The sequence below is a fragment of the Sphingobium sp. 22B genome (assembly GCF_001580035.1).
GTDB classification, from domain to species: domain Bacteria; phylum Pseudomonadota; class Alphaproteobacteria; order Sphingomonadales; family Sphingomonadaceae; genus Sphingobium; species Sphingobium fuliginis.
The window spans coordinates 1-56,372 of the sequence record NZ_LTAB01000018.1 but is presented as its reverse complement, the minus strand read 5'-3'; the positions used below and the strand labels follow the sequence as shown (position 1 = coordinate 56,372).

At 66.2% G+C, this 56,372-nt stretch carries 53 protein-coding genes, 3 tRNA genes, 1 pseudogene and 1 riboswitch (1 of these 58 running past the window's edge); of the genes and pseudogenes, 44 read left to right on the top strand and 13 right to left on the bottom strand.

Going from position 1 to position 56,372, the window contains the following annotated elements; all coding sequences use genetic code 11:
- Both A0J57_RS15785 and A0J57_RS15780 read left to right on the top strand, forming a co-directional pair.
- On the top strand, positions 1–495 hold the 3' portion of the coding sequence (locus tag A0J57_RS15785; RefSeq protein ID WP_061939347.1) for a Gfo/Idh/MocA family protein. It extends 429 nt beyond the left edge of the window; the window shows 495 of its 924 coding nt (coding positions 430–924); the start codon falls outside the window, past its left edge; its stop codon occupies positions 493–495.
- Between the two features lie 18 nt (positions 496–513).
- A complete protein-coding gene (locus A0J57_RS15780; protein WP_025551582.1) occupies positions 514–1,269 on the top strand; it encodes a FadR/GntR family transcriptional regulator in 756 nt (251 codons plus the stop codon).
- A gap of 73 nt (positions 1,270–1,342) precedes the next feature.
- On the opposite strand, the gene A0J57_RS15775 is transcribed toward A0J57_RS15780, so the two are convergent.
- The 7 genes from A0J57_RS15775 to yajC form a co-directional block, all read right to left on the bottom strand.
- Positions 1,343–2,851, bottom strand: a complete 1,509-nt coding sequence (locus A0J57_RS15775; RefSeq protein ID WP_025551584.1) for a YifB family Mg chelatase-like AAA ATPase — start codon at positions 2,849–2,851, stop codon at positions 1,343–1,345.
- A gap of 134 nt (positions 2,852–2,985) precedes the next feature.
- Positions 2,986–3,657, bottom strand: a complete 672-nt coding sequence (locus A0J57_RS15770) for an RlmE family RNA methyltransferase (RefSeq protein WP_044661324.1) — start codon at positions 3,655–3,657, stop codon at positions 2,986–2,988.
- Between the two features lie 10 nt (positions 3,658–3,667).
- Positions 3,668–4,786 (bottom strand): Ppx/GppA phosphatase family protein, encoded by a 1,119-nt coding sequence (locus tag A0J57_RS15765; protein ID WP_025551587.1) that lies wholly within the window; start codon positions 4,784–4,786, stop codon positions 3,668–3,670.
- 103 nt (positions 4,787–4,889) lie between these two features.
- Positions 4,890–5,234, bottom strand: a complete 345-nt coding sequence (locus A0J57_RS15760) for an MTH938/NDUFAF3 family protein (RefSeq protein ID WP_076605755.1) — start codon at positions 5,232–5,234, stop codon at positions 4,890–4,892.
- Positions 5,235–5,287: 53 nt separating this feature from the next.
- A complete protein-coding gene (secF, locus tag A0J57_RS15755) occupies positions 5,288–6,274 on the bottom strand; it encodes a protein translocase subunit SecF (protein WP_025551591.1) in 987 nt (328 codons plus the stop codon).
- 15 nt (positions 6,275–6,289) lie between these two features.
- Positions 6,290–7,891, bottom strand: coding sequence for a protein translocase subunit SecD (gene secD, locus A0J57_RS15750; protein ID WP_025551592.1), 1,602 nt, complete (start codon positions 7,889–7,891; stop codon positions 6,290–6,292).
- Between the two features lie 9 nt (positions 7,892–7,900).
- Entirely contained in the window at positions 7,901–8,236 is a 336-nt protein-coding gene (gene yajC / locus A0J57_RS15745; RefSeq protein WP_044661323.1) for a preprotein translocase subunit YajC, read from the bottom strand.
- A gap of 189 nt (positions 8,237–8,425) precedes the next feature.
- On the opposite strand from yajC, the gene A0J57_RS15740 reads away from it, so the two are divergent.
- The 3 genes from A0J57_RS15740 (at position 8,426) to A0J57_RS15730 (ending at position 9,461) form a co-directional block, all read left to right on the top strand.
- Positions 8,426–8,502 (top strand) — tRNA-Pro (locus A0J57_RS15740).
- 140 nt (positions 8,503–8,642) lie between these two features.
- Complete coding sequence (locus A0J57_RS15735) at positions 8,643–9,182, top strand: glycoside hydrolase family 108 protein (RefSeq protein WP_044661282.1); 540 nt, start codon at positions 8,643–8,645, stop codon at positions 9,180–9,182.
- Positions 9,183–9,191: 9 nt separating this feature from the next.
- Positions 9,192–9,461: a 3TM-type holin gene (locus tag A0J57_RS15730; RefSeq protein WP_044661281.1), complete on the top strand. Its 270-nt coding sequence runs from the start codon at positions 9,192–9,194 to the stop codon at positions 9,459–9,461.
- A 166-nt stretch (positions 9,462–9,627) separates the two neighbouring features.
- On the opposite strand, the gene A0J57_RS15725 is transcribed toward A0J57_RS15730, so the two are convergent.
- Positions 9,628–10,509: a LysR family transcriptional regulator gene (locus A0J57_RS15725; RefSeq protein ID WP_025552267.1), complete on the bottom strand. Its 882-nt coding sequence runs from the start codon at positions 10,507–10,509 to the stop codon at positions 9,628–9,630.
- A gap of 100 nt (positions 10,510–10,609) precedes the next feature.
- Here A0J57_RS15725 and A0J57_RS15720 point away from each other — a divergent pair, with 100 nt between their 5' ends.
- The gene (locus A0J57_RS15720) at positions 10,610–12,121 is read left to right on the top strand and encodes an acetyl-CoA hydrolase/transferase family protein (protein ID WP_061941017.1); all 1,512 of its coding nucleotides are present in this window, start codon (positions 10,610–10,612) and stop codon (positions 12,119–12,121) included.
- 644 nt (positions 12,122–12,765) lie between these two features.
- Here A0J57_RS15720 and A0J57_RS15715 read toward each other — a convergent pair.
- Positions 12,766–13,305 (bottom strand): hypothetical protein, encoded by a 540-nt coding sequence (locus tag A0J57_RS15715; RefSeq protein WP_061939543.1) that lies wholly within the window; start codon positions 13,303–13,305, stop codon positions 12,766–12,768.
- 317 nt (positions 13,306–13,622) lie between these two features.
- Here A0J57_RS15715 and rpsM point away from each other — a divergent pair, with 317 nt between their 5' ends.
- The 11 genes from rpsM (at position 13,623) to guaA (ending at position 25,432) form a co-directional block, all read left to right on the top strand.
- Positions 13,623–13,991, top strand: coding sequence for a 30S ribosomal protein S13 (rpsM, locus tag A0J57_RS15710; protein WP_025552414.1), 369 nt, complete (start codon positions 13,623–13,625; stop codon positions 13,989–13,991).
- Between the two features lie 100 nt (positions 13,992–14,091).
- Positions 14,092–14,481, top strand: a complete 390-nt coding sequence (rpsK, locus tag A0J57_RS15705) for a 30S ribosomal protein S11 (RefSeq protein ID WP_004208752.1) — start codon at positions 14,092–14,094, stop codon at positions 14,479–14,481.
- A 122-nt stretch (positions 14,482–14,603) separates the two neighbouring features.
- On the top strand, positions 14,604–15,668 hold the full coding sequence (locus A0J57_RS15700; RefSeq protein ID WP_044661278.1) for a DNA-directed RNA polymerase subunit alpha: 1,065 nt from the start codon (positions 14,604–14,606) through the stop codon (positions 15,666–15,668).
- 182 nt (positions 15,669–15,850) lie between these two features.
- A complete protein-coding gene (rplQ, locus tag A0J57_RS15695; protein WP_044661277.1) occupies positions 15,851–16,276 on the top strand; it encodes a 50S ribosomal protein L17 in 426 nt (141 codons plus the stop codon).
- Between the two features lie 230 nt (positions 16,277–16,506).
- Complete coding sequence (locus A0J57_RS15690; protein WP_061939545.1) at positions 16,507–18,672, top strand: prolyl oligopeptidase family protein; 2,166 nt, start codon at positions 16,507–16,509, stop codon at positions 18,670–18,672.
- A 135-nt stretch (positions 18,673–18,807) separates the two neighbouring features.
- Complete coding sequence (locus A0J57_RS15685) at positions 18,808–19,350, top strand: hypothetical protein (protein WP_048577396.1); 543 nt, start codon at positions 18,808–18,810, stop codon at positions 19,348–19,350.
- A 91-nt stretch (positions 19,351–19,441) separates the two neighbouring features.
- Positions 19,442–20,041 carry a YqiJ family protein gene (locus A0J57_RS15680; protein WP_048577397.1) on the top strand — a complete coding sequence of 200 codons (600 nt, stop codon included), beginning with the start codon at positions 19,442–19,444 and terminating at the stop codon, positions 20,039–20,041.
- Positions 20,042–20,050: 9 nt separating this feature from the next.
- The gene (locus A0J57_RS15675; RefSeq protein ID WP_061939547.1) at positions 20,051–21,766 is read left to right on the top strand and encodes a flotillin family protein; all 1,716 of its coding nucleotides are present in this window, start codon (positions 20,051–20,053) and stop codon (positions 21,764–21,766) included.
- A gap of 18 nt (positions 21,767–21,784) precedes the next feature.
- Positions 21,785–22,432: a YoaK family protein gene (locus tag A0J57_RS15670; RefSeq protein ID WP_061939549.1), complete on the top strand. Its 648-nt coding sequence runs from the start codon at positions 21,785–21,787 to the stop codon at positions 22,430–22,432.
- A 144-nt stretch (positions 22,433–22,576) separates the two neighbouring features.
- The gene (locus A0J57_RS15665) at positions 22,577–23,830 is read left to right on the top strand and encodes a TCR/Tet family MFS transporter (RefSeq protein ID WP_061939551.1); all 1,254 of its coding nucleotides are present in this window, start codon (positions 22,577–22,579) and stop codon (positions 23,828–23,830) included.
- 42 nt (positions 23,831–23,872) lie between these two features.
- Positions 23,873–25,432 (top strand): glutamine-hydrolyzing GMP synthase, encoded by a 1,560-nt coding sequence (gene guaA, locus A0J57_RS15660; protein ID WP_044661270.1) that lies wholly within the window; start codon positions 23,873–23,875, stop codon positions 25,430–25,432.
- A 205-nt stretch (positions 25,433–25,637) separates the two neighbouring features.
- On the opposite strand, the gene A0J57_RS15655 is transcribed toward guaA, so the two are convergent.
- Positions 25,638–25,898 (bottom strand): DUF6356 family protein, encoded by a 261-nt coding sequence (locus tag A0J57_RS15655; RefSeq protein ID WP_044661269.1) that lies wholly within the window; start codon positions 25,896–25,898, stop codon positions 25,638–25,640.
- Between the two features lie 103 nt (positions 25,899–26,001).
- Between A0J57_RS15655 and A0J57_RS15650 the strand changes: the two genes are divergently transcribed.
- The 6 genes from A0J57_RS15650 to A0J57_RS15625 all read left to right on the top strand — a co-directional run bounded on the left by A0J57_RS15650 (position 26,002) and on the right by A0J57_RS15625 (position 31,908).
- The gene (locus A0J57_RS15650; RefSeq protein ID WP_061939553.1) at positions 26,002–27,189 is read left to right on the top strand and encodes an aminotransferase; all 1,188 of its coding nucleotides are present in this window, start codon (positions 26,002–26,004) and stop codon (positions 27,187–27,189) included.
- Between the two features lie 85 nt (positions 27,190–27,274).
- Positions 27,275–28,708, top strand: a complete 1,434-nt coding sequence (locus tag A0J57_RS15645; protein ID WP_061939555.1) for a DNA recombination protein RmuC — start codon at positions 27,275–27,277, stop codon at positions 28,706–28,708.
- A gap of 190 nt (positions 28,709–28,898) precedes the next feature.
- Positions 28,899–29,531, top strand: a complete 633-nt coding sequence (locus A0J57_RS15640) for a nicotinate-nucleotide adenylyltransferase (RefSeq protein WP_255309038.1) — start codon at positions 28,899–28,901, stop codon at positions 29,529–29,531.
- A 12-nt stretch (positions 29,532–29,543) separates the two neighbouring features.
- Entirely contained in the window at positions 29,544–29,933 is a 390-nt protein-coding gene (rsfS, locus tag A0J57_RS15635; RefSeq protein ID WP_044661265.1) for a ribosome silencing factor, read from the top strand.
- Positions 29,934–30,095: 162 nt separating this feature from the next.
- Positions 30,096–30,518, top strand: coding sequence for a 23S rRNA (pseudouridine(1915)-N(3))-methyltransferase RlmH (locus A0J57_RS15630; RefSeq protein WP_061939557.1), 423 nt, complete (start codon positions 30,096–30,098; stop codon positions 30,516–30,518).
- Positions 30,519–30,672: 154 nt separating this feature from the next.
- Entirely contained in the window at positions 30,673–31,908 is a 1,236-nt protein-coding gene (locus tag A0J57_RS15625) for a murein hydrolase activator EnvC (protein WP_061939559.1), read from the top strand.
- 145 nt (positions 31,909–32,053) lie between these two features.
- Here A0J57_RS15625 and htpX read toward each other — a convergent pair whose 3' ends face one another.
- A complete protein-coding gene (gene htpX, locus A0J57_RS15620) occupies positions 32,054–32,986 on the bottom strand; it encodes a zinc metalloprotease HtpX (protein WP_173664375.1) in 933 nt (310 codons plus the stop codon).
- A 105-nt stretch (positions 32,987–33,091) separates the two neighbouring features.
- Between htpX and A0J57_RS25050 the strand changes: the two genes are divergently transcribed.
- From A0J57_RS25050 to gltB, 9 genes are all read left to right on the top strand, one after another.
- Positions 33,092–33,265 carry a DUF1674 domain-containing protein gene (locus A0J57_RS25050; protein ID WP_064485884.1) on the top strand — a complete coding sequence of 58 codons (174 nt, stop codon included), beginning with the start codon at positions 33,092–33,094 and terminating at the stop codon, positions 33,263–33,265.
- A 198-nt stretch (positions 33,266–33,463) separates the two neighbouring features.
- Positions 33,464–33,892: a hypothetical protein gene (locus tag A0J57_RS15615; protein ID WP_025549941.1), complete on the top strand. Its 429-nt coding sequence runs from the start codon at positions 33,464–33,466 to the stop codon at positions 33,890–33,892.
- A gap of 87 nt (positions 33,893–33,979) precedes the next feature.
- Entirely contained in the window at positions 33,980–34,879 is a 900-nt protein-coding gene (locus A0J57_RS15610) for a UTP--glucose-1-phosphate uridylyltransferase (RefSeq protein ID WP_025549942.1), read from the top strand.
- A 111-nt stretch (positions 34,880–34,990) separates the two neighbouring features.
- Positions 34,991–35,108, top strand: a riboswitch (yybP-ykoY riboswitch).
- A gap of 94 nt (positions 35,109–35,202) precedes the next feature.
- Positions 35,203–35,781 (top strand): TMEM165/GDT1 family protein, encoded by a 579-nt coding sequence (locus A0J57_RS15605; protein WP_025549943.1) that lies wholly within the window; start codon positions 35,203–35,205, stop codon positions 35,779–35,781.
- Between the two features lie 103 nt (positions 35,782–35,884).
- Positions 35,885–36,823, top strand: coding sequence for a complex I NDUFA9 subunit family protein (locus A0J57_RS15600; RefSeq protein ID WP_044662978.1), 939 nt, complete (start codon positions 35,885–35,887; stop codon positions 36,821–36,823).
- Positions 36,824–36,980: 157 nt separating this feature from the next.
- Positions 36,981–37,790: an undecaprenyl-diphosphate phosphatase gene (locus A0J57_RS15595; protein WP_061939563.1), complete on the top strand. Its 810-nt coding sequence runs from the start codon at positions 36,981–36,983 to the stop codon at positions 37,788–37,790.
- Positions 37,791–37,955: 165 nt separating this feature from the next.
- Positions 37,956–39,407 carry an NAD(P)-dependent oxidoreductase gene (locus tag A0J57_RS15590; protein ID WP_061939565.1) on the top strand — a complete coding sequence of 484 codons (1,452 nt, stop codon included), beginning with the start codon at positions 37,956–37,958 and terminating at the stop codon, positions 39,405–39,407.
- A complete protein-coding gene (locus A0J57_RS15585) occupies positions 39,407–40,120 on the top strand; it encodes a DUF2059 domain-containing protein (RefSeq protein ID WP_061939567.1) in 714 nt (237 codons plus the stop codon). Before A0J57_RS15590 ends, A0J57_RS15585 begins: the two co-directional genes overlap by 1 nt.
- 86 nt (positions 40,121–40,206) lie before the next feature.
- Positions 40,207–44,745 (top strand): glutamate synthase large subunit, encoded by a 4,539-nt coding sequence (gltB, locus tag A0J57_RS15580; RefSeq protein ID WP_061939569.1) that lies wholly within the window; start codon positions 40,207–40,209, stop codon positions 44,743–44,745.
- A gap of 9 nt (positions 44,746–44,754) precedes the next feature.
- Here the strand turns inward: gltB and A0J57_RS15575 are convergent, their stop codons facing one another.
- Positions 44,755–45,147: a hypothetical protein gene (locus A0J57_RS15575; protein WP_061939572.1), complete on the bottom strand. Its 393-nt coding sequence runs from the start codon at positions 45,145–45,147 to the stop codon at positions 44,755–44,757.
- 149 nt (positions 45,148–45,296) lie between these two features.
- Here A0J57_RS15575 and A0J57_RS15570 point away from each other — a divergent pair.
- The 12 genes and pseudogenes from A0J57_RS15570 to A0J57_RS15520 all read left to right on the top strand — a co-directional run bounded on the left by A0J57_RS15570 (position 45,297) and on the right by A0J57_RS15520 (position 55,094).
- Positions 45,297–45,383, top strand: a tRNA-Leu gene (locus A0J57_RS15570).
- A gap of 305 nt (positions 45,384–45,688) precedes the next feature.
- A complete protein-coding gene (gene lptB / locus A0J57_RS15565; RefSeq protein ID WP_025549950.1) occupies positions 45,689–46,474 on the top strand; it encodes an LPS export ABC transporter ATP-binding protein in 786 nt (261 codons plus the stop codon).
- Positions 46,475–46,522: 48 nt separating this feature from the next.
- Entirely contained in the window at positions 46,523–48,037 is a 1,515-nt protein-coding gene (rpoN, locus tag A0J57_RS15560) for an RNA polymerase factor sigma-54 (RefSeq protein WP_061939574.1), read from the top strand.
- Positions 48,038–48,141: 104 nt separating this feature from the next.
- Positions 48,142–48,993: a D-amino-acid transaminase gene (locus A0J57_RS15555; protein WP_025549951.1), complete on the top strand. Its 852-nt coding sequence runs from the start codon at positions 48,142–48,144 to the stop codon at positions 48,991–48,993.
- Positions 48,994–49,241: 248 nt separating this feature from the next.
- On the top strand, positions 49,242–50,246 hold the full coding sequence (locus A0J57_RS15550) for a winged helix DNA-binding protein (protein WP_173664376.1): 1,005 nt from the start codon (positions 49,242–49,244) through the stop codon (positions 50,244–50,246).
- Between the two features lie 85 nt (positions 50,247–50,331).
- Positions 50,332–50,407 (top strand) — tRNA-Val (locus A0J57_RS15545).
- 88 nt (positions 50,408–50,495) lie between these two features.
- Positions 50,496–50,669, top strand: coding sequence for a hypothetical protein (locus A0J57_RS26645; RefSeq protein WP_165363344.1), 174 nt, complete (start codon positions 50,496–50,498; stop codon positions 50,667–50,669).
- Positions 50,670–50,724: 55 nt separating this feature from the next.
- The gene (locus A0J57_RS15540; RefSeq protein WP_025549953.1) at positions 50,725–50,952 is read left to right on the top strand and encodes a zinc-finger domain-containing protein; all 228 of its coding nucleotides are present in this window, start codon (positions 50,725–50,727) and stop codon (positions 50,950–50,952) included.
- Positions 50,953–51,182: 230 nt separating this feature from the next.
- Positions 51,183–52,487, top strand: a pseudogene (tldD, locus tag A0J57_RS15535) (metalloprotease TldD); the annotation flags it as partial.
- A gap of 55 nt (positions 52,488–52,542) precedes the next feature.
- Positions 52,543–53,118 carry a DUF924 family protein gene (locus tag A0J57_RS15530; RefSeq protein WP_025549955.1) on the top strand — a complete coding sequence of 192 codons (576 nt, stop codon included), beginning with the start codon at positions 52,543–52,545 and terminating at the stop codon, positions 53,116–53,118.
- A 282-nt stretch (positions 53,119–53,400) separates the two neighbouring features.
- Complete coding sequence (locus A0J57_RS15525; RefSeq protein WP_013847864.1) at positions 53,401–53,739, top strand: P-II family nitrogen regulator; 339 nt, start codon at positions 53,401–53,403, stop codon at positions 53,737–53,739.
- An 11-nt stretch (positions 53,740–53,750) separates the two neighbouring features.
- A complete protein-coding gene (locus tag A0J57_RS15520) occupies positions 53,751–55,094 on the top strand; it encodes an ammonium transporter (RefSeq protein ID WP_061939579.1) in 1,344 nt (447 codons plus the stop codon).
- Between the two features lie 101 nt (positions 55,095–55,195).
- On the opposite strand, the gene A0J57_RS15515 is transcribed toward A0J57_RS15520, so the two are convergent.
- Positions 55,196–56,149 (bottom strand): phytoene/squalene synthase family protein, encoded by a 954-nt coding sequence (locus A0J57_RS15515; protein ID WP_061939581.1) that lies wholly within the window; start codon positions 56,147–56,149, stop codon positions 55,196–55,198.
- Between the last annotated feature and the right edge of the window lie 223 nt (positions 56,150–56,372).

Here is a 56,372-nt window from a genome sequence, read left to right as displayed (position 1 = left end):
CGCGAGGATGTCCGCCACTGGCATCCGGGCCAGCCGTGGATCTGGGAAGCGGGCGGGTTCGGCGTGTTCGATCCGGGCATCAACGCCCTGTCGATCCTGACGGAGATCGTGCCGGAGCCGGTGACGATGCTGTCGGCCAGCCTGGAAGTGCCGGAGAACAGGGACGCGCCCATCGGCGCCGCGCTGAGCATGGCGACGGCGTCGGGCGCGACGGTCGAGGCCGTGTTCGACTGGCGCCAGACGGGCCCGCAGACATGGGACATCGCGGTCGAGACGGCGAATGGCAGCCTGCTGCTGTCGGAGGGCGGCAATATGCTGCGCCTGGACGGGGAAATCCAGATCAAGGCGCCGGACGAGGAATATCCGGCCATGTATCGCCGCTTCGTGGGGCTGGTCGAGGACCGGGCGATCGACGCCGACATCGCGCCGCTGCGTTTGGTGGCGGACGCCTTCCTTTGTGGGCGGCATTGCCCTACGACGGCCTTCGAGGACTGAACCGGGGGGGCCTGAACATTGGGAAGCGAGCGCAAGGACGTAACGGAACGCAAATTCGCGACGGACGAAGGCTCGCTTCGCATCCATCAGGCCATCGCCCGGCAATTGGGCACGGCGATCCTGATGGGCGTCCACAAGCCCGGCGACCTGTTCGAGGGGGAGATCGAGGCGTCGGAGCGGCTTCACGTATCCCGCACCGCCTATCGCGAGGCGGTGCGCATCCTGATCGCCAAGGGGATGCTGGAAAGCCGGCCCAAGGCCGGTACCCGCGTGCTGCCGCGCAGCCGATGGAATGTGCTGGACCCGGAAATGCTCGCCTGGATGTTCGCGGGGGAGCCGGACCGCGACTTCATCCGCGACCTGTTCGAACTGCGCGGCGTGATCGAACCGGCGGCGGCCGAATTCGCGGCGCGGCGGCGGACCGACGAGCAACTGGCCATCATGGCGCAGGCGCTGGACGAGATGGAAAAGCACGGCCTTTCGACGCCGGAAGGGCGGGCGGCGGACCAGCGTTTCCATCATGCGGTGCTGGCGGCGACGCATAATGACGCGCTCGCCGCGCTGGCCAGTTCGGTGGGGGCGGCGGTGAGTTGGACCACCACCTTCAAGCATCGCAAGAAGCTGCTGCCGCGCGATCCCCTGCCCGATCACAAGGCGGTCTATCGCGCCATCGCCACCCGCGACACGGCCGCCGCGCGCAACGGCATGGTGGAGTTGCTGCGGCTGGCCATGGCCGACATGGACGTGGTCATGACGGAACCCGGCAAGCTTTAACAGGGCGTAGAAAAGCGGGCGCCGGCTTTCCGGGCGATGCCGTGGAGGGCCGACCCGGCCGGGTCGGGCGCCGTCAGTTCACCGGGGCCCGCCGCCTGTAGCTGAGCGCTTCGGCCACATGGACGCGCCCGACGCGATCCGCCCCCGCCAGATCGGCGATGGTCCGCGCCACGCGCAGCACGCGGGTATAGCCCCGCGCCGACAGCTTCATCGCCGCAGCCGCCTGCGCCAGCAGTTCGCGCCCGGCCTGATCCGGCCCGGCGACATCCTCCAGCCGCTCTCCATCGACCTCCGCATTGGTGCGCAGCGACGTCCCTTCATAGCGGCGCGTCTGCACAGCCCGCGCGGCGGCGACCCGGACCGCGACCTCCGCCGATCCTTCGGCGGGCGGGGGCAGGACCAGGTCCGCCGCCGTCACCGCCTGCACCTCCACATGCAGGTCGATGCGGTCGAGCAGCGGTCCCGACACCTTGGCCTGATAGTCCGCCGCGCAGCGGGGGGCGCGGGAACAGGCCAGCGCCGGATCGCCCAGATGGCCGCAGCGGCAGGGGTTCATCGCCGCCACCAGCTGCACCCGCGCCGGGAAGGTGACATGCGCATTGGCCCGCGCCACGGTGACTTCCCCCGTCTCCAGGGGCTGCCGCAGCGAATCGAGCACCGTCCGCTGGAATTCGGGCAGTTCGTCGAGGAACAGCACGCCCAGATGCGCCATGCTGACCTCGCCCGGCCGCGCCTTGTGCCCGCCGCCGACCAGCGCCGCCATGGAGGCGCTGTGATGCGGATTGCGGAAGGGACGGGCGCGGCTGATCCGGCCGCCCTCCAGCGTGCCGGCGACGCTGGCCACCATGGAGGTTTCCAGCGCCTCGCCCGGCGTCAGTTCGGGCAGGATGCCGGGCAGGCAGCTCGCCATCAGCGACTTGCCCGCGCCGGGCGGGCCGACCATCAGCAGATTATGGCCGCCCGCCGCCGCGATCTCCAGCGCGCGCTTGGCGCTTTCCTGACCCTTGACCTGCCTGAGGTCCGCGGCACGGATCGGCGGCTCCACCTGCCCGGGCTGCGGCGGCGAGAGGGCGGCGGCGCCCTTGAAATGGTTGAGGATGGCCAGCAGGTCGGGCGCGGCGATCACCTCCACCTGACCGGCCCAGGCGGCTTCCGCGCCCTGCGCCACCGGGCAGACGAGGCCCAGTTCCCGCTCCCCCGCATGGAGCGCGGCGAGCAGCACGCCGGGCGTCGGGGCGATGCGGCCGTCCAGACCCAGCTCGCCCACGACGACATAGCCCGCCAGCGTCTCGGCATCGATCACGCCCATGGCGCCGAGCAGGGCCAGCGCGATGGGGAGGTCGAAATGCGACCCCTCCTTGGGAAGGTCGGCGGGCGAGAGGTTCACGGTGATCCGCTTGGGCGGCAGCGAAAGGCCGATGGCGGCGATGGCGTTGCGCACCCGCTCCCGGCTTTCCGCGACCGCCTTGTCCGGCAGGCCGACGACGATGAAATTGGGAAGGCCGGGAACGAGCTGGCACTGAACCTCCACGCCGCGCGCTTCCAGCCCCAGATAGGCGACCGTCGATACCGTCGAAACCAATGATGTTCCCCCATGCCCCGGACGGCCTCCATGGCGCTCCCGCGAGGGCAGGAGTGCCGCGTCAGGGGCCGAACCGGGTTCCTGCCTTCGCAGGAACAGGGAGGCATTTCAATCTCCTGGTGATGGTGGACGGATCAGCCCTCTTCCGGGCGGCCCTTGAAGCCCTGCGCCACGACATACCATTCGACGCTGCCCTTGCGGCTGGCGGGCGGCTTGGCATGCTTGATCGTGGTGAAATGCCTTTTGAGGATGGCGAGCAGGTCGGCGTCGGTGCCGCCCGCGAACACCTTGGCCACGAAGGTGCCGCCCTTGCGCAGATTCTCCACCGCGAACATGGCCGCCGCCTCGACCAGCCCCATGGTGCGCAGATGGTCGGTCGCGGCATGGCCGACGGTGTTCGCCGCCATGTCGGAAATGACCAGATCGGGCGCGTCGCCCAGCGCCTCCGCCAGCAGGGCGGGCGCGCTGTCGTCCATGAAGTCCATCTGGAACAGGGTGACGCCCGGAATGGGATCGGTCGGCAGCAGGTCGATGCCCACCACCTTCGCCTTGGGGCAGAGTTTCCGCACCACCTGCGCCCAGCCGCCAGGCGCCACGCCCAGGTCGACCACCGCGCGGGACCCCTTTACGAAATGGAACTTCTCGTCCAGTTCGATCAGCTTGAAGGCGGCGCGGCTGCGCCACCCCTCCGCCTTGGCGCGGCGGACATAGGGGTCGTTCAACTGGCGTTCGAGCCAGCGGGTGGACTGTGCCGTCCGCCCCTTCGCCGTCTTGACCCGCACCTTGCCGGCACCGGTACCTCTCACAGGGGGCCTCTCACATCTTCACTCCGTCGCGGTCCATCAGGCCGCGCAATATGCCCTCGCGAATGCCGCGATCGGCCACGCCCAGGCGCTGGGCGGGCCAGATGTCGAGGATGGATTCCAGGATGGCGCAGCCCGCAACGACCAGATCGGCCCGCTCCGTCCCGATGCAGGGCAGCTTCTGCCGCTCCGCCAGGGGCATGGAGGACAGCCGCGCCGAAATCGCCCGCATCGACGTCGACGGCACGATCAGACCGTCGATCGCCTGCCGGTCGTAGCGCGGCAGGTCGAGATGCAGGCTGGCCAGCGTCGTCACCGTGCCCGACGTGCCGAGCAGGCGGATATCCGCCTGCGGAGCCGGCAGGCGGCGGGCCAGCGGCGCGAAGGCATCCGCCACGCGGGCGCGCATCCGGGCATAGGCGGACAGCCGGTCCATGGGATCGGCATGGTCGAAAGGCTCGCTCTCCGTCAGGGAGACCACGCCCCAGGGGGCGCTCACCCAATCGACGATATGCGGCGCGCCGGCGCGATTGGCGTCCACCAGCACCAGCTCGGTCGAGCCGCCGCCAATGTCGAAGATGAGCGCGGGGCCGTCGCCCGGCTCCAGCAGCGCGTGGCAGCCGAGCACCGCCAGCCGCGCCTCTTCCTGCGCGCTGATGATGTCGAGGGCGATGCCGGTTTCCCGATAGACGCGCTGGATGAATTCGGCCCCGTTGGAGGCGCGGCGGCACGCCTCCGTCGCGACCGAGCGGGCCAGGGTGACGTGCCGGCGGCGCAGCTTGTCGGCGCAGACCGACAGGGCGGAAATCGCGCGCTCTATGGCGGCGTCGCTGATCCGGCCGGAAGCGGCAAGCCCCTCCCCCAGCCGCACGATTCGCGAAAAGGCGTCGACGACGATGAAGCCGTCCGCCGATGGCTTGGCGATCAGCAGGCGGCAATTATTGGTGCCAAGGTCGATGGCCGCGTAGGAGCGGCGTCCGCGCAGCGGATGAGGCAAAAGGCCCCGCGATTTCGACGGGGGAGTGAGGGCCGCAGCCTTGCTCCCATTGCCCTGACCGGAACGGACCCCCTTGCCCGAAATTCCGCCGGCCGGGCCGGAACTCTGCGGCGATGGGCGGCTGTGCTGCACCATGGCCGTATCTCTTTTCTTCTTCGCCAGCGCCGAAAAGCGCCGGAACTTGGCGACAAGAGTAGGCAAAGGAACAGGAAAGCGCAAGGCGGGGCGGACAGCCCCCTCAGACAAGCGGCATGAGGGCCGCGACGATCCACCGTTCCTCGGCGCGCAGCACGCCCCAGGCGCGGGCGGCGGCGCGGCTGTCCATCACCTCCACGCCGATGCCGCGCCCCTCCAGTTCGCGCACGAAGGCGCGCGGCGGCTGGCGCAGGGCGGCGCCCGTGCCGACCAGCAGGAATTCCGGCTGGACGTCGAGGTCGAACAGGTCGCCCAGATGCGCCACCGTCAGCGCATCGACGGGCGGCGCATCCTGCCAGGCGAGCGCCCGCACCGGGGAGAGCAGCAGGCCTTCGGGAAAGACATCGTCGCGGACCCGAAAACCCCGCCCCTGAAAGCCGGTGACGATCGGCCCCTGCCCCGATTCATCGCGGCGCAGCTCTATGCCGGAGCGGTTCCCGTTCAGGGTCGCGCCCCGTCGTCGCGCGGGCCCATCCGCTCGGCCTGGGCGGCGATATTGACCTTGCTCGCCTTCTTCTCCGCCGTGGCAGGCGACAGGCCCAGGCTGATGAGCAGCGAGGAGGAGACATAGACCGACGAATAGGTGCCGACGATGATGCCCAGCATCATGGCCGCGGTGAAGCCGCGCAGCACATGGCCGCCCAGCAGCAGCAGCGCGCCCAGCGCCAGCAGCACCGTGACCGAGGTCATGACCGTGCGCGGCAGCGTTTCGTTGACCGACAGGTCGATCAGCGACTTCATGTCCATCTTGCGATATTTGCGCATATTTTCGCGGATGCGGTCGTCGATCACCATCTTGTCGTTGATCGAATAGCCCACGATGGTCAGCACGGCGGCGACGATGTTGAGGTCGAATTCGAGCTGGGTGATGGCGAAGAAGCCCAGCGTCATCAGCACGTCGTGCATGATCGCGACGAAGGTCGAGACGCCGAACTGCCATTCATAGCGGAACCAGGAGAAGATCGCGATGCCGATCACCGCCAGCATCACCGCCAGCACGCCGTTCTGGATCAGTTCGCCCGACACCTTGCCCGACACCGTGTCGTAGCGGGAGAAGGTGACGCCGGGGAATTCCGCCGTCATCGCCTTGCGCGCCTTTTCGACGATGGCGTTGGCCGCGCCCGCGCCGCCCTGTTCCGGCAGAGGGAGGCGGATCTGCACCGTTTTCGGATCGCCGAACTGCTGGAGCGAACCGTCGCCCACCCCCAGGCGGTCGATTACCGTGCGCACCTTGTCGGTCTGCGGCGGCGTTTCGAACTTCGCCTCTATCATCAGGCCGCCGACGAAGTCGACGCCGAGGTTCAGCCCCTTGTAGAAGGTCGCGCCGACCGCCAGCACCGTCAGCAGCGCCGTCAGGGCGAAGGCCCAGTGGCGCAGCTTGACGAAGCCGATATTGGTGTTGTCCGGGACGAGCTTAAGCAGTTTCATGTTTCTCTCCGCCCGTCAGATGTGGATTTCGGTCGGGCGCTTGGCGCGGACCCAACGCGACACCAGCAGGCGCGTGAAGGTGACGGCGGTGAACACGCTGGTCGCGATGCCGATCAGCAGCACGATCGCGAAGCCCTTGACCGGTCCCGACCCCAGAGCGAGCATGATGCCGCCGGCGATGGCGTGGGTCACGTTCGCTTCGAAGATCGTGCGGCTGGCTTCCTTATAGCCATGTTCGATGGCCTGCACGACCCCGCGTCCCCTCCGCCTTTCCTCACGGATGCGCTCGTAGATCAGCACGTTGGCGTCGACCGCCGTGCCGATGGTCAGCACGAAGCCGGCAATGCCCGGCAGCGTCAGCGTCGCGCCCAATATGCCCATGACGCCCAGGATCACCAGCACGTTGATGGCGACGGCGAGGTTGGCGTACATGCCGAAGCGGCCATAGCTCATGAACATGAAGGCCGCGACCGCCGCCACCGCGATCACCGAGGCGAGCAGGCCCGCGCGGATCGAATCGGCGCCGAGTTGCGGGCCGACCGTGCGTTCCTCCACCACGGTCAGCGCGACGGGCAGCTTGCCCGAACGCAGCGCGATCGCAAGCTGGTTGGCGCTTTCGACGGTGAAGCTGCCGCTGATCTGCGCGCTGCCGCCCAGGATCGGCTCGTTGATGTTCGGGGCGGACAGCACCTTGCCATCCAGGATGATGGCGAAGGGACGGTTGACGTTCTGCGACGTCACCTGGCCGAATTTGCGCCCGCCCGCACCGTTGAAGCGGATGTTGACGATCGGCTCGTTGCCCTGCTGGTTATAGCCCTGCTGCGCGTCGGTCAGGTCCTCGCCCGACACCATGACCTGCCGGTAGACGGCGATCACCGGCGGGCCGGCGGGATTTGTGGGATAGGGCAGCACTTCGCTGCCGACCGGCGCGCGGCCCTGCGCCACCTCGGCGGGGTTGGCGTTGACGTCGACCAGCTTGAATTCCAGCTTGGCGGTCTGGCCCAGCAGGTCCTTCAGCGCCCTGGGGTCCTGAAGGCCGGGCACCTGCACGACGATGCGGTTGTCGCCCTGCTGCTGGATGGTCGGTTCGCGCGTGCCCATCTCGTCGATGCGCTTGCGGATCACCTCGGTCGCGACTTCCATCGCGCCCTTCACCGCATTGTCGATGCCCGCCTTGGTCGGGGTGATGACGATGGTGGAGCTGTTCACCACCTCCACATTGAAATCGCGCTGGCCGGTGAGGCCCGCCCCCTGGGTCAGCGGCCGGATGCGCTCCACGGCGGCATCGACCTGCGACGGGTTGCGCACCATGAAGCTCAATTTCCCGTCGCGGCTGGAAATATCCCCGATCGCGATCTTCGTGTCGCCCCGGCGCAGTTCCGTGCGGACCTGCTCCTCCATATTGGCGATGCGCTGCTTCGCCACGTCCTGGGTCGAGGCTTCGAGCAGCAGGTGGCTGCCGCCCGACAGGTCGAGGCCCAGGTTCACGCGGGTCTGCATGAATTTGGGCAGTTGCCCGACCACCGTGTCCGGCAGGAAGCTCGGCACGGCGCAGGCTATGCCGATCAGCAGCGGCAGCAGGATCGCGACGACCGCCCAGCGAGGGAAATTCAGCATGGGTGGGGCTCAGTCGTTCGCGGGCTTGGCGGTGGCGGGATCGATCACGTCGGTCAGGGTGGACTTCACCGCCTTCACCTTCATGCCCGGCGCCAGTTCGACTTCGGCGTAGAATTCGTCGACGCGCACCACCTTGCCGACCAGACCGCCGCCGGTCACGACCTGATCGCCCTTCTTCACGGCGTCGATCTTGGCCTTGTGCTCCTTCATCTTCTTTTGCTGCGGACGGATCAGCAGGAAATAGAAGACGACGAAGATGAGGACCAGCGGGGCCATCTGAACCAGCATGGAGGCGCCGGACGATTCCCCGCCCGCAGTCTGGGCAAAGGCTGGAGATATGAACATGCTTGGGACTTTCGCCTTATTCTCTTGTCCAGTCGCGGGCGCCGATAAACGCCCACAGATCAAGGGCGCGCGGCTAACACAGATGGGCGGGGTGAGGCAACATGATTAGGGTTTCCGACGAATGCGCAAAAAGCCTGCATCGAATGGCTTGCATATTCCCCAAACTGCTTCTAATTGCGCCGCTCCGGTCGGGACGTAGCGCAGCCTGGTAGCGCATCACACTGGGGGTGTGGGGGTCGGAGGTTCGAATCCTCTCGTCCCGACCAAATTTCCGGCCGGACCTTTTCCGGCCTGCCTGCCTTCTTCCCATTTTTATCCATTTCGCCTGCGCCAGCGCTTTTCCGCTGTCCTACAGCTAACCAAATGGGATAAATGACCCGCCTTTCCGGAACAGGAGGGCGTTTTCATGGATATTGCGGCTCTGATCGATGAAGTCATCGCGCGGGAGGGTGGCTACGGCAACCATCCGGCGGATCGCGGCGGACCGACCAATTTCGGCATCACCCAGGCCGTAGCGCGGGCCAACGGCTATGGCGGCGACATGCGGGCGATGCCCCGGACGGTGGCCGAGGCGATCTATCGCAGGCTCTATTGGGAGAAGCCGGGCTTCGCCTTCGTCGCGGAACTGGCGCCGGCGGTGGCGGAGGAACTATTCGACACGGCGGTCAACATGGGGCCGGGCACGGCCGGCGGTTTCCTGCAGCGGGCGTTGAACGCGCTCAATCGCAACGGGCGGGACTATGCCGACCTGAAGGTGGATCAGGCGGTGGGGGCGAAGACGCTTTCCGCGCTGGGCGCCTTTCTGGCCGTTCGCGGGCGGGCGGGCGAGAAGGTGCTGCTGAAAGCCCTCGAAGCGCTTCAGGGCGAGCGCTACCTGGCGCTGGCCGAGAGCAGGCCGGCCAATGAGGCCTTTCTCTATGGCTGGCTCGCCAACCGGATCGGATAGGAGGCAGGGATGACGTCTTCACGCAGGCGAGTCGCGGGGGACCGGTGGACGCTGCGGGCGCGGCCGGCCTTTCTCTACATGATGTACGGGTTGCTGCTGTGGTCGGTGCCGCTGGGGCTGGTCGGCGGGGTGCGGCCCGATGTGGCGGCGGGGATCATCCGGGCGATGCGGGCCTATTTCAACGCCCTGCCGGAGCCGCTCTATGCGCTCTTCGGGACGGGCTATCTGGGCTATACGGCGGCGCGGGCCTGGGGGAAGGCGAAGGGTGTGGAGCGGTAAGAGGCGCCCCTTGCCCCTTATCCTGTTCCTGCGAAGGCGCTCGAATGAGCGCGGCGGGTCTTCAGGCCAGAGCATCCTGCGCAAAAGTGGGAACCGGTTTTGCGTTCAAAAGGATGCGACAACAAAAGCTTGGAGCGCGCGGCCGCCTATGATTTGACGCAGCGCTCTAGGGCCGTTCGCCGGGGAAATTCTCCTTGAGGAAGTCCAGCACCACCCGCGCTCTTGGCGGCAGGCGTTTGTGGGACGGGTGGACGGCCCAGATGTCGAGCGGGGCGATGTGGCTTTCCGGCAGGACCGGGACCAGCCGTCCCGCCGCGATGTCGCCCTGCACCCGGATGGCGGGGAGCAGGGCGATGCCGAGGCCGCTGAGGGCGGCGCGATGGACGGCTTCGCTGCTGTCGCTGCGGAAGGTGCCGCCCACCACCCTCTCCCGCCCGTCGATGGTCCAGCGGGCGGGCACGTCGCCATAAGCGTAGGCGATGCACTGATGCCCCGGAAGGTCTTCGGCGGACGAGGGCATGCCGCGGCCGGCAAGATAGGCGGGATGCGCGACCAGCAGGCGGGGCAGCGCGCCCAGCGGATGAACCACCAGGCTGTCGTCGCCCACGGGGCCGACGCGCAGGGCAAGGTCGAGGCGGTCCTCCACCACGTCGCGTTGCCAGTCCGTCATCGCGCAATCGAGCTGGAGCGCGGGGTAGCGCGCGGTCAGATCGCCCAGGCGCTCGACATAATAGAGGCCGAGCGCGGTGGTGAAGCCGATGCGCACCAGGCCGCCCGGTTGATCGCGGACCGGGCCGAATTCCTGTTCCGCCCCATCCAGCGCGTCCAGCATCGCGCGGGCGTGGACCAGCAGGCGGTCAGCCTCCGGCGTGGCGATCAGCCGGCGGGTGGTGCGATGGAACAGGATGGCGCCGAAATGCGATTCCACCTGATCCAGCCGGCGGGCTATGGTCGTATGGCTGGCGTGCATCTCTCCAGCCACGCGGGAGAAGTTGGGTTTTTCGCATAGCCGGACGAATGTCCGCAGGGCGATCAACAGATCGGACATTTGCACGATACTCGCACAGATATTGTGCGGCTTATCCTTATTGTCTGATCGGCCGAAAAGCCAGATGCCAGCGCGCAAGGAATGATGGAAGAGGATAGCCATGACCGATCGCATCGCCCATGCCGGGCTGGCCGCCAAATGCCGGACGGCGGAGGAGGCCGCGGCGCTGATCCGCAACGGGATGGCCGTGGGGATGAGCGGCTTTACCGGGTCGGGCTATCCCAAGGCGGTGCCGCTGGCGCTGGCGAAGCGGATCACCGAGGCGCATGCGGCGGGCGAGCCCTTCCGGGTCAGGGTGTGGACCGGCGCGTCGACCGGGCCGGAGCTGGACGGGGCGCTGGCGCAGGCCGACGGCGTGGAGTTCCGCCTGCCCTATAATAGCGACCCCATTGCCCGGGAGCGGATCAACAAGGGCCAGATGCAATATTTCGACATGCATCTGAGTCAGGTCGCGCCGATGGCGTGGCAGGGTTTCCTGGGCGATCTGGACATTGCCGTGGTCGAGGTGACGGGGATCACCGCCGGGGGCGAGTTGATCCCCTCCGCCTCCGTGGGCAACAACAAGACCTGGATCGACCGGGCCAAGGGCGTGATACTGGAGGTCAATCGCTGGCAGAACCCCGCGCTGGAGGGGATGCACGACATTTATTACGGCACGGCGCTGCCGCCGCATCGCCAGCCGATCCCGCTGGTGCGGGCGGACCAGCGCATCGGCCAGCCGACCTTCCGCTGCGATCCGGACAAGGTGATCGCGGTGGTCGAGACGGATGCGCCGGACCGCAACGCGCCCTTCAAGGCGCCGGACGACAAGGCGCGGGCGATTGCCGGGCATTTGCTGGAATTCCTGCGTCATGAGGTGAAGAAGGGGCGGTTGCCCGCTTCGCTGCTGCCGTTGCAGTCGGGGGTCGGCAATATCGCCAATGCGGTGCTGACCGGCCTGATCGATGCGCCGTTCGAGGACATGGTCGCCTTTACCGAGGTGATCCAGGACGGGATGCTGGACCTGCTCGACGCGGGCAAGCTGCGGATGGCGAGCGCGACGGCCTTTTCCCTGAGCCCGGAGGCGGCGGCGCGGATGAATGCCGATATGGGGCGCTATCGGGACCGGATGATCCTGCGGCCGCAGGAGATCAGCAACCATCCCGAGCTGGTGCGGCGGCTGGGCTGCATCGCGATGAACGGGCTGATCGAGGCGGACATCTATGGCAACGTCAATTCGACCCATCTGATGGGATCGCGCATCCAGAACGGCATTGGCGGGTCGGGGGACTTTGCGCGCAATGCCTATCTGTCGATCTTCATGACGCCGTCGACGGCCAAGGGTGGGGCGATCTCCGCCATCGTGCCGCATTGCAGCCATGTCGACCATATCAACCAGGATGTGCAGGTGATCGTGACCGAGCAGGGGCTGGCGGACCTGCGCGGGCTGGCGCCCCGGCAGCGGGCGGAGGTCATCATGGAGAATTGCGCGCATCCGGACTTCCGGCCGATGCTGAAGGATTATTTCCGGCGGGCGCTGGCGGGGTCATACGGGTTGCAGTCGCCCATGCTGCCGGGGGAGGCGCTGGCGTGGCACCAGCGCTTCATCGATACGGGGACGATGCGGGGGTAGGGATTGGGGAGATGGGGATGAGGTGGCCGGGCTGGCTCGATTTGGCCAATGGCGGACGTCAATGCTTCCCCTCCCCTTCAGGGGAGGGGACTGAGGGGTGGGGGCGTGCCCCAAAGGAAAACCAAGCCTGTAGAGGCACGCCCCCACCCCAACCCCTCCCCTGAAGGGGAGGGGTTTAATGGCAAGAAACCAACCATCAAACCGCCATCAAAAATGAGAGGGGCCGCCGGGTAGATTAAACCCCGACGGCCCATCATTGACATGGTCAGCGGCCGGAAGCGCCGCCCAAGGGAAACGTTGATCGCGCTATTTTCCAGATACGGCGCCTCGATCGCGAAACCGCGGTCGACAGTCACCCTATTCTGGAAAACCGACGCATAAGGCGTCGCTCAGCGGCGCGTTCCCCGAATGGACTTGACCGACCCCATTGCTGAACCATGAGACATCGGATCACCTCCTTTCGCTAGTTGAAGCCCCTATAGCCGTTCCCGGTACTGGTCCTTCGCCGTCTATGAAATGATATGTGAATCAGACCGGCCGCCACTTCAAGGCTTGTAAAATTCTTTTTTCGAATCATACTTTTGCGTCCGCCTTTTGCAGGCGATTTGCGTTGAAACCAGCGCCTTTCGCCTGAAATCAAGGGCTTAGGCGCGGCAGTCCTCCACGACGCGGCCGACCTCCGCCCAGCTTGGCAGGACCAGCATCTCCAGACCCTGCACCTCGACCGCGAAACGGCCCCGGCTGTAGGCGATCTGATCGAGCGTGGCGTCGCTGGCGGCGCGGGTCGCCTGGGTCGCGGCGATGGCGCCGGTGGCGGGGCCGGCCGGCCAGTTGACCGCGCCATAGCTGGTCCGCACCGTCATCGTCGCCTGCGCCGGGCCGGGCCGCAAAAGGCTGACGCGGCGCGTCGTCCGGTCGCAGCGGATGACGAACAGGCTGCCTTGCGCATCCGGGCCGAACAGGGCGGCCGATCCGGCGCCGTCGACCTGATAGCGCCAGTCGCCCGCGGTCGTCGCGCGGTCCTGCCAGTCGGCCGGCGGCGGCGGAGGGGGCGCGGGCTGGGCCGCGGGAGCCGGCCGGGGCGCAGGTGCGGGAACAGGCGCGCGCTGCTGGGGCGCGCCCACGCAGGAAGCCAGCAGGACGAAGGCGGCCGCCGGCATGGCGGAGGGCAGAGTGAAGCGCATCCCGCCTCCATGCCTTAGGCACGGGGATGGCATCAACCCGAAAAGGGCGGGACGACATGCCGGACCGGTCGAAAGAAAGGGCGGCGGAAGCGCCGGATTTCGCCGCTTTCGCGCCTGCCCGTCATTGACAGCCGAAGGCCGAATCGCTAAGGGCACCCCTTCCCGACACGCTGACGAGCGGCAGTGCAGTGGCACTGGCCGTCTTTTTTGCGTCTTGGGGCCTATCGAATCGGCTGTCGTCTCCTTAAGGACTTCAGCCCTGACGCTTTGAGATGGGGCGGCGCCAACCGCCCCGTGGAGCAGGAGTACAGAATACCATGGCACGTATTGCGGGTGTCAACATCCCGACCAACAAGCGCGTGATCATCGCGCTCACCTACATCCACGGCATCGGCCGCAAGACCGCCGTCGACATCGCCGACAAGCTGGGCATCGATCACAGCCGCCGCGTGCAGGACCTGTCCGACGCCGAAGTGCTGCAGATCCGCGAAGCCATCGACGCCGACCACACGGTCGAGGGCGACCTGCGCCGCGAAACCGCGATGAACATCAAGCGCCTGATGGACCTGGCCTGCTATCGCGGCCTGCGTCACCGCAAGGGCCTGCCGGTCCGCGGCCAGCGCACGCACACCAATGCGCGCACCCGCAAGGGCAAGGCGAAGCCGATTGCCGGCAAGAAGAAGTAAGAAATAGTCCGGGGGACTATTTCATCTTCTTCTCCGCCGGAGGCAGCCCTTCCTGGGCGCAGCCTCCCGGAACACAAGATTTCAGTAGGATAGAGCAAAAATGGCACGCGAACCCCAGCGCATCAAGCGCCGCGAACGCAAGAACATCTCGGCCGGCGTCGCGCACGTCAACGCCAGCTTCAACAACACCATGGTGACCATCACCGACGCCCAGGGCAATGCGATCAGCTGGTCCTCGGCGGGCATGATGGGCTTCAAGGGCAGCCGCAAGTCGACGCCCTATGCCGCGCAGGTCTGCGCCGAAGACGCCGGCCGCAAGGCGGCCGAACATGGCGTGCGCACCCTGGAAGTCGAAGTGAAGGGTCCGGGTTCGGGCCGTGAATCGGCCCTGCGCGCGCTGCAGGCCGTCGGCTTCCACATCACCTCCATCCGCGACGTGACGCCGATCCCGCACAACGGCGTGCGTCCTTCCAAGCGCCGCCGCGTCTAACAACGACGCGCGGCTTGTCGGCGGGCGGCGGACGCGTCGCCCGCTCACCCATCTGCATCGGTCGGAACGTCCTGTCGGGTCAGGATTTTTGAACGTTTCGGCCTCATCCCCAGGGGAAATACATGACTGTCAACATGAAGAACTGGCAGGAATTGAAGAAGCCCAACAGCCTTGAGATCAAGGTCGCGGGCGACGGCAAGCGCAAGGCGACCTTCGTCGCCGAACCTCTGGAGCGCGGCTTCGGCCTGACGCTTGGCAACGCGCTGCGCCGGGTTCTTCTGTCCTCGCTCCAGGGCGCGGCGGTCACCTCGATCAAGATCGAGAACGTCCTCCACGAATTCTCCTCGCTCGCGGGCGTGCGTGAGGACGTCACGGACATCGTCCTCAACATCAAGCAGGTTGCGCTGAAAATGGAAGGCGACGGTCCGCGCCGTCTCCAGCTTTCCGCCACCGGCCCCGCCGAAGTGCGCGCGGGCGACATCACCACCGTGGGCGACATCGAAGTGATGAACCCCGACCTGGTGATCTGCCACCTGGACCAGGGCGCGACGCTGAACATGGAACTGACCGCCGACGTCGGCAAGGGCTATGTCCCCGCCGTCGCCAACCGTCCGGCCGACGCCCCGATCGGCCTGATCCCGGTCGACGCGCTCTATTCGCCGGTGCGTCAGGTCGCCTACAAGGTCGACAATACCCGCGTCGGCCAGGAACTGGACTATGACAAGCTGTCGCTGACCGTCGAGACCGACGGCACCGTCACGCCGGAAGACGCGGTGGCCTATGCCGCCCGCATCCTGCAGGACCAGCTCCAGCTGTTCGTCCACTTCGAGGACGCGCTGCCCGTCGCCGCTCCGGCCGCCGGCGCCGCTGCCGGTGGTTCGGCCAGCGAGGGCGAGAGCGACGCGAACCAGATCAACCGCTACCTGCTCAAGAAGGTGGACGAGCTGGAACTGTCGGTCCGCAGCGCCAACTGCCTCAAGAACGACAACATCATCTATATCGGCGATCTGGTCCAGAAGACCGAGGCCGAGATGCTGCGCACCCCCAATTTCGGCCGCAAGTCGCTGAACGAGATCAAGGAAGTGCTGTCGTCCATGGGCCTGCGCCTGGGCATGGACATCCCCGGCTGGCCGCCGGAGAATATCGAGGAAATGGCCAAGAAGCTCGAACAGGAGCTGCTGGGCTGATCCGCCTTCCCTCCGGTCCGCCCGGAGGGATGCTGGACACCGGAAAGCACGGATTCGCGTCCGCTTTGAACGGTGTGAACTTCGCCCCTTTTTAAGGGGCAGGGCAAAGGGGCGGCGGCCCTGAAACGCCGCCTGGTCTGGGGTACCTGAAACGGCCCCTTAACGAACGGAAGGAAAGACATATGCGTCACAAGGTTGGTCATCGTAAGCTGCAGCGCAGCGCCGGGCATCGCAACTCGCTGCTCCGCAACCTCGCCGCCTCGCTCATCAAGCATGAGCAGATCCTGACGACCACGCCCAAGGCGAAGGAACTGCGTCCCTATGTCGAGAAGCTGATCACCCTCGCCAAGAAGGGTGGCCTGTCCAATCGTCGTCTGGCCCATGCCCGCCTGCAGGACGACGCGCAGCTCACCAAGCTGTTCGACGTTCTGGCCGAGCGCTACAAGGACCGCAATGGCGGCTACACCCGCGTGATCAAGGCCGGCATCCGCGCTTCGGACGCAGCGCCGATCGCGATCATCGAACTGGTGGACCGCGACGTCGACGCCAAGGGTCAGGATTCCGGTCCGGTCCAGGGTGCGGACGCCGACGAGCTGGAAGCGGCGTGATCCGCTGACGGCTCGCGCAAGCGGGCAGATGAAGAGGGCCGCGGCTTCCGGAAGGGGGCGCGGCCCTTTTTCTTTTTTGGGGCGTGGATGCGCGGGGCGTCGAGCCATTCGGTTGGCCCCCACCCCCGGCCCTCCCCTGAAGGGAGGGGAGATAGGAAATATTCCTTGTTTTCTTGCTTTTCCGCGCCATGAGACGCCAGAGAATGAGAATGGGATTTCGGGGGGATCGGATGCGCGCCTTTGGCCGCTTTGCTTTGGCGGCGCTGTTGTTCGCGGCGCTCCCCGCGCAGGCGGAGCCGGATGCGGCGGTCGCTGGCGCTTCAGGACTGCGCTATCCCGCCGCCAAGCGGCTGGACCTGGTGGAGGATCATTTCGGGGTCAAGGTGACCGATCCCTATCGCTGGCTGGAAAACGACCTGCGCGCTGATCCCGCCGTCCGAGACTGGGTGGGACAGGAAAACCGCCTCACGCGCCGCCATATCGACGGGCTGCCCGGTCGCGAGGCGCTCAAGAAACGCATGCAGGCGCTGTTCGCCCATGGCCGCTACACCATCCCGCGCAAGGCGGGCGGGCGCTATTTCTACGGCTATAACAAGGGGCTCCAGAACCAGACCCCGCTCTATGTGCGCGACGGCCTGAACGGTGCGCAGCGGCTGCTGATCGACCCGAATGACTGGGCGGAGGACGGGTCGGACGCGCTGGCGGAATGGGCGCCCTCCCCCGACGGCCGGTTCCTGCTTTATGCCGTGCAGGAGGCGGGGAGCGACTGGCGCACGCTGAAGGTTCTGGACGTCGCCACCGCCCGGCCGCTCGACGATGTCGTGCAATGGGTGAAATTCTCCCAGCTTGCCTGGGACGGGCAAGGACAGGGTTTCTTCTATTCGCGCTTCGCCGCGCCGCAGGAAGGCGCCGGCCTGCAATCCTCCACGGTGGGGCAGGAACTTCATTATCACCGCCTCGGCACGCCGCAGGCGCAGGATCAGCTTATCTACGCGACCCCGGACCAGCCGCGCCTCAGCCACACGGCGCAGGTGACGCAGGACGGGCGCTGGCTGGTCATCAGCAGCTTCCAGGGCACCGACCCGCGCCGCGAACTGCATCTGGCCGAACTGACCGGCGGCAAGGTGAAGGTCCGCCCGCTGGTGAAGGGCATGACCAACGACTGGCGGCTGATCGGCAGCCGCGGGCCGACGCTCTATTTCATCACCGACCAATATGCCCCGCATCTGCGCGTCGTCAGCATCGACGCCCGCTTCCCCCGGCGCGGCGCCAGGCAGGTGGTGGCGGAGCGCATGGACACGCTGGCGGGCGGGTCGCTGGTCGGGGACCGGCTGATCCTGGCCTATCTGTCCGATGCGGAAAGCGTGGCGGAGCTGATCGACCTCAACGGGCGAAAGGTCAGCGACGTGCCGCTGCCCGGCCTGGGCACTGCGGCCGGTTTCGGCGGGCGCGACGGCGATCCGGAAACCTTCTTCAGCTTTTCGGGATTCACCACGCCGTCGAGCATCTACCGCTTCGACACGGCGACGCTGCGTTACGAGCTGTTCGCGCGGCCGGAGCTGCCCTTCAATCCCGACGATTACGGCATAGAGCAGGTCAGCTATCCGTCGAAGGACGGCACGATGATCCCGATGACGGTGATCCGCAAGAAGGCGCTGGCCCTTTCCAAAGCGCCCGCGCCCACCATCCTGTACGGCTATGGCGGCTTCAACATCGCGCTGACGCCCGGCTATTCGGCGACGCGCATGGCGTGGCTGGAGCAGGGCGGCGTCTATGCCATCGCCAATCTGCGCGGCGGCGGCGAGTTCGGCAAGGCATGGCACGATGCGGGGCGGCTCGCCAACAAGCAGAATGTGTTCGACGATTTCATCGCGGCGGGCGAATATCTGAAGGCCAATGGCTATACGACGAAGGACGGCCTTGCCATCGAGGGGCGGTCCAATGGCGGGTTGCTGGTCGGCGCGGTGGTGAACCAGCGGCCCGATCTGTTCGCCGCCGCCCTGCCCGCCGTGGGCGTGATGGACATGCTGCGCTTCGACCGTTTCACCGCCGGCCGCTACTGGATCGACGACTATGGATCGCCCGACCGGGAGGAGGATTTCCGCCTGCTCTACGCCTATTCGCCCTATCACAACATCGCGGGCGGGAAGGACTATCCGGCGATCCTCGTCACCACGGGCGACACCGACGACCGGGTGGTGCCGGCGCACAGCTTCAAATATGCCGCGGCCTTGCAGGCGGCGGAACTGGGGCCGAAACCCCGCCTGATCCGGATCGACACCAAGGCCGGGCATGGGGCGGGCAAGCCGGTGGACAAGCTGATCGACGAATATGCCGACAGCTATGCCTTTGCGGCCTATTATACCGGGCTGAAACTGGACGCGCAGCCGCGATAGCCGGGCAGCAGGGCGGGCGCTTTCCGGTTCGGGAGGGATGCGTCCATGGCCGCCGGTGGCGGCGCATCCGCGTTCAGGCCTCCGACAGCCATGATCGCCTAGCCATCGGCAAATTTCGGCTGAGGGACGAGGGTCATGAACAAGATGAGGTGGATGACGGGATCGCTGATCGCGACGGCCCTGCTGGCGGGCGGCGTCGCGTCGGCACAGGCCTATCAGCCGCGGCAAGGCGCGCCGCAGGAACAGGATGACCTGTCGGACGAAGCGCAGCCGCCCGCCGACGACGCCGCCCCGGACGACCGAGCGAGCCCTACGCGCGCCGACGATGATTTTTCCGATGTCGTGGCGGCGGATCAGGACCATGCCGGCGCCCGATCCCCTGACAGCGACGGCGGGCGGGGCGATCTGGCCGAGGCGCCCGCCGATCGGGATGGCGAGGATGCGATCACCTATTGCGCCCTCGCCGCCCGCGACGAGGCCGAGCGGGAGGGCGGCTATGCCGAGGTGCGGCAGGTGCAGGAGCCCCGCGAGACCCGCAACGGCTATGATGTGGAGGGCGATGTCGAGGTCCGGTCCGGCTGGCGGGCGCAGGATGGACGGTCGCGCCACTTCACCTGTTCGGTGCAGAATGGCCGGATCGCGGACCTTTATTTCCGGCGGGATCGCGCCGCCCGCTAGGCGCGCTCCGTCCGCCGCATCGCGGCCACGCTTTGCCCTATCCTGTTTTACGTCAATCCATTAGCATCGGCGCGAATCAGGGGAGTCAGGGGTGGCCGCGTTCCTTTTCGCGACCGAGAATGTCGTTTTCGTCTCAGCGATCGTCCTGATGCTGCTCATCGGGGCGGTGCAGGCCATCGGCATCGCGGGCGACTTCGATCTCGACATTGACGGCGATGCGGATCTGCTGGGCTGGCTGGGCGTCGGTCGCCTGCCGCTGTTGATGCTGCTGGCGATATTCCTGGCGCTGTTCGGCATGATCGGGCTGATCGGGCAGCATCTGCTGCTCGATCTGACCGGTGCGATGCTGCCGCCGTTGATCGCCGCACCCGCCGCCCTGATCGCCAGCCTGCCTGCGACCGGCCTTGCCGCGCGACGGCTCGCCCCCCTGCTTCCCCGCGACCAGAGCAGCGCCGTTCCGCTGGACGCGCTGACCGGCAGCTTCGCCCGCATCGTCACCGGCGTCGCGCGCAGCGGCTCCCCTGCCCGCGCCCGCGTCGAGGATGCCTATGGCCAGGCGCATTATGTCATGGTCGAACCCGACAATGCCGGCCAGACGCTGGAAGAGGGCGAAACCATCCTGCTGGTCCGCCGGGAGGACCATGTCTTCCGCGCCATATCGCATGGCGACCATTATCTTCCCCGCCTTTAGGAGTTTCCCATGAATCTGCCCGCCGTGCAGGAGAGCTTTTCGCTCATGCCCTATCTGATCATCTCCGGGACCGGGCTTCTCCTCCTGATCGTGCTCGGCGTCGTGCTGGCGCGGCTCTACAAGCGGGCGTCGAAGGAGATCGGCTTCGTGCGGACCGGCTTCGGCGGGGAGAAGGTGGTGATGAACGGCGGCGCGCTGGTGCTGCCGATCTTCCATGAAACGATGCCGGTGAACATGAATACGGTGCGGCTGGCCGTGGAACGCAAGAACAGCGACGCGCTGATCACGCTGGACCGCCTGCGCATCGACGTGAAGGCGGAATTCTACGTCCGCGTGAAGCCCGACGCGCAGTCCATCGCCACCGCCGCGCAGACGCTGGGCGCGCGGACGATGAATCCGGAGGCGTTGAAGGAACTGGTCGAGGGCAAGTTCGTCGATGCGCTGCGTTCCGTCGCTGCGGGGATGACGATGAACCAGTTGCATGAGCAGCGCAGCGAGTTCGTGCAGAAGGTGCAGCAGGTGTCTTCCGTGGATCTCGCCATGAACGGGCTGGAACTGGAGAGCGTGTCGCTGACCGGGCTGGACCAGACGTCGATCGAGCATTTCAACGCCAACAACGCCTTCGACGCCGAGGGGCTGACCAAGCTGACCGAGCAGATCGAACTGCGCAAGAAGTCGCGCAACGACATCGAGCAGGAAACCCGCGTCCAGATCGAGACCAAGAATCTGGAGGCGGAGCGCCAGTCGCTGCTGATCGCCCGCGACACCGAATTCGCCCGGCTGGAGCAGGAGCGGGAGGTCGAGATGCGCCGCGCCGTTCAGGCGGCGGAGGTGGCCCGCGAACAGTCGCTGCGCCAACAGGAGGCCGACCAGGCGCGGATCGAGGCGAAGAAGCTGGTCGACAGCCAGCAGATCGAGGCTGACCGCGCCGTGCAGCAGGCGCGCATCGCGCAGGAACAGGCGCTCGAACTCGCCCGGCAGGAACAGCAGATCGCGGTGCAGAACAAGAGCCGCGAGGAAAGCCAGGCCAAGGCGCAGGCCGACGAGGCGCGCGCCAAGGCGGTGGCCGCCGAGGAGCAGGTCCAGACGTCGCGCCAGACGGAGATTGCCGAGCGGACCAAGCGCATCGAACTGATCGACGCGGCGCGGGAGGCGGAGCGCGCCGCCATCCAGGTGCGGGTCGAGGCGGAAGCGGAGAAGCAGGCCGCGGCGGACCGTGCCGAAGCGCTGCGCCTGGCGGCGGAGGGCGAGGCCGAAGCCGCCAAGCTGCGCGCCGAGGCGGACCGGGTGCGTTTCGAGGTCGAGGCGGCGGGTCAGCGCGCGGTCAATGAGGCGGCGAACATCCTGTCGTCGGACCAGATGTCGCTGCAGACGAAGATGGCGCTGCTCAAGGTGCTGCCCGACCTGGTGCGGGAGGCGGCGAAGCCGATGGAAGCGATCGATTCGATCAGGATCGTGCAGGTCGACGGCATCACCGGATCGCATTCGGATGGCGCGGCGGTGATCGGCGGCGGCGAGCAGAACCTGGCCAATGCCGCGGTGTCCGCCGCCCTGCGTTACCGGGCGCAGGCGCCGGTGATCGATGGCCTGATGAAGGAATTGGGGTTGGATGGCGCAAGCCTCGATTCGCTGGTGAAGGGCGCTGTGGAGCCTGCCGCGGCCTCATTCGCCCCGATCGTCGTCGAACCTGTGGACGGCGCGCGCAAGGCACCGCCGCAGGCCTGATGGTGCGAGGGCCCGTCCATGCGCGGATATGATGCTTCCCGCCACATGCTGGCCATCGGACTGGCGGCGCAGGCGGGGTTCATCGATGCGCTGGGGTTCCTGAAGCTGGGCGGGCTGTTCGTTTCCTTCATGAGCGGCAATTCCACCCGGCTGGGCGTGGGGCTGGCCAAGGGCGCGGCGGTCGCCGGGATGGCGGCGGGACTGGTCGGGGCCTTTGTCGGCGGCGTGCTGGCCGGTGCGCTGGTCGCGCGCCGGGCGGGCCGCTGGCGCAAGCAGGCGGTGCTGGGCCTTGCGACCGCGCTGCTGTTCTGCGCCGCGTTGCTGGCCCTGCCGGACCGGCCGGGCTCCGGGCTGACGCTGCTGATGGCGGCGGCGATGGGCGCGGTGAACAACGTCTTCCAGCGCGACGGCGAAGTCAGCATCGGCGTCACCTATATGACCGGCGCGCTGGTGAAGCTGGGCCAGCAACTGGCGGTGGCGCTGACCGGCGGGCCGCGATGGAACTGGCTGCCCTATCTGCTGCTGTGGCTGGGGCTGGTGGCGGGCGCGGTGGCGGGGGGTGGCCTCTTCGCGCTGATGGGCCTGCATGCGCTGTGGATCGCCCTGGCCTTTTCCGGGCTGTTGCTGCTGTGGAGCGGCCGCCTGGGACCGTTGGACTTGGCATGACCGGGCGCAGCGCCTAGAGCCCTTTGCAAGCAGAAGGAATCATCTGCCGGCTCGAAAAACGCGGTAGACATCAGGCTGTGGCATTCGATCCGATGCAGTCGGCTCGGAACAAGCTCTGTCCGGATCGACACCCAGGAGTCCATCATGTCACCGCGCCCATCCCATCGCCGCAAGGCCGCGATCGCCTTCATATTGGTGACGGCGCTGCTCGACGTGATGTCGATGGGGATCGTCATCCCGGTGCTGCCGCAACTGGTCGAGACGCTGTCGGGTTCCGGCAGGGCGGCGGGGATGTGGAACGGGTTGTTCGTCGCGCTGTGGGCCGGGATGCAGTTCCTCTGTTCGCCGGTCATCGGATCGCTGTCCGACCGGTTCGGGCGGCGGCCAGTGATCCTGGTCTCGGTCGCGGGACTCGCGCTCGATTTCCTGCTGATGGCGATCGCGCCCAATCTGTGGTGGCTGGCGGTGGGGCGGATGCTGGGGGGCGTGACGTCGTCCAGCTTCACCTCCACCTTCGCCTATATGGCCGACATCACCCCGCCCGAAGAGCGGGCGCGGGGTTATGGGCTGATCGGGGCGGCGTTCAGCGGCGGCTTCGTCGCCGGGCCACTGCTGGGCGGGGTGCTGGGGGAGATTTCGCTGCGGGCGCCCTTCTGGGCGGCGGCGGGGCTGTCGGGGCTGGCCTTTTTCTACGGGCTGTTCGTGCTGCCGGAATCGCTGGCCGGCGACAAGCGGATGGATTTTTCGTGGAAGCGGGCCAATCCGTTCGGGGCGCTGCGGCTGCTGCGGTCGCATCCCGAGCTGTCGAGCCTGGCGGTGGTCAATTTCCTGCTTTATTTCGCGCATCACCTCTTCTCCGCCGTGTTCGTGCTTTATGCGGGGGACCGCTATGGCTGGGGGGCGTGGCAGGTGGGGACGCTGCTGGCGCTGGTGGGCCTGATGGACATGGGCGTGCAGGGGATATTGGTCGGGCCGGTGGTGAAGCGGCTGGGCGACCGCACGACCATGGTGATCGGGCTTGGCTTCGGCGCGGTCGGGATTTTCGCGATGGGGATGGCGCCGACCGGCTGGCTGTTCGTCGCGGCGATGTTCCCCAACGCGCTCTGGGGCCTTGCCATGCCGACCATCCAGTCGCTGATGACGCAGCGCGTGTCGGAATCCGAACAGGGCCAGTTGCAGGGCGCGAACAACAGCGTCGGGTCGATCGCGGGCATCGTGTCGCCGCTGTTCTTCGGCACGGTCTATTCCCTGTCCGTCGGCGCGAAGCCGCTGCTGCCCTTCATCGGCAGCGCCTTCCTGATCGCCGCGGCGGTGCTGGCGGGCGGGGCCGCGCTGGGATGGGCGGCGGGGCGGCGCGGGGACGCGGCTTCGCTGGACAAGGGGGCGCAAGCGCACTAACCGGGCGCGAATCCCTTCCTCTGGACATATAAAGGCGATTCGATGACGCTGCCCCTTCAGGATTCCATCCTTATCGTGGATTTCGGCAGCCAGGTGACGCAGCTCATCGCCCGGCGGGTGCGCGAGGCGGGCGTCTATTCCGAGATCGCGCCGTTCAACAGCGCCGCCGAAGCCTTCGAACGGCTGAAACCCAAGGGCATCATCCTTTCCGGCGGCCCCTCCTCCGTCATGTGGGAGGACAGCCCCCGCGCGCCCCAGCATTTCTTCGAGGCGGGCATTCCGATCCTGGGCATATGCTACGGCCAGCAGACGATGATGCAGCAGCTTGGCGGCCATGTCGAAGGCGGCGAGAGCGGCGAGTTCGGCCGCGCCTTCATCGAGGTGAAGAAAGGCTGCGCGCTGTTCGACGGCCTCTGGACGGAGGGCGAGCGCCATCAGGTGTGGATGAGCCATGGCGACAAGGTGACGCGGCTCGCCCCCGGTTTCGAGGTGGTGGCGGTGAGCGAGGGTGCGCCCTATGCGATCACGGCGAATGAGGAAAAGCGTTTCTACGCGACGCAATTCCACCCTGAGGTCGTGCATACGCCGGATGGCGCGAAGCTGCTCGCCAATTTCGTGCGCCATGTCTGCGGCCTCAAGGGCGACTGGACCATGGCGGAATTCCGCGCGACCAAGATTGCCGACATCCGGGCGCAGGTGGGCGAAGGCCGGGTGATCTGCGGTCTGTCCGGCGGCGTCGACAGCGCCGTCGCGGCGGTGCTGATCCATGAGGCGATCGGCGATCAGTTGACCTGCGTGTTCGTCGACCATGGCCTGATGCGGCTGGGCGAGGCGGAGCAGGTGGTGAGCCTGTTCCGCGAGCATTATGGCATCAAGCTGGTCCATGTGAATGCCGAGGAACGCTTCCTGGGCGGGCTGGCGGGCCTGACCGACCCCGAGAAGAAGCGGAAATTCATCGGCGGCGAGTTCATCGCCGTGTTCGAGGAGGAAGCGAAGAAGATCGGCGGGGCGGACTTCCTGGCGCAGGGGACGCTTTATCCGGACGTGATCGAGTCCGTGTCCTTCACCGGCGGGCCTTCGGTGACGATCAAGTCGCACCATAATGTCGGCGGCCTGCCCGAGCGCATGAACATGAAGCTGGTCGAGCCGCTGCGCGAACTGTTCAAGGATGAGGTGCGCGTGCTGGGCCGCGAACTGGGGCTGCCGGAGATTTTCGTCGGGCGGCATCCTTTCCCCGGTCCCGGCCTCGCCATCCGCATTCCGGGCGAAGTGTCGAAGGAGCGCTGCGACATTCTGCGCAAGGCCGACGCCATCTATCTGGAGGAAATCCGGAGCGCCGGGCTGTACGATGCGATCTGGCAGGCCTTCGCCGTGCTGCTGCCCGTCCGCACCGTGGGCGTGATGGGCGATCACCGCACCTATGACAGCGTGTGCGCCCTGCGGGCGGTGACGTCGACCGACGGCATGACGGCGGACATCTATCCCTTCGACGCCGCTTTCCTGAGCCGGGTGGCGACGCGGATCATCAATGAGGTGAAGGGCATCAACCGGGTGGTTTACGACTACACCTCGAAGCCGCCGGGGACGATCGAATGGGAGTAAAGCCGGAAAAGCGAATGTTCGGGGGACATTCGCCGGCTTTACTTGGCGCCGTGCGGCGCCGGGGAAATAGATGCAACTGCGCCTGCGAAGGGCGGAGCCAGTCCAAGCGTCGGCGTTTTAGCGCACCGTCAGGACTGGGCTCCCGCCTTGGCAGGAGCGCGTCGCCCTATAAGCGAAGCCGCACCCTGCCGGTCGCCTTCTACCTTCAAATCTCATATTCCGGGCGCCATTTCGGGTTGAGATAAGCGGGTTCGGGAAGGTCCGGCTGGCGTTGGCGCATTTCATCGTACAGCCGCTTCACCGTTGCGCTGCCGGTGCGGGTGAAGAAAGCCGGGACCAGTCCGTGGATCATGCAGGCAAGCCCCGCCCGCACCATCAGGAAGCCGAAGCGCGTCGCCACCTCCAAATGCTCGCCATAGCTTTCATTGACCTCTCTGGGATGCTTCAGGAACAGGCGGTCGATCATGTCTGCTCGCTCATGGCCATGGGAAAGCGGCATCCTAATGCAAAAGCGGGCCGAAGCAGAGGGCCGATTGCACGGAACTTGACCCCCCACCCCGAAAACCGGCATGTCCACCGGCATGAGCGAACGCGATCCTCTCGGCCATCCCGTCTATCGGGACATGCCCACCACCATCTTCGAGAAAATGTCCGGCCGTGCGCGGGAGACCGGTGCGATCAACCTGGGGCAGGGCTTTCCCGACGCCCAGGGACCGGAGGAGATACTCCGCGCCGCCGCCGACGCGCTGCTGACCCTGTCCAACCAATATCCGCCCATGGCGGGCCTTGCCGAACTGCGCGAGGCGGTGGCGGCGCATTATGCGCGGCATCAGGGGCTGGACCTGTCGCCGCAGGAGGTGATCGTCACCTCCGGCGCGACGGAGGCGATCGCGGCCAGCCTGCTGGCGCTGGTCCGGCCCGGCGACGAAGTGCTGGTGCTGGCGCCGCTCTACGACGCCTATCTGCCGCTGATCGAGCGGGCGGGCGGGGTGGCGCGGGTGCTGCGGCTCACCCCGCCCGAATGGCGGATCGGGCGGCAGGCGCTGGCGGCGGCGGTCACGCCAAAAACCCGGTTCCTGCTGATGAACAATCCGGTGAACCCGACGGGCATCGCCCTGCGCGAAGAGGAACTGGCGCTGCTGGCCGAATTTTGCGTGGAAAACGACCTGATCGCCATTTGCGACGAGGTGTGGGAGCATATCGCCTATGACGGCATCGCCCACAGGCCGCTGATCGGCTTTCCCGGCATGCGGGATCGGACGGTGAAGATCGGGTCGGCGGGCAAGATCTTCTCCGTCACCGGATGGAAGGTCGGATGGATGTGCGCCGCCCCGCCGCTGGCGACGCTGCTTGCCCGCGCGCACCAGTTCATCACCTTCACCACCCCGCCCCATCTGCAATGGGCGGTGGCCGAGGGGCTGGCCAAGCCGGAAAGCTGGTTCGACGCGATGCGCGCCGCCTATCAGGCTTCGCGCGATCGCCTCGTCGCCGGGCTGCGCGGGGCAGGCTATGTCGTCAATTCCAGCGCGGCGACATGGTTCGTGACCGTCGACCTGCCCGCTTCCGGCATCGACATGGACGACGTCGCCTTTTGCGAGCGGATCATCGATGAAGCGGGCGTGGCGGCCATCCCGATTTCCGCCTTCTATCCCGCAGAGCCGGTGACGCATCTCGTCCGCCTGTGCTTTTCCAAGGCGGATGAAATATTGGACGAGGCGGTGGCGCGGCTGGCGGCTTTCCGAGCGTCCCTGACCTGAAACGCCTGCCGGCGGATGCCGCATGCCGCTTGCGGCGGTGACGTCATGCGACTAGGTTCACCTTTCGTTCTGTAAAGGGGCATATATGGACAGCCTGGCCGCCATTCTCATCATTATCGCTCTGGTCGCGGGGCTGGCGATCGGCTGGCTGGCGCGGGGCCGGTCCGTGGCGCCGCTGCTGACGGAAAAGGCCGATCTGGCGGGCAAGCTCGACATGGCGGCGGCCCAGCGCAACGCCGCGATCCAGGAGCTGGTGGTGGCGCAGGAGCGCGCGGCGCAGGCGGCGAATCTGGCGCAGAAGCTGGAGGCGGAGCGCGCGGCGCGCGAAGCGGCGGCGCGGGAACTGGCGGCCTTGCGATCCGACACGCAGGCGCGGGCGGAAGCCTTCGAAGCGCAGATCGCCGCGCTCAAGGACGCGAAGGAGCAGCTTTCGGCCCAGTTCAGCGAGATTGGCGGCAAGCTGCTGCACCAGGCGCAGAGCCATTTCCTGGAACGCGCCGACCAGCGCATGATGCAGGCCCATGAGAAGAGTGAGGCGCAGCTGAGGCAATTGCTGCATCCGGTCAACGAGACGATCCAGCGTTACGACCAGAAGATCACCCAGATCGAGCAGCAGCGGACGGAGGCCTATGGCATACTGCGCGGCGAGATCGAATCGATGAAGTCGGGGCAGGAGGCGGTGCGGGCCGAGGCGCAGCGGCTGGTCGATTCGCTGCGCCATGCGCCCAAGGCGCGGGGCCGCTGGGGCGAGCAGCAATTGCGCAATGTCCTGGAGACATGCGGCCTTTCCGAGCATGTGGATTTCCGGACCGAGGTGAGCGTGGAGGGCGAGGACGGCCGGCTGCGCCCCGACGCGATCCTGCGCGTGCCGGGCGGGCGGGCGCTGGTGATTGACGCCAAGGTGTCGTTGAATGCCTATCAGGACGCCTATGGCGCGGAGGGCGAGGAGGAGAGGAAGCGGCTCCTGTCCGCCCATGCGGCTGCGATGCGCGCGCATGTCGAGACGCTGGGGCGGAAAAGCTATGCCGACCAGTTCGACGAAGCGCCCGATTATGTGATCATGTTCGTGCCCGGCGAACATTTCCTCTCCGCCGCGCTGGAGCATGATCCGCAGCTTTGGGACCATGCCTTCGGGAAGCGGGTGCTGCTGGCCACGCCGACCAACCTCATCGCCATTGCCCGGACCGTCGCGGCGGTTTGGCGGCAGGAGAAAATGGCGGATGAGGCCAAGCGGATCGGCATGCTGGGCAAGGAACTTTACGAGCGGCTGGCCGGAGCGGCGGCGTCGCTCAAGAAGCTGGGCAACCGGCTGAACGGGGCCGTTGCGGATTATAACAGCTTCGTCGGCAGCTTCGAGGGTCGCGTGCTGGTGACGGGCCGCAAGCTGCGCGACCTGAATATCGAGACGGGGGGCAAGGAACTGGAAGAACTGGAGCCCGTGGAGGCGCTGGTTCGCGAACCGTCCTCGGCTGAGGCCGTGCGGGCTTTGCCGGAGGCGCTGCCGGATGCGGCGGAGTAGATTTCCTGCGCATGAGGTTAGGATGCTAATTATTTCGGGATGAAGCGGGATTCGGGAACCGGGCTCCTGCCGTCTCAGGAGCGTGGATCGGAGGAGACCTGTTTGTCGCTCGATCTATCTATTAGCTGGCTAAGCATCATGCCCGCTCGGCAGGAAATTTGCTCCCTGCCCCGCCAACTGGCATGGGCGAATCATGAAACGCATCGGCCTTCTCGGCGGCTCCTTCAATCCGGCGCATGACGGGCATCGGGATATTTCCCGGTTCGCGATCCACGCCTTGCGGCTGGATGAAGTCTGGTGGCTGGTTTCGCCGGGCAATCCGCTGAAGCCGCGGGCCGGCATGGCGCCCCTCCCCGCCCGTCTCGCCCACGCCCGAAAAGTCGCGCGGCGCAACCTCATCCGGCCCACGGCCATAGAAACGCAGCTTCGCACCCGCTACACCATCGACACGGTGAAAGCCTTGCGAAGGCGCTATCCGCGCCACCGGTTCCTTTGGCTGATGGGGGCGGACAATCTCGCGCAATTCGGCCAGTGGAGGGACTGGCGCGGCATAGCCCGGATTATGCCCATTGCCGTGATCGCCCGGCCCGGCTATGATGAGGCCGCCCGTGGCTCACCGGCCATGGGCTGGCTGCGGCGCTTCGTCCGGCCCGCACGCCAGAGTGCAGCATGGACGGATTGGAGACCGCCGGCGCTTGTGCTTCTGCGCTTTCGCCCTGATCCAAGATCGGCGACCCTGCTGCGGCAGGCAGACCCCCTCTGGCATCGCGAATATGAACACAAACGCGTGCGCGACCCGCTCACGCGCCGGTTGATTGTCTAGAATGGAGCATCTTTGACCAGACCGCATCCCGCCAACGACACGGCTCATAATGCCGACAGCGTTGCCGCCCTGCATGACCTTGTCTTGAAGTCGCTTGACGACGACCAGGCGCAGGAAACCATCTCCATCCCCCTTGAAGGCAAGAGCAGCATCGCCGATCACATGGTGATCGCCAGCGGGCGTTCGTCCCGTCAGGTGGCGTCGATGGCGCAGAAGCTGGCCGAGCGGATCAAGCAGGCGACCGGGCGCTCCGCCCGCATAGAGGGCCTGCCCGTGGCCGATTGGGTGTTGATCGATGCCGGCGACGTGATCGTCCATCTGTTCCGGCCGGAGGTGCGCAGCTTCTACAATCTGGAGCGGATGTGGGGCTTCGTCGACGCGCCGGTGGCGGGAACCGCCTGACCCGCCGCTTCGACAAGCGCGTCCGGCGTTGTTAGAGCGCGCTGCGTTCCATCGGGCGCAGGTCGCGCGCTATAAGTTTTCGTCGTCGCATCATTTTGAGCGGAAAACCGGTTCCCACTTTTCTGCACGATTTTTCTGCACGATGCTCTAAGGGGGCAGACCATGCTCCTCCACATCATCGCGCGCGGAAAGATCGGGCGCTCGCCCGAGGCGGAACTGGTCGACCGTTATGCGAAGCGGCTGACCATGCCGTTCAGGATCACCGAACTGCCCGATCGGGGCGGCAAGCTGCCGCCGGCTCCGCCGGGCACCGTCACCGTCATGCTGGACGAAAAGGGCCGGCAGCTCAGTTCCATCGATTTCGCCCGCCGCATCGAGGGGTGGCGCGATTCCGGCAAGCGCGAATGCCGCTTCCTGATCGGCGCGGCGGACGGCTTCGACGATGCGGATCGGCACAATGCGGACCTGCTGATTGCCTTTGGCGCGATGACATGGCCCCATATGATGGCCCGCGCCATGCTGGCCGAGCAATTGTGGCGGGCCTGCTCGATCCTGGCCGGGCATCCCTATCATCGCGAAGGGTAGGGTCTGAAGTTTCTCCTGCTCTGAACAGGGAGTGCAAGAGCCGGGTTCCTGCCTGCGCAGGAACCTGTGGGAATGGAGGTTCTTTCATTCCGCCGGAACACAGCCTAGTCAGGGACGGTCGGCGCCGAACCGCGGAACCGGCAGGGGGTTTTGGTTGAAACGGACGGCGATCATCGCGGCCTTTCTTGCCGGCGCGGCAGCGCTCGCCGGATCGCGCCTGACAGCCGCCGAGGGGCAGGCCATCATCCTGACCGGCACTGGCGGCACCAGCCTCAGCGAGGAACAGGCCGCCCTGAAGGCCGCGCGCCGCCAGTCGGAAGAAGCGCGGTCGCGCTCCGAACGGCTGGAACAGCAGGCCGCCGCCGCCCGCAACGAAGCCGACCAGGCCCGCCGCCGCGCCGCCGCCATGGCCGCCCGCATCCAGCAGGCGGAGGCGGACATACAGGCCGCGCAGGCCCGCATCGCCATCGTCGCCCGGCTCCAGCGGGCACAGGCCGTTCGCCTGGCCGCGAGGCAGGAGCCGGTCGTCCGCCTGACCGCCGCCTTGCAGATGATGGCGCAGCGGCCGCTGGCGCTGGCGCTGGTCCAGCCGGGATCGATCGACGACGCCATCCATATGCGCGCCGTGCTGGGGCAGGTGCTGCCGGTCATCCGGGAGCGGACCGCCGGCCTGCGCGCGGAACTGGAGCGCAGCCGCGCCCTGCGCGCGACGGCCGAGCAGGCGGCGGATTCGCTTGCGCAAAGCCAGCGGGACCTGAAGCAGCGGCAGGCGGCCCTGCAAAGGCTGGAAACGCAAAAGCGGCTGGCAGCGCAGGATTACAGGGCCAATGCCGATCTGGAAAGCGACCGCGCGCTTGCCCTTGGCGAGCGGGCGCGCGACATCGTCGACCTGATGGACAGGCTGGAGGAGGCGGGCGACCTGCGCGACCGGCTGGCTGCCCTGCCCGGTCCCCTGCTGCGCCCCGCCCGGCCCGATCAGGCGCGCGCGTCCGCACCGGCCCGTCCGCGCAGCCCTGGCGCGCCGCCGCCCTATCGCCTGCCGGTCGTCGGCCAGCTGGTGACGGGCATGGGCGAAGTGTCGGAAGGCGGCGTCCGCTCACGCGGCCTGACCATCGCCACGCGCCCCGATGCTCTGGCCGTGGCGCCGACGGCCGGCCGCGTCGTCTTTGCCGGCCCCTATCGCGGCTATGGGCAGATCGTCATCATCGACCATGGCGGCGGCTGGACGACGCTGATCACCGGCCTGCTGCGCCTCAACGCCGCCGTGGGGGATGTGGTGCGGCAAGGCGATCCGCTCGGCAATGCCGGGCCCGGGCGGCCCAGCATCACCGTCGAACTGCGACGGAACGGCCGCCCTGTCGACATCGTGCCGCTGGTTGGCGCTGGCTGATCCGTCGCGCAAGTCGGGAGGTGATCCCTTGTCCCGGAATGGCGGCGCCTGAGCGCGCTGCGTTAAATCGGACCCAGGCCGCGCGTTCCCACGGGACAAGCGGCTCGTGGGAATGGGGTGCAAGGATGCCAGCGGCGTGCGATACTTAATCGCGGCGCAGCGGATCGAGCGCGCTCGACTTGCGGGCTCGGGTCGCTGCCGGAAACTGGGCTGACGGGGATAGGGCGGATGCGCGCGGCGGCAGGGATGGGCCGCCCGCCATCTCCTCCAGCGCGGCGATGCGCTTTTCCGTTGCCGGGTGGGTGGAGAAAAGCTCGCTGACATGCACCGGCACGATATAGAGTTGGGCCGCGGCGGGATTGCGTTCGGCCACCGGATTGGGAATCGCCTCCGCACGGCCGGAAATCTTGGCGAGGGCGGAGGCGAGCGCGCGGGGATTGCCGCTGATCTCCGCGCCGGCGCGGTCGGCGCCATATTCGCGCGTGCGGCTGATCGCCATCTGCACGATCATCGCGGCGAAAGGCGCGACGATCACCGCCAGCAGCGTCGCGGCGACATTGCCATGGCTGTTGTCATGATTGCCGCCGCGGAAGAACAGGCCGAAATTGGCGAGCATGGAGATCGCGCCCGCAATGGTCGCCACCATCGTCATGATCAGCGTGTCGCGGTTGCGCACATGGCCCAGTTCATGCGCCATGACGCCCGCCACTTCGTCCCGGCTGAGCATCGACAGCAGGCCGGTGGTGGCGGCGACGGCCGCATGCTTCGGGTCGCGGCCTGTCGCGAAGGCATTGGGGTGCGGCTCATCGATCAGATAGACGCGCGGCATGGGGAGATCGGCGCGCCGGGCGAGGTCCGCGACGAGGCTGTAGAATTCGGGCGCGCTCCGCGCATCCACCTCCCGCGCATGATGCATCGACAGCACGATCCTGTCGGCGTTCCAGAAGGTGAACAGGTTCATGCCCGCCGCCACCAGCAGCGCGATCGCCGCGCCGCCGCCGCCGCCCAGCGTGTAGCCCAATGCCATGAACAGCGCCGTCAGCGCCGACAGCAGCATCACCGTCTTCATCCCACTCACTTGCGAAAGTCTCCTTTACGGCCCAGATAGCGGCCTTACTCTGAATATGGGGCGCCCCTGAATATGGGGTGGCGATGACGCCCCCGCAATCGAAAGGATGGACCGATGGGAACCTTCAACGGCAAGCGCCCCGCGCATGTGAAGCCACCCGCGCACCTTTCCAAGAGCCCGCCGGTGCCGCAGCCCGACCCGATCGACAGTCCCTCCCGCCATGACGAGTTATTGAGCCCCGTTCGCTACGGCGACTGGGAACGCAAGGGAATCGCTATCGATTTCTGATCCGACCGCCAAAGACGGTTAACGGTTCATCGCTGTTTGGGCACAGTTGGCGATGGCCTGTGCCGCGGATGCGGGCGGCACCGAACGCCCCCCTAGCCTTTTGCGCTGCAAAACGGGCAGGCTTTTATCCGAGCGGAAAGCATAACATACCGGGGCGCGGATGAAGTGAACGTGGTTGCCGAAGTCAATGTGAGGTCAGTGTCGGATTACGCGCCAGAGGATGCGGCGCTTCTGTGTGCAGTGGGTCGTCTGGTCTGTGCCTGGACGATGCTGGAACAGAGCCTGGAGGCGAAGATCGCGATGATGCGGGAAGCCATGGGGGATGTGCGGACCGTGGGTGCCCGGACCCGTCCGGGCATGACGAAGCTGATGACCGAACTGCGGACCATGGTGTCGATGCGGGACAGGCGCAATGCCGGCGCATTGACGGAAATAGCGGATATCGAGCGCGACATGCAGAGGATCGACCGGTTCCGGTCGCTCATCATCGGCGGCTTTCAGCAGCCCGCGCCCGGCGGCTTCACATGCCGCGATGCGCGGAACAATCAGACGCATGTCTCGCTTGAGCAACTCGAAGCGGAAATTGCTTCCCTCGAAAGGGTGGCGCAGCGCCTGCTGGCTGTCTGAACGGGTTAAGTAATCTTCCACGCTTGATCTTTATGCGGCGGAGGGCGAAGCCTTCATTCCGCGCGCGAGCCAAGAAACAGGAGCCTCATGTCCTACAAACCGATTCGCAAAGCCGTTTTCCCTGTCGCAGGTCTTGGCACGCGCTTTCTTCCGGCGACCAAGTCGGTGCCCAAGGAATTGCTGCCGGTGGTCGACCGTCCGCTGATCCAATATGCGGTGGACGAAGCGCGGGAAGCGGGGATCGAGCAGATGATCTTCGTGACCGGCCGCGGCAAGGGCGCGATCGAGGATTATTTCGACATGGCCTTCGAGGCCGAGGCGACGCAGCGCGAGCGGGGCAAGGACCTGTCCGCGCTGGACGGCACGCGGCTGTCGCCGGGCAATGCGGTGTTCCTGCGCCAGCAGGAGCCGCTGGGCCTGGGCCACGCCATCTGGTGTGCGCGGGACATTGTCGGCGATGAGCCTTTCGCGATCCTGCTGCCCGACGAATTCATGAAGGGCGCGCCCGGCCGGGGATGCCTGAAGCAGATGGTCGATGCCTATGACAGGGTCGGCGGCAATCTGGTCTGCGCGCTGGAAGTGCCGATGGCCGACACGCCGAGCTATGGCGTGATCGATCCGGGCCAGCGCGACGGCGCGCTGACCGAGGTGAAGGGACTGGTGGAAAAGCCCGCGCCGGGCACGGCGCCGTCCAACCTGATCCTGCCGGGCCGCTATATCCTCCAGCCCGAAGTGATGAAGATCCTGGAGACGCAGGAGAAGGGCGCCGGCGGCGAGATTCAGCTTACCGATGCCATGGCGTCGATGATCGGCACCCAGCCCTTCCATGGCGTGACCTTCGATGGACGCCGCTTCGACTGCGGATCGAAGGCAGGATATATCGAGGCGAACCTCGCCCTTGCGCTGGACCGCGAGGATATGGGCGAGCATATCCGCAAGTTCGCATTGGCCGAACTGGGCGTCAGCGGGATCGCCGCCGCGGCCTGACAGGGCGATGGAGAGGAAAGGCGTGGCCGGCCGCCACGCCTTTCCCGTTTCTGCGGCGCGCGGCAACAGCGCCGGGCGGTCTTGCCTCTGCCGCCGATTCATCCTATGGGCCCCTGCGTCATCTGGGGAGTAGCCAGCCGTTCCCGAGGGAGCGGGCCGTTCGTCAACATATTTGGCCGAGAGGCCATGGCGGGCGGGATGCGGGAGACCTTCAGCGTCCTTCCGCATCGGGCGAGACCAATGGCATCATCTTCTCCGTCCAGCCGGGCGGGAGGGGATGGTGGCATTGCGTCTTCACCTTCGCCCGGCCCGGACAGACCCTGATGGAAGCATTTCTCACCTCCACCGCCCTCGTCGCGCTCGCGGAAATGGGGGACAAGACGCAATTGCTGGCGATGCTGCTCGCCACCCGCTTTCGCAAGCCGGCGCCCATCATAGCGGGCATATTCGCCGCCACCCTGGCCAATCATTTCCTCGCCGCGCTGGTGGGCCATTCGGTCGCCGGCGTGCTGACGGAGCCATGGTTCCGCTATGCCGTCGCCGCCAGCTTCGTCGCGATGGCCGCGTGGACGCTGATCCCCGACAGGATCGACGAGGATGAGCCGTTGCGCGCGCCGTCGAAGGCGGGCGTCTTCCTGACCACGCTGGTCGCCTTCTTCCTGGTGGAGATGGGGGACAAGACGCAGGTGGCGACGGTGATGCTGGGCGCGCGGTTCGACAATGTGCTGGCGGTCACTGCGGGCACGACGCTGGGCATGATGATCGCCAACGTGCCCGCCGTGCTGTTCGGCGAGGTGCTGGCGAAGAAGGTGCCGATGCGCGCGCTCCAGATCGGGGCGGCCCTGCTGTTCCTGGGCCTGGGCCTGTGGATGATTGCTGATTTGCGGGGCTGGATCGGGTAAAGCAGTTGTCAGCGGGCCGCGGCTGTTGCAAGGGGATGGCGGAAAGCCATTCCTTATCGGATGACAGGGGATGCGCAGAGTCATTCCCTTTGAACAGACAGGCATGGGACGCGTGATGAAGGACAGTCTGGTTACGGTGTTCGGCGGCGGCGGCTTTGTGGGGCGGCAGGTCGCCCAGGCGCTGATGGCGCGCGGCGCCCGGGTGCGCGTGGCGCAGCGCGATCTGTCGACCGCCGTGCGCGTCAAGCCGCTGGGCGCCCTTGGCCAGACGCAGTTCGTCGCGGCGGACATCCGCAAGCCCGAAAGCGTCGCCCGCGCCATTGCCGGCAGCGACATCGTCATCAATCTGGTGGGGGTGCTCTCCGGCGATTTCCAGGGTTCGCACCATGACGGCGCGGCGAACGTCGCCAGGGCGGCGGCGGAGGCGGGCGTCCAGGCGCTCGTCCACATCTCCGCCATCGGCGCGGATGCGCAGAGCCCCTCCGCCTATGGCCGGTCGAAGGCCGAAGGCGAGGCGGCGGTCAAGGCCGCCTTCCCCAATGCGACCATCCTGCGCCCCTCGATCATTTTCGGACCGGAGGACCGGTTCCTCAATCGCTTTGCGGAGATCGTCCGCATCGCCCCGGTGGTGCCGGTGATCGCCGCCGACACCCGGTTCCAGCCGGTCTATGTCGCGGACGTGGCGCAGGCCGTCGCCAACGCCGCCGAAAATCCCGGCGAGCATGGCGGCAAGACCTATGAACTGGGCGGGCCGCAGACCTATACGATGCGGGAACTCAACGCCTGGATCGCCAGGACCATCGGCCGCGATCGCAGCCTGTGCGCCGTTCCCGCTTCGGTCGCCTCGCTGATCGCCATGCTGCCGGGCGGACCGATCACGCGGGACCAGTTGTCCATGCTGGCCAAGGACAATGTCGTCGCGCCCGGCGCGGACGGGCTGGCCGAACTGGGCGTCGCGCCCACGCCGATGCCGGCTGTCGCGGAGAAATGGCTGGTCCGCTACCGCAAGCATGGCCGTTTCGCGGGCCGGGTTCAGGCCTGATCCGCCGGAATCCGATCAGCCGGACCGACATCGGACCGCGACGGGCCGTCTTGCGCGGGCCATTCGCTTCTGCACAATGGCCGCAACGCACCCAATGCCCTCTCCCGCCCCGGGGGAGGGTTTCCCTTTGTTCGCCCCATAAGGACTGCATCCCTCCATGGACCTGCATTATCTGACAGTCATCCTGCTTGGCATCGTCGAGGGGTTGACCGAGTTCCTGCCCGTATCCTCGACCGGCCACCTGATCCTGGCGAGCGAATTGCTGGGCTATGACGCGTCCACCTGGGCGATGTTCAACGTCATCATCCAGTTGGGCGCGATCCTGGCGGTGGTGGTGCTGTACTGGCGCACATTCTGGGCGGTGGGCATGGGCCTGCTGCGCAGGGAGCCGACGAGCTGGCGTTTCCTGCGCAATCTGCTGGTCGCCTTCATTCCGGCGGCGGTGATCGGCCTTGCCCTGCATAATCATATCGAGGAACTGCTGGGCGCGCCGCGGGTCGTCGCCTGGGCGCTGATCGTCGGCGGCGTGGCGATCCTGGCGATCGAGCGGATGGTGAAGGAAAACCGGTTCCACGGCATAGCCGACATTCCCTTCGTGCGGGTGGTGGGCATCGGCTTCATCCAGTGCCTGGCCATGATCCCGGGCGTCAGCCGGTCGGGCGCGACGATCATGGGCGCGCTGACGCTGGGGGTGGAGCGGCGCACGGCGGCGGAGTTCAGCTTCTTCCTCGCCATCCCGACCATGCTGGGCGCGTCCGCGCTGGAACTGCTGAAGAATGGCGACAAGATCACCTCCGGCGCGGTGGGATGGGACAGCATCGCGCTGGGATTCGTGGTGTCCTTCATCGTCGCCGTGCTGGTCATCAAATGGTTTGTGGGGCTGGTGTCGCGCCATGGGTTCGCGCCGTTCGCCTGGTACCGAATCGTCGCGGGAATAGCCGCCCTGCTGTGGCTTTCCCTGCGATAAGCCCGAAACGGACCTATTTAACGCAAGATTATTTCAGGAGCGGAGAAGTTCCGGAGGCATTTCCCGGAAAATAGGTCAATCATGCTGACATAATTCGCAGAATCCGCGTGACTCTGCGGGTTTTTCTGCTATGCGCTCCCTGCAAATTCATTTCAGGGACTCATCATGGCAGATAATCCAATGCTGAAATTCGTGGGAACGGGCCAAGCCTATCCCGAGAAGCGTTCGGCCGACGATCGCGCCGACGATTTTCTGGAAATCAGCCGCAGCTTCATATTGGATCGGGCGGAGGAACAGGCGTCGCGCTGCTCGCAATGCGGCGTGCCTTATTGCTCGACCCATTGCCCGCTGCACAACCATATCCCCGACTGGCTGCGCCTGACCGCCGAAGGGCGGCTGCGCGAAGCCTATGAACTCAGCAACCTGACCAGCACCATGCCGGAAATCTGCGGCCGCATCTGCCCGCAGGACCGGCTGTGCGAGGGCAATTGCGTCATCGAATTTTCGGGTCACGGCTCCGTCACCATCGGTTCGGTCGAAAAGTTCATCACCGACACCGCCTGGAAGGAAGGCTGGGTCGAACCGCTGGTCCCCGGCGCGCCCACCGGCCAGTCGGTCGGCGTGATCGGCGCGGGTCCGGCGGGTCTGACGACCGCCGAATATCTGCGGGTCGCAGGCTATGAGGTGCATGTCTATGACCGGCACGACCGGGCGGGCGGGCTGCTGACCTATGGCATTCCCGGCTTCAAGCTGGAGAAGGATGTGGTCATGCGCCGCATCCAACGGCTGAAGGACGGCGGCATTGTCTTCCACGAAAGCTTCGAGGTCGGCCGCGACGCGACCATGGAGGAGCTGCGCGGCCGCCATGACGCCATCCTGATCGCGACCGGCGTGTACAAGCCGCGCGACATCAAGGCGCCGGGCGTCGGCGCGCCGGGCGTGGTCAAGGCGCTCGACTTCCTGATCGCCTCCAACAAGGCCGGTTTCGGCGACGCCGTGCCGGAACATGAGGACGGTTCGCTGCACGCCAATGGCAAGAAGGTCGTCGTCATCGGCGGCGGCGATACGGCCATGGACTGCGTCCGCACCGCCGTGCGTCAGGGCGCGACTTCGGTGAAGTGCCTCTATCGCCGCGACCGCGACAATATGCCCGGATCGCAGCGCGAGGTCGCCAATGCCGAGGAAGAGGGCGTTGAATTCGTCTGGCTTTCCGCGCCCATCGCCTTTGAAGGCACGGAGCATGTGACCGGTGTCAAGGTCACGAAGATGCGCCTTGGCCAGCCCGACGCATCGGGCCGCCGTGCGCCGGAACCCGATCCCGGCACGGAGCACACGCTGGACGCGGACCTCGTCATCAAGGCGCTGGGTTACGATCCGGAGGAATTGCCCAGGCTGTTCGGCGCGGAGGACCTGTCCGTCACCCGCTGGGGCACGCTGCGCGTCGATCACAAGACGATGATGACCAGCATGGACGGCGTGTTCGCGGCGGGCGACATCGTGCGCGGCGCTTCGCTGGTGGTCTGGGCGATCCGCGACGGCCGCGACGTGACCGAACATATGCACCGCTATCTCAAGGCCAAGGCGAAAGCGGCGGCCGGGGAAAGGCAGGCGGCCTGATGCGCGCCGCCCTCCTCCTCCTCCTGCTGGCGACGCCGATCGCGGCTGAGGCGCAGACCCCGGTTCAGGCGGCAGCCGTCCAGTCTGTCGATCCGGCACTGCTGACCAAGGCTCAGCCGATTGCCGCCGTCATCCTGCCCAACGGCACCATGGAAAAGATGATGGGGCCGATGATGCAGAAGATGATGGGACCGATGATCGACGGCATGACCAGGATGCCGATCCGCGAGTTCCTGAAGGTCGGCGGCCTCGACCCGGAGCGGGCGGAACATCTGGGTGAAGGCACGATCGAGGAAATGATGGCGATCATCGATCCCAATTTCCGCAAGCGGATGGACGTGATCGTCAACAGCATGATGCCGGCCATGGGTCGTTTCATGGGACGTTATGAACCGGACATGCGGGAAGGCATGGCGGAAGCGTTCGCCCATCGCTACAGCGCGGCCGAGCTTGATCAGATCGGTGCGTTCCTGAAAACGCCCGTCGGCGCCAAGTTCGGCGCGGGCTTCATGGAGCTGGCCGCCGACCCGCATTATATCGGGCGGATGCAGAAGATCATGCCTGAAATGATGCAGGCCATGCCGGAGATCATGAAATCCTCCACGGCGGAACTCGCCAAGCTGCCCAAGCCGCGAACCTATAATGATCTGACGAAGGCTGAACGCGAGCGTCTCACCGCATTGCTCGGCGCGGACGCCAAGAAGGCCCACTGACAAAAGCGCCGGCGATGCCGGAAACCAACGGAATGACAGCGGCCTTACCCAAAGACAGGGACGGCCACAGGCAAGGGTAAGTCATCATGACCGACACCAATTTCATGGCCAGCCCCGAAGAACGCGCACGGATCGCGGCCGAGGGCATGTATCACCCGGAAATGGAAGGCGATGCCTGCGGCGTCGGACTGGTCGCCGCGACGGACGGCCGCCCGAGCCGTCGCGTGGTCGCCAGCGCCATCGACGCGCTGAAGGCCGTCTGGCATCGCGGCGCGGTCGACGCCGACGGCAAGACCGGCGACGGCGCGGGCATCCATGTCGACCTGCCGGTGCGTTTCTTCGATGACGCCATTGCCGACTCCGGCCACAAGCCGCTGCCCAACCGCCTTGCCGTCGGCATGATCTTCCTGCCGCGCACGGATTTGAGCGCGCAGGAAACCTGCCGCACCATCGTCGAGGCGGAGATCATCGACGCGGGCTACACCATCTATGGCTGGCGCCAGGTGCCCGTCGACGTCTCCGTCATCGGGGAGAAGGCGCAGCGCACCCGTCCGGAAATCGAGCAGATCATGATCGCCGGTCCCATGCCGGAAGAACGCGATCAGGCCGAGTTCGAAAAGGACCTCTACCTCATCCGCCGCCGGATCGAGAAGAAGGTGATCGCCGCGCAGATTCAGGATTTCTACATCTGCTCGCTGTCGTGCCGCTCGATCATCTACAAGGGGCTGTTCCTCGCGGAATCGCTGTCGGTCTTCTATCCGGACCTTCAGGACGAGCGGTTCGAGAGCCGGGTCGCGATCTTCCACCAGCGCTATTCGACCAACACCTTCCCGCAATGGTGGCTGGCCCAGCCGTTCCGCACGCTCGCGCATAATGGTGAGATCAACACCATCCGCGGCAACAAGAACTGGATGAAGAGCCACGAGATCAAGATGGCTTCGCTCGCCTTCGGTGAGCAGTCGGAGGACATCAAGCCGGTGATACCGGCGGGCGCGTCCGATACCGCCGCGCTCGACGCCGTGTTCGAAGCCATCTGCCGTTCGGGCCGCGACGCGCCGACCGCGAAGCTGATGCTGGTGCCCGAAGCCTATCAGTCGGCCAGCGCCGAACTGCCCCAGGCGCATGCGGACATGTATGAATATCTCGCCTCCGTGATGGAGCCGTGGGACGGCCCCGCCGCGCTGGCGATGACCGACGGCCGCTGGGTCGTGGCGGGCGTCGACCGCAATGCGCTGCGCCCGCTGCGCTACACGCTGACCGGCGACAATCTGCTGATCGTGGGATCGGAAACCGGCATGGTCGTTGTTCCCGAAACCACCATCGTGCGGAAGGGCCGCATGGGTCCGGGCCAGATGATCGCCGTCGACCTGCAGGAAGGCACGATCTACGACGATCATGAGATCAAGGACCAGATTGCGGGCGAGCGCCCCTATTCTGAACTGATCAAGGACTTCATGACGGTCAATGATCTGGGCGATGTGCCCAGTGCCCTGCCTTCATGGGACAAGGCCGAACTGACGCGCCGTCAGGTCGCCGCCAACCTGACGCTTGAGGACATGGAGCTGATCCTCGCGCCGATGGTCGAGGATGCGAAGGAAGCCGTCGGATCGATGGGCGACGACACGCCGCTCGCCGTCATTTCCGACAAGCCGCGCACGGTCAGCCATTTCTTCCGCCAGAATTTCAGCCAGGTCACCAACCCGCCGATCGATCCGCTGCGGGAACGCTATGTCATGAGCCTGAAGACGCGCTTTTCCAACCTCCACAACATATTGGAGCAGGACGCGCAGAACAGCCATGTGCTGGTGCTGGATTCGCCGGTGCTGACCTCTTCCGAATGGGCGAAGCTGAAGGGGCATTTCGGCCCTGCGGTGGCCGAGATCGACTGCACCTTCCCGGCCGAGGGCGGGCAGGAGCAGTTGCGCGCCGCCATCGCCCGCATCCGGGAGGAAGCGGAACAGGCCGTGCGCGAAGGCCGCACCGAAATCTTCCTGACCGACGAGCATGTCAGCGCCGATCGCGTCGCCATAGCGGGCGTGCTGGCGGCGGCGGCTGTCCACACCCATCTCGTCCGCAAGGGCCTGCGCAGCTACGCCTCGATCAACGTGCGCTGCGCCGAAGCGCTCGACACCCATTATTTCGCGGTGCTGATCGGCGTCGGCGCGACCACGGTGAACGCCTATCTGGCCGAAGCCAGCATCGCCGACCGCCATGCGCGGGGGCTGTTCGGCGATCTGACGCTGGACGCCTGCTTCGAACGCTATCGCATCGCCATCAACGAAGGCCTGCTGAAGATCATGTCCAAAATGGGCATCGCGGTCATCAGCAGCTATCGCGGCGGCTATAATTTCGAAGCGGTGGGCCTCAGCCGCGCGCTGGTCAACGACCTGTTCCCCGGAATGCCCGCGAAGATTTCGGGCGAGGGCTATCAGTCGCTCCACTACAGCGCGAAGCTGCGCCACGACACCGCCTATGACAGCGCCATCGTGCGCCTGCCGGTCGGCGGCTTCTACCGCCAGCGCAATGGCGGCGAGACGCACGCCTATTCGGCGCAGCTCATGCACCTGTTGCAGACCTCGGTCGCGACCGACAGCTATTCGACCTATCTGCAATTCTCGCGCGGCGTGCGCGACCTGCCGCCGGTCTATCTGCGCGACCTGCTGGAGTTCAACTTCGCCCGCGAGGCGGTGCCGATCGATGAGGTCGAGGCGACCACGGAAATCCGCAAGCGCTTCGTGACGCCCGGCATGTCGCTCGGCGCGCTCTCTCCGGAGGCGCATGAGACGCTGGCCATCGCCATGAACCGCATCGGCGCCAAGGCCGTGTCGGGCGAAGGGGGCGAGGATGCGAACCGCTTCAAGCCCTATGAGAATGGCGACAACGCCAATTCGGTGATCAAGCAGATCGCGTCGGGCCGCTTCGGCGTCCATGCGGAGTATCTGGGGTCGGCCGAGGAAATCGAGATCAAGGTCGCGCAGGGCGCCAAGCCCGGCGAGGGCGGCCAGCTCCCCGGCTTCAAGGTGACGGAGTTCATCGCCAAGCTGCGCCATGCGACGCCCGGCGTGACGCTGATCTCGCCGCCGCCGCACCATGACATCTACTCGATCGAGGATCTGGCGCAGCTCATCTACGACTGCAAGATGATCAATCCCCGCGCCCGCGTCTGCGTGAAGCTGGTCAGCCAGGCGGGCATCGGCACCGTGGCGGCGGGCGTGGCAAAAGCCCACGCAGACGTCATCCTGGTCGCGGGCCATGTCGGCGGCACCGGCGCTTCGCCGCAGACCTCCGTCAAATATGCGGGCACGCCGTGGGAAATGGGCCTCAGCGAAGCCAATCAGGTGCTGACCCTCAACGGCCTGCGCCATCGCGTGAAGCTGCGCACCGACGGCGGGCTCAAGACCGGCCGCGACATCGTGATCGCGGCGATATTGGGCGCGGAAGAGTTCGGCATCGGCACGCTGTCGCTGGTCGCCATGGGCTGCATCATGGTGCGCCAGTGCCACAGCAACACCTGCCCCGTCGGCGTCTGCGTGCAGGACGAGCGCCTGCGCGAGAAGTTCACCGGGACGCCAGAGAAGGTCATCAACCTCATGACCTTCATCGCGGAGGAAGTGCGCGAGATTCTGGCGCGTCTGGGCTATCGCAGCCTGGACGAGGTGATCGGCCGCACCGAACTGCTGAAGCAGGTCAATCGCGGCGCCGAGCATCTGGACGATCTGGACCTCAACCCGATCCTCGCCAAGGTGGATGCGCCCGACGACCAGCGCCGTTTCAGCCTGACGGAATGGCGCAACCCGGTGCCCGACAGCCTTGACGCGCAGATGATGAAGGATGCCCGCGCGGTGTTCGAACGCGGCGAGAAGATGCAGCTCACCTATACGGTGCGCAACACGCATCGCGCCGTGGGCACCCGCCTGTCGGCCGCCGTCACGGAGAAGTTCGGCATGTCGACGCTGGCGGACGGCCATCTGACCGTGCGGCTGCGCGGTTCGGCCGGCCAGTCGCTGGGCGCCTTCCTGTGCAAGGGCATCAAGCTGGAGGTCTTCGGCGACGCCAACGACTATGTCGGCAAGGGTCTGTCGGGCGGCATCATCACGGTGCGCACCACGGTGTCCTCGCCTCTGTCGAGCAAGGACAACACCATCATCGGCAACACCGTGCTCTACGGCGCGACCAGCGGGAAGCTGTTCGCGGCGGGACAGGCCGGGGAACGCTTCGCCGTCCGCAATTCGGGCGCGCAGGTGGTGGTCGAGGGCTGCGGCGCGAACGGCTGCGAATATATGACCGGCGGCACCGCGGTCATCCTGGGCAGGACCGGCGCCAATTTCGGCGCGGGCATGACGGGCGGCATGGCCTTCATCCTGGACGAGGACGGCAGCTTCCCGACGCGCGCCAATCCGGAAAGCATCGTCTGGCAGCGGCTGGAAAGCGCCCATTGGGAGGCGGAGCTGAAGGCGCTGATCGCCCAGCATGCGGTGGCGACCGACAGCAAATGGTCGAACACGATCCTGGACGATTGGGACCGCTGGCGCCGCTACTTCTGGCAGGTCTGCCCGAAGGAAATGGTGGGCCGCCTCGCCCATCCGCTGAGCGATGCGCCGACGCAGGTCGTTGCCGCCGAATAAGCGGCCGGTTCAGTAAGACAGGGCAGCGTCCGCCGGGGCTTCCTCGGCGGACGTTCTGCTTTCGGGCGCCTGCGCGATCCGGACCGGCTGGAAACTGCCTTCGCTCTCGCCATTGGCGAATCTTTCGATGGAGACCGGCAACGTTCCGTCCCAGCCAGCCATGTCGGCCGCCATCTGCCTGTCCGCAAGCGTCGGACCGCAGCCGTCGCAGCGAACGATGGCGGGGCCGGTCAGATCGGCAGACCCCATGTCGTAACCGGTCCCGTCGGGGCTGACCGCCTGCGGCAAGGAGGTTTCGGTTCCAGGCCTGGGCTGTGTCGTGGCGTATAGGCCCAGACCGAAGCCGCCGGTCAGCGCCACCCCGGCACATGCACATGAAAACAACCAGAAACGCGCGGACATGGGGCAACCCTTCCTCTATCCTTCACCCGCCCCCTGACTTTCTCCTACCAAAACAACGCAAATGAAGATCGGTTGTTGCATGAGGAAAAAGCCTTTGCTAAGGGCCGCCTCCTACCAAGGCACCGGCCCCGCCGGTTCCCGGAAAATGTGCGGTCGTGGCGGAATTGGTAGACGCGCAACGTTGAGGTCGTTGTGGCCGAAAGGCCGTGGAAGTTCGAGTCTTCTCGACCGCACCATTTTCCTTGAGATCCAATAGTCCCATCATCGCCAAGTTCGGGGACGCAGCGATGCGGACGCGGGCGGCATATGGTTGGCTGGTTGGAAAATCTGGCCGGGCGCGCTCGCCAACCGAGGATGCTTCCCGCCATCGTCATTGAAAGCGCCACCGCCAGTCCCAATCTTGCGGCCTTTCACAGCCCTAAAAGGCGCATGGAACCATTTTCCCCTTGCCCCGGCGGCGATCCCATGCACAAAGCTTGCCAATTGCCGCGCGGGTCATGGATTCAACCCGCAAGAAGCATGCGGCAGCAAGGATGACGTGATGGACGACGTGATGATGCAGGACCGCTCAGCCCCGGCATCGCCCCTTCCCCCGCAGGAAGTGGGAGAAGGCCTGTCCGTCATCTCCATCGCCAAAAGCTATGACAAGCGCGTCGTGCTGGCCGATGTGTCGCTGACCGTCGGCAAGGGCGAGGTGGTCGGCCTGCTCGGCCCCAATGGCGCGGGCAAGACGACCTGCTTCTATTCGGTGATGGGGCTGGTGCGGCCGGACCATGGCCGCATCGTGCTGGACGGGCAGGACATCACCGGCCTGCCCATGTACCGCCGGTCGATATTGGGGCTGGGCTATCTGCCGCAGGAAACATCGATCTTCCGGGGCCTGACCGTGGCGCAGAATATCGGCGCGGTGCTGGAACTGGCGGAACCGGACAGGGCGGCGCGGCAGGCGCGGCTGGAACAGTTGCTGGAGGAATTTGGCCTGACCCGGCTGCGCGATTCCTCCGCCATGGCGCTGTCGGGCGGCGAGCGGCGGCGGTGCGAGATCGCCCGCGCCTTGGCGGCCAATCCTTCGATCGTGCTGCTGGACGAGCCGTTCGCGGGCATCGATCCGCTGTCCATCGCGGATATTCGCGACCTGGTGAAGCAGTTGAAGACGCGCGGCATCGGCGTCCTCATCACCGACCATAATGTCCGCGAGACGCTGGAGATCGTGGACCGCGCCTGCATCATTTATGACGGCAAGGTGCTGTTCGCGGGCAGCCCGACGGAGCTGGTCGCCAATGCCGATGTGCGTCGGCTCTATCTGGGCGAGAATTTCTCGCTCTGACATGGGCGGCGGGCGGGTCCTTCCTGACGGCGGCGAGGGGGAAGGCTGATGGCGCTCGCGCCCCGTCTCGACCTGCGGCAGAGCCAGTCGCTGGTGATGACGCCGCAGCTTCAGCAGGCGATCAAGCTGCTGGCGCTGTCCAATCTGGAGATCGAGGCGTTCGTCGCGGGTGAACTGGAAAAGAACCCGTTATTGGAATCCGGCGGAGCGGATGATTTCGCGCCGCCCGCCGACGGCGTGGACCGGGCGGCGGAACAGCATGACCTGCGCGCCGAGACCGGCGATGCCGACCAGTTGATCGGCCAGGGTCTGGGCGGCGCGGATTCGCCGCTGGACGTCGACTATGGCGCGGAGACCTTCATCGACGATGGGCCGGGCGACCGGATGGCGACGGCGGCCATCGGTTCCGGCGGCATGGACCTGCTGTCCGGCGGCAGCGGCGAGGCGCCGGATTTCGACAGCTTCGCCAATCCGGAGCAGGGCCTTCAGGAACATCTGATGGATCAGGCCCGCAGTGCGCTGTCGGGCATGGACCTGATGATCGCCGCGCAACTGATCGGGCAGATCGACGAGGCCGGCTATCTGGAGGCCAATCTGCTGGAGACCGCCCATGGCATGGGGGTGCCGCTCTTTCAGGTCGAACAGGTGCTGGCGGTGATCCAGGGTTTCGATCCGACCGGGGTTGGCGCGCGGTCGCTGTCGGAATGCCTGGCGTTGCAGGCGAAAGAGGTCGATCGCTACGATCCCTGCATGGCGAAGCTGCTCGCCAATCTGGACCTGCTCGCCAAGGGAGCGCTGCCGCAGCTACGCCGGATCTGCGGCGTGGACGAGGAGGATATGGCGGACATGATCCGCGAGCTGCGCGGCTATGACCCCAAGCCCGGCCTGCGCTTTTCCACCGAGAGCGCGGCGCCGGTGACGCCCGACCTGTTCGTGCGGCCGACGCGGGAGGGCTGGGCGATCGAGGTCAACAGCGCCACCCTGCCCCGCGTGCTGATCAACCGGACCTATTATGTCGAGCTGGCGTCCGGTCCGCAGGACAAGACGTCCAAGGCCTGGCTGGCCGATTGCCTCGCCAGCGCCAACTGGCTGGTCAAGGCGCTCGACCAGCGGCAGAAAACCATCATCAAGGTCGCGAGCGAGATCGTCCGCCAGCAGGAGGATTTCTTCCGCAAGGGCGTGGAGCATCTGAAGCCGCTGACGCTGAAGGCCGTGGCGGATGCGATCCAGATGCATGAATCGACCGTCAGCCGGGTGACGTCGAACAAATATCTGTCCTGCCCGCGCGGGCTTTACGAACTCAAATATTTCTTCACCAGCGGCGTTTCTGCGGCCGGGGGCGACGGCGCGGTGTCGGCTGAGGCAGTCAAGAGCCACATCAAGGCGCTGATCGCGGCGGAGACGCCCGACGCCATCTTGTCCGACGACACGCTGGTCGACCTGCTGCGCGCCAAGGGCATGGACATCGCCCGCCGCACCGTCGCCAAATATCGCGAGGCGATGGGGATCGGGTCATCGGTGCAGCGGCGGCGGCAGAAGGCGTTGCGCGGGCAGGCGGCTTAGCGCGGGTTTAGGGGAGAGGGTACAAATCCGCTCATAAGCTTGACCCGGCCAACACAAGCGGCAACATCAGCCATCTATTCCCTCAAGGATTTCATCGTCATCCCATGTCCATCGCCTATCTGAACGGCCGCTTCCTGCCGCTGGAGCAAGCCCAGGTCTCCGTGCTGGATCGCGGTTTCCTGTTCGCGGACGGCATTTATGAGGTCGCGGCGGTGATCGACGGCAAGCTGGTCGACAGCGCGTCCCATCTCGCCCGGCTGGAGCGGTCCACCCAAGCGATCGGCATCGCCCTGCCCCTCTCCCTGACGGAGATCGAGGCGGCACAGAAGGAACTGGTGGCGCGCAATGCGCTGGCCGAAGGGCTGGTCTATCTCCAGATCACGCGCGGCGCCGATGCGACCCGCGATTTCCTGCCCTCGCCCGGCATCCAGCCCACGCTGGTCATGTTCGTCCAGGCCAAGCCTTTCCTCGACGTGCCCGCCGTGCGCAACGGGATCGCGGTCGCGACCATGCCCGACCTGCGCTGGGCGCGGCGCGACATCAAGAGCGTCGGCCTGCTCGCCCAGGCCATGGCCAAGCGCGCCGCCGCCGAAGCAGGCGCGCAGGAGGCCTGGATGGTCGAGGACGGCTTCGTCACCGAAGGGGCTTCGTCCACCGCCTTCATCGTGACGGAAGAGGGCATCGTCACCCGGCCCTATAGTCAGGCGGTGCTGGCGGGCTGCACCGGCGCGGCGCTGACCGCACTGGCGGAGGAAAGCGGCATCGCCATCGTCCGCCGCCCCTTCACCGTTGCCGAGGCATTGGCGGCGAAGGAAGCCTTCATCACCAGCGCGTCGACGCTCTGCCAGTCGGTGGTGCGGATCGACGGCCGGGCCATCGGGGACGGCAAGCCCGGCCCGCTCGCGATGCGGCTGCGCACGCTCTATATCGACTTTGCGCGGCGCACCGCTGTCTGAGCAAAAGGCGGTTTGAGCAAAAGAACGCGCAAAACTTGATCCATTTCGGATGAACTAAGGGAATGCCGCCATTTCGGCGGGGATCGAGGCTCCATTTTGGCGGTCCGTTACGGTGAGGCTGGAAAAGAGCCGTTTACAGGGCGCTCCCTGAACGCGATGGGCGGCATTATCTCCATAATGGAGAATGGTTTGGCTGCGTAACGACGGCGTTGCGATAAGCTGGAACAAACAGGATGGAGATTTTCGGCGTGGGTTTGGATCATGATGAGATCGGTTTCGGCGCATCCCTGGACCAACCCTTCGGCGCGCGGGACGAGCGGCCGGGCCTGCTGATCCTGGCCGACGACATCTATCTGGACGACGCCGCGATGCTGAGCCAGGCGGCGGGCCTTCGGCTGCTGGGCACGGTGCCGCTGGACCAGGCGTCGACCCGGCTGGACGTGCAGATCGGCTGCGACATCATCCTGTGCTTCTGCCCGACGCCCGATCCGATGATCGAGCGGCTGCTGGTGCAGATCGAGACCTTGGCCCTGCAGAACGACATGCCGGTCATATTGGTGGCCGATCTGGGAACCGTCGATCTTGCCTATGCCTGCCTGCGCAGCGAGCGGACGCAATTGCTTTGCCGGCCGGGGCATACGGATCTGGCCGCCGCCCTTCTGGCGGCCGCCCGCCAGAGGCCGTCCGGATCGCTGCACGAGGCGAACCGGGATAATGAAGGCCTGCGGTTGCAACAGTTGAGCGACGAGGTGAGCCGCCTCGCCCGCACGCTGGAGGCGCTGACGCTGCGCCCGCGCCATGCGACGCCGTCCTTCGAACTGGGGCCCCGCATATCGGACGAGCCGAGCGACTATATCGGCATGCCGGCGCTGGAACCGATCGGCAGCGCCGACAAGTCCGCCGATGCCGCGGCCCTGGAAGCGGCGCAGGTGCGCGACCTGTTGCGGGCGCGCCGATTGCGCGACGATTTCCTGCCCGCCGATCTGTTCGCTGACCCGGCCTGGGACATGCTGCTGGACCTGCTGGCGGCGCGGCTGGAGCATGAGCGCGTGTCCGTGTCCAGCCTGTGCATCGCATCGGCCGTGCCGCCCACCACCGCGCTGCGCTGGATCAGGACGCTGACCGAGATGGGCTTTGTCGACAGGCAGGCCGATCCGCATGACGGGCGCCGCGTTTTCATCGCGCTGGCCGACCACACGGCGGAGGCGCTGACCCGCTGGTTCACCGCCAGCCGCCGTTTCCTGTGCGCGTGACGTACCGGTGCGCATCGCCGCTTGACCGACGCCCGGATTGCCGTAGATAGGCGCGCACCGGACGCTTGGCATCAGGACAGGCATCGGGCGATTAGCTCAGTTGGTAGAGCGTCTCGTTTACACCGAGAATGTCGGCGGTTCGAGCCCGTCATCGCCCACCATGCCCCCTTCTTCGAGAAAGCTGTTCCCGCGGCCGGGGGAATGGCGTAAGGTTCCGGCAACGGAACGCTTTTGTGAGGCACTTGCATCATGTCTCTCACGCTTCTTCTCGCTGGAACGGTGGCCCCCTTCCTGCTGATGTTTTCGCCGGTTTCGCTGGCGGCCGCCCGCGATTGCCTGGATTGGGAAGCGCCGGCCAAGGCGGTGGACCTGGGCGTGGAGAAGCCCTGCCCGAAAAAGAAGCCACCATTGCTGCTGATGTAAGCCCCGTCTCCACGGATATTGCGGCGCAGCGCCAGCGCTGCTAATCGGTGCGGCCATGATCCAGCCGCCTGAAATCATCCGAGTCACCAAGTCCCGCGTCTCCTGCGACGGTTCGGGCGACATTCCCGCCGCGCTCGGCCATCCGCGCGTCTTCCTTGAGATCGATGAGCATGGCTATATCGACTGCGGCTATTGCGACCGCCGCTTCGTGCTGGCCGGCAGCGTTGCGGATACGCCGGAAATCGCCGGGCTGCCGGATATTCCTTCGGGCGCCAGCCTTTAAGTAGGGCAATCCCATTCAAATCGTCATTCCCGCGAAGGCGGGAATCCATCTCCTGCACGTTCCGCCTGACGCGAGTGGGGGAGATGGATCCCCGCCTTCGCGGGATGACGGAAATGCCTTTTTAATTGGGCTTAGAGCCAATCGACATTCAGAAGATGACGAGCCGAAAATGGTGGTTTTCCGTGACCCGGAGCGCAGCCTACTCAAAGTAGGTGAGCACCGGAAGCACGCGGGCGAGCGAGAGCTTCGGCTTCGACGACGGGCGGCTGAAGACCGCCGATTATTCGACCGATGCGGGCTTCGGCCTGCGCGGCGTGTCGGGCGAGATGACCGGTTTCGCCCATGCCAACGACATCAGCGAAGCCGCGATCCGCCGGGCAGCCGAGACGCTGACGCTGCTCGATCCGGCCAAGGGGCAGCCCGCGCCGCCGCCGCAGCACACCAACCGCCATCTCTATACCGACGTCAATCCGCTGGAGATCGTGCCCTTTGCCGAGAAGGTGACGCTCTGCGCCGCCATCGACGCCGCCGCCCGCGCCCGCGATCCGCGCGTCGCGCAGGTGTCGGTGAGCCTGGCGGGAAGCTGGTCGGTGGTCGAGATCGTGCGCGCCGACGGCTTTACCGCGACCGACATCCGCCCGCTGGTGCGGCTCAACGTCTCCGTCATCCTGGAGGAGAATGGCCGCCGGGAGACGGGCGTGTTCGGCATTGGCGGACGCTATCTCTACGATGAGGTGATGGAACCCGCCATCTGGAACCGCGCCATTGACGAGGCGCTGGCGCAGGCGCGGGTCAACCTGCGTTCCGTGGCCGCGCCTGCGGGCGAGATGACCGTGCTGCTGGGACCGGGCTGGCCGGGCGTGCTGGTGCATGAAGCCATTGGGCACGGCCTGGAGGGCGACTTCAACCGCAAGGGCACCAGCGCCTTTTCCGGCCGCGTGGGCCAGCGGGTCGCCGCGCCGGGAGTCACGGTGGTCGACGACGGATCGATCATGAGCCGGCGCGGCTCGCTCTCCATCGATGACGAGGGCACGCCGACGAAGGAAAATGTGCTGATCGAGGACGGCATCCTCAAGGGCTATATGCAGGATCGGCTGAACGCCCGGCTGATGGGTGTGGAGCCGACCGGCAACGGCCGCCGCGAAAGCTATGCGCACGCCCCGATGCCGCGCATGACCAACACCTTCATCAAGGGCGGACAGGACGATCCGGAAGAGCTGCTGAGCCGGATGAAGTCGGGCATTTTCGCGAAGAGCTTCGGCGGCGGGCAGGTCGACATCGTGTCGGGCAAGTTCGTCTTCTCCTGCACCGAGGCGTACAAGGTCGAGAATGGCAGGCTGGGCGAGCCGATCAAGGGCGCGACGCTGATCGGTGACGGGCCGACGGCGCTGACCAAGGTGATCGGCATCGGCCATGACTGGGCGCTGGACGAAGGCATCGGCATGTGCGGCAAGGCCGGGCAGAGCGTGCCGGCGGGCGTGGGCCAGCCCACCCTGCTGATGGAGGGCCTTACCGTTGGCGGCACGGCGACCTGAGGCACCAACGCCACGGGCGGAGGAACCAGCGTGAGAGTGCGTCTTTATCTCTTTCATGAACATGCTGACCGACAGCCATGATGCGGTGACCGCCGATTGGGCGGCTGCCCTGCTGGATTTCTGGTTCAACCGGATCGGGGAACAGGGGTGGTGGAGCCATGATCCGGCGCTGGACCGGGCCTGTCAGGCGCGCTTCCGCGCATTATGGGAGGAAAAGCGCCATTTGCCCGCCGAAGAGTTTCTGGAACGGGCCGATGACGCGCTGGCGGCGGTGTTGCTGTTCGACCAGTTGCCGCGCAACATGTTCAGGGGATCGGCGGCGGCGTTTTCGACCGATCCTCTTGCCAGGGAAGTGGCGCGCGGTGCGGTTGCCCATGGCTATGACATCCAGATCGGCGGGGCGGGGCGTCTGTTCTTCTACATGCCCTTCCAGCACAGCGAAGCGCTGGACGACCAGAAACTGTCGCTGAGCCTGTTCGAGGGAGCGGGCGACGAGAAGTCGCTGGCCTTTGCGCGGGAGCATTATGAGATGATTGAACGCTTCGGTCGCTTTCCGCATCGTAATGCGACGCTGGGTCGCGCGAACAGACCGGGCGAGGAAGAAGCGGCGAAGGAAGGTGGGAGTTGGTGAAGGCTTGGTAAGGCTTTGCCCCATTCGTCCGTCATGCTGAATGTGTTTCAGCATGATGACTGGGATGACTTCGTTACGATTGGGCGTATGGCTCATCCCAATTGGGGGAGGGCCTGATCATCGGCAACGGCCTGCCTAATTTTTAAGCATCGTCCTGACGCTGCCCATTTTTTCAGCGCCCTGTTTTGACGCACCGCATCAAAAGCCCGCATTAACCCGCCTTTTACGAATTGGCACGCCTCTTGCTGAGTAGTTTGTCGCACACCAGTAACAGGGGGCGACATGAAACTTGTCATGGCTATCATCAAGCCGTTCAAGCTTGACGATGTCCGCGAGGCACTTTCCTCGCTCGGCATCGCCGGCATGACGGTGAGCGAAGTGAAGGGCTTCGGCCGCCAGAAGGGGCAGACCGAAATCTATCGCGGCGCCGAATATTCGACCAACATGGTTCCGAAGATCAAGATCGAGGTGGTCTGCGACGACGACCTCGCGCCGCGCGTCGTGGAAGCCACCCAGGCCGCCGCCAATTCCGGCGCCATCGGCGATGGCAAGATCTTCGTTCTCGATGTCGAGCAGGCAGTGCGCATCCGCACCGGCGAAACCGGCGAAACCGCTCTGTAAGGGGGGAATTAATGACCTTTTCCAAGAAGCTTAGCGGCGTCGCGGGGGCCATGGGCCTGTCGCTGTTCGCCGCGATGCCCGCCTGGGCACAGGCCGCCGCGCCCGCGGCCACCGTCGACAAGGGCGATACGGCCTGGATGATGACCTCCACGGTCCTGGTGCTGGCGATGATCCTGCCCGGCCTGGCGCTGTTCTATGGCGGCCTGGTCCGCACCAAGAACATGCTGTCGGTCATGACGCAGATCGGCGCCGTGGCCTGCCTCGCCATGCTGATCTGGGTGATCTACGGCTATTCCATGGCGTTCGGCCCGGATTACACCAGCGGCCTCAGCAACTTCATCTCGACCTTCGACAAAGCCTTCCTGAAGGGCATCACGCCCGCATCGCAGGCGGCGACCTTCACCGCGGGCGTCGAAATCCCCGAATATGTGTTCGTCAGCTTCCAGATGACCTTTGCCGCGATCACCGTGGCGCTGGTGCTGGGTTCGGTGGTCGAGCGCATCAAATTCTCGGCCGTGATGGTGTTCGCCATCGTGTGGCTGACCATCGTCTACTTCCCGATTGCGCACATGGTCTGGGCAGCGAGCGGCCTGTTCTTCAAGGCTGGCGCGCTGGACTTCGCGGGCGGCACCGTGGTCCACATCAACGCCGGCGTCTCGGCGCTGGTCGCCTGCCTCATTCTGGGCAAGCGCGTGGGCTTCCCCAAGGAACCGATGCCGCCGCACAGCCTGACGCTGACCGGTGTCGGCACCGGCCTGCTGTGGGTCGGCTGGTTCGGCTTCAACGCCGGTTCGGCGCTGGAAGCCAATGGCTCGGCCGCTCTCGCGATGATCAACACCTTCGTCGCCACCGCCTCGGCCGGTCTGTTCTGGATGCTTGCCGAGCGCGTCAACGGCCACAAGGGTTCGGCCCTGGGCTTCTGTTCGGGCATCATCGCCGGTCTGGTCGCCGTCACCCCGGCCGCCGGCAATTCCGGCCCCTTCGGTGCGATCGTCCTGGGCGCCGTCGCTTCGATCGTCTGCTTCTATGCCGTCACCGTCCTCAAGCCGAAGCTCGGCTATGACGACTCGCTGGACGCCTTCGGCATCCACGGCATCGGCGGCATGATCGGCGCCATCGGCACCGCCATCGTCTACTCGCCCTCGCTGGGCGGTCCGGGCGCTGCGGACTATGACATGGGCGCCAAGCTGATCGTCCAGATCGAAGCGGTCCTGACCACCATCGTCTGGGCGTCGATCGGCACCGCCATCGCCATCTTCATCGCCAAGGCGGTCACCGGCCTGCGCGTCAGCAAGGAGGTCGAACTGGAAGGCCTCGACCTCGGCGAACATGGCGAGCGCGCCTACAACCCGTAAGTTTGGCAGGGCGGGCCGGTAAGGACGGCCCGCCCGCCCCACCTTGTTCCTCCTGCGAACATGCCTTGGGACCGATGCGCAAGTATCGGTCCCTTTTTTTGTCAGGTCCGGGGGCGGGTCCAGAGCATGTCCGGCCGCGATGTTCCGGTGGGCCAGCGGCGGGCGCGGCCCGGCACCTGAAGGCCCGCGCGAAGGACCCAGCGGAGCTTGTCGCCTTTCGGCGTGGTGACGCGATGGTCCCAGGCATGGTCGCCCCGGCGCGCCACTTCTCGGGCGATGTCGCCATAGATGCCGGCGGCGGCGAGGACCGCCCAGGCGGAACGCGGCGGCAGGGCGCCGGTGCCGTGGCGGGCGCTTTCCTCATAGGCGGCGGCCATGTTGGCCATGCGACGGGCAAGGATGGCGAGGCGCGGGCGGACCCACGGCTTCATATGCTCGCCCGGCGGGATGTCCATTTCGACCAGCCATTCCTCCGGCAGGTAGCAGCGGTCGGCGGCCTCATCCTCGCTGATGTCGCGGGCGATATTGGCGAGCTGGAAGGCAAGGCCCAGATCGCAGGCGCGGTCGAGCGTGGCTTCGTCGCCGGGATCGACGCCCATCAGGACAGCCATCATGCAGCCGACCGTGCCCGCCACATGGTAGCAGTAGCGCAGCATGTCCGCCTCGCTGCGCGGGCGCCATTCGCGTGCGTCGAGGGCGAAGCCTTCGATCAGGTCATGAGCGTAGCGCTCCGGAATCGCGCATTCGCGCATGACGAGGCCGAAGCCGTCGAAGGCCGGGTCTCCGGTGGGTTCGCCCTGAAGCGCCGAACCGGTCAGCACGCGGATGGTGGAAAGGCGCGCCTGACCGTCCGCGACGCCGCGCATCGTGCCGCCATGGTCCTGCCCGTCCGCGATGTCGTCGCATTTGCGGCACCAGGCGTAGAGCAGCCATGCCCGTTCGCGGGTGGAACGGTCGAAGAGTCTGGAAGCGAGCGCGAAGGATTTGGAACCCCTGGCGATGCTGTCGCGAGCCTGGGCGATGAGGGAGGGGCGGTCAGGAAATTCGGAGGACATGGTCAGGACATGCCCTGCGCAGGCGCCAAAGTCACCCGACCTCCGTTCATTTCGAGCGAAGTTGAGAAACGGCTATGCGGCGTGGACAAATTCAAGAGTCGCCGGATTGGGTGATTTGGGTGGAATCAGAACATTCCCCTCCCGCAGGCGGGAGGGGAATGTTCTGATTCCACCCAAATCACCCAATCCGGCGACTCTTGAATTTGTCCACGCCGCATAGCCG

Coding starts and splice junctions, on each gene's coding strand:
- A0J57_RS15765 (WP_025551587.1), bottom strand. CDS start 4,786: ATGGTGCAGCACAGCCGCCCATCGCCGCAGAGTTCCGGCCCGGCCGGC.
- secF (WP_025551591.1), bottom strand. CDS start 6,274: ATGAAACTGCTTAAGCTCGTCCCGGACAACACCAATATCGGCTTCGTC.
- secD (WP_025551592.1), bottom strand. CDS start 7,891: ATGCTGAATTTCCCTCGCTGGGCGGTCGTCGCGATCCTGCTGCCGCTG.
- yajC (WP_044661323.1), bottom strand. CDS start 8,236: ATGTTCATATCTCCAGCCTTTGCCCAGACTGCGGGCGGGGAATCGTCC.
- A0J57_RS15735 (WP_044661282.1), top strand. CDS start 8,643: ATGGATATTGCGGCTCTGATCGATGAAGTCATCGCGCGGGAGGGTGGC.
- A0J57_RS15730 (WP_044661281.1), top strand. CDS start 9,192: ATGACGTCTTCACGCAGGCGAGTCGCGGGGGACCGGTGGACGCTGCGG.
- A0J57_RS15725 (WP_025552267.1), bottom strand. CDS start 10,509: ATGTCCGATCTGTTGATCGCCCTGCGGACATTCGTCCGGCTATGCGAA.
- A0J57_RS15720 (WP_061941017.1), top strand. CDS start 10,610: ATGACCGATCGCATCGCCCATGCCGGGCTGGCCGCCAAATGCCGGACG.
- A0J57_RS15715 (WP_061939543.1), bottom strand. CDS start 13,305: ATGCGCTTCACTCTGCCCTCCGCCATGCCGGCGGCCGCCTTCGTCCTG.
- rpsM (WP_025552414.1), top strand. CDS start 13,623: ATGGCACGTATTGCGGGTGTCAACATCCCGACCAACAAGCGCGTGATC.
- rpsK (WP_004208752.1), top strand. CDS start 14,092: ATGGCACGCGAACCCCAGCGCATCAAGCGCCGCGAACGCAAGAACATC.
- A0J57_RS15700 (WP_044661278.1), top strand. CDS start 14,604: ATGACTGTCAACATGAAGAACTGGCAGGAATTGAAGAAGCCCAACAGC.
- rplQ (WP_044661277.1), top strand. CDS start 15,851: ATGCGTCACAAGGTTGGTCATCGTAAGCTGCAGCGCAGCGCCGGGCAT.
- A0J57_RS15690 (WP_061939545.1), top strand. CDS start 16,507: ATGCGCGCCTTTGGCCGCTTTGCTTTGGCGGCGCTGTTGTTCGCGGCG.
- A0J57_RS15685 (WP_048577396.1), top strand. CDS start 18,808: ATGAACAAGATGAGGTGGATGACGGGATCGCTGATCGCGACGGCCCTG.
- A0J57_RS15675 (WP_061939547.1), top strand. CDS start 20,051: ATGAATCTGCCCGCCGTGCAGGAGAGCTTTTCGCTCATGCCCTATCTG.
- A0J57_RS15670 (WP_061939549.1), top strand. CDS start 21,785: ATGCGCGGATATGATGCTTCCCGCCACATGCTGGCCATCGGACTGGCG.
- A0J57_RS15665 (WP_061939551.1), top strand. CDS start 22,577: ATGTCACCGCGCCCATCCCATCGCCGCAAGGCCGCGATCGCCTTCATA.
- guaA (WP_044661270.1), top strand. CDS start 23,873: ATGACGCTGCCCCTTCAGGATTCCATCCTTATCGTGGATTTCGGCAGC.
- A0J57_RS15655 (WP_044661269.1), bottom strand. CDS start 25,898: ATGATCGACCGCCTGTTCCTGAAGCATCCCAGAGAGGTCAATGAAAGC.
- A0J57_RS15650 (WP_061939553.1), top strand. CDS start 26,002: ATGTCCACCGGCATGAGCGAACGCGATCCTCTCGGCCATCCCGTCTAT.
- A0J57_RS15645 (WP_061939555.1), top strand. CDS start 27,275: ATGGACAGCCTGGCCGCCATTCTCATCATTATCGCTCTGGTCGCGGGG.
- A0J57_RS15630 (WP_061939557.1), top strand. CDS start 30,096: ATGCTCCTCCACATCATCGCGCGCGGAAAGATCGGGCGCTCGCCCGAG.
- A0J57_RS25050 (WP_064485884.1), top strand. CDS start 33,092: ATGGGAACCTTCAACGGCAAGCGCCCCGCGCATGTGAAGCCACCCGCG.
- A0J57_RS15610 (WP_025549942.1), top strand. CDS start 33,980: ATGTCCTACAAACCGATTCGCAAAGCCGTTTTCCCTGTCGCAGGTCTT.
- A0J57_RS15605 (WP_025549943.1), top strand. CDS start 35,203: ATGGAAGCATTTCTCACCTCCACCGCCCTCGTCGCGCTCGCGGAAATG.
- A0J57_RS15600 (WP_044662978.1), top strand. CDS start 35,885: ATGGGACGCGTGATGAAGGACAGTCTGGTTACGGTGTTCGGCGGCGGC.
- A0J57_RS15595 (WP_061939563.1), top strand. CDS start 36,981: ATGGACCTGCATTATCTGACAGTCATCCTGCTTGGCATCGTCGAGGGG.
- A0J57_RS15590 (WP_061939565.1), top strand. CDS start 37,956: ATGGCAGATAATCCAATGCTGAAATTCGTGGGAACGGGCCAAGCCTAT.
- A0J57_RS15585 (WP_061939567.1), top strand. CDS start 39,407: ATGCGCGCCGCCCTCCTCCTCCTCCTGCTGGCGACGCCGATCGCGGCT.
- gltB (WP_061939569.1), top strand. CDS start 40,207: ATGACCGACACCAATTTCATGGCCAGCCCCGAAGAACGCGCACGGATC.
- A0J57_RS15575 (WP_061939572.1), bottom strand. CDS start 45,147: ATGTCCGCGCGTTTCTGGTTGTTTTCATGTGCATGTGCCGGGGTGGCG.
- lptB (WP_025549950.1), top strand. CDS start 45,689: ATGGACGACGTGATGATGCAGGACCGCTCAGCCCCGGCATCGCCCCTT.
- rpoN (WP_061939574.1), top strand. CDS start 46,523: ATGGCGCTCGCGCCCCGTCTCGACCTGCGGCAGAGCCAGTCGCTGGTG.
- A0J57_RS15555 (WP_025549951.1), top strand. CDS start 48,142: ATGTCCATCGCCTATCTGAACGGCCGCTTCCTGCCGCTGGAGCAAGCC.
- A0J57_RS26645 (WP_165363344.1), top strand. CDS start 50,496: ATGTCTCTCACGCTTCTTCTCGCTGGAACGGTGGCCCCCTTCCTGCTG.
- A0J57_RS15540 (WP_025549953.1), top strand. CDS start 50,725: ATGATCCAGCCGCCTGAAATCATCCGAGTCACCAAGTCCCGCGTCTCC.
- A0J57_RS15530 (WP_025549955.1), top strand. CDS start 52,543: ATGAACATGCTGACCGACAGCCATGATGCGGTGACCGCCGATTGGGCG.
- A0J57_RS15525 (WP_013847864.1), top strand. CDS start 53,401: ATGAAACTTGTCATGGCTATCATCAAGCCGTTCAAGCTTGACGATGTC.
- A0J57_RS15520 (WP_061939579.1), top strand. CDS start 53,751: ATGACCTTTTCCAAGAAGCTTAGCGGCGTCGCGGGGGCCATGGGCCTG.
- A0J57_RS15515 (WP_061939581.1), bottom strand. CDS start 56,149: ATGTCCTCCGAATTTCCTGACCGCCCCTCCCTCATCGCCCAGGCTCGC.